Source organism: Candidatus Pelagibacter sp. HIMB123 (assembly GCF_052048195.1).
GTDB lineage: Bacteria > Pseudomonadota > Alphaproteobacteria > Pelagibacterales > Pelagibacteraceae > Pelagibacter.
In genome coordinates, this window is the sequence record NZ_JBNAIL010000005.1 from 1 (window position 1) to 40,635 (window position 40,635).

Genomic DNA, 40,635 nt, shown 5'->3' on the forward strand with positions numbered 1-40,635 from the left:
TTTTTAAAACTTTTATTTCTTCATCAGCCAATAGATCAAATTTGATTTTGTATTTATCTCTGAATTTGTCATGACTTTTTAAACTATCTTTAGAAATTCCTAAAATTTCACAATTCAACTTTTTAAATTTCGGAAGCAGCTTATTAAAATCATTGGTTTCAATTGTACACCCTGGAGTGTCATCTTTAGGATAAAAATAAATAATTACATAATTTCCTATTGAATCTTTTAGAGAGAATTCTTTTTTATTTGTAGATGGTAATTTAAAAATTGGTGCTTTTGTATTTTCTTTAATCATGTATTTCGTTCTCCTCCCAAAGTTTTTTGTAATCAATTAATGGTGACAAGCCGTAACTTGAATTAATATTTGTTAGATGTAGTGATAAACTTTTTAAGGGAGAAATACAAATTTCTTTTGAATATATTTCATTTAAATATTTTTCAAATGGATCGTGTCTATCTAAACAATTCTTATAAAAGTTATCCCAATATTTATTTAATAAGTTTTTAGTTGTCAGGAAGGTGCATAGAGTTTTATCTACAGTTCTCCAATGACGTTTATTTCCAATCAAAACATTTGTTTTTTCATTATTCATGTAAAGATAAGGATAATCAGATGGACACATAAAAATATCCTTATTTATTTGTGATGCAATTCTTTCATAAGAAGCCACCATTTCCTCCAACATTGGTTCAAAATGTAAATAATCATCCTCAATAAAGTAAATTAAATCTTCACCAGTATCTTTTCCAATCTCAAAACTTTGAAGTAAACTTGCAAGGTTTGCAAAAGTTTCTTTGTTTTTTTGCTCTGATATTTCCTTTTTATATTTTGAGTAATCTAAATTAATTATCTCTATATTATTTCCATCAATTATTTTTTTTATTATATTTAGGTTTTCAGTACTTGAATTATCATCAACAATTATTGTTTTAACATTAATGGTGGGGTGTTTATTTTTTAAAAAATTAATTGATCTAATAAGTGAATTTAATGATCTTTTAGTATATTCAATTTTTGGATACTCAAATAACCTTCTTCTATTTTGATCCCAAATCTCAATATCTGTATTCATCCTTAGAACAATCAGTATTGAATTTACTTTTTTTGTAATTTTGACTTCACCCAAAGGTAAAACTATAGATTTTTCATTTAAAATCGATAGTTCTTCATTTAATTCCTTTCCTAATGTTGGGGACGAAAAATTATTTTGATCTAAAATTTCGTATCCTAAAAATTTACAGATTTTGATAAAAAATTTTTTCATAATGTGTTATAGGTTTTATAATATTATGGTCATTAAATCATTACAAACTCTAGTTGGTGAAACTTTAAAAGAGATTAAAACAATTAATGCAGATGAAGCTTATCAAATGGTCCAAGATAAAAATTGTAATCTAATCGATATAAGAGAAAGTAATGAGCTAGAAAACACAGGTAGTGTTGAAGGTGCAAGTCATATTCCAAGAGGAATGCTTGAAGTATATTTAGATCCTAATAGCCCTGTATTCCAAAATGGACAATTAGACCAAAATAAAGAATTTGTTTTATTTTGCGCAGGAGGAGTAAGATCGGCTTTAGCTGTAAAATCTTTAAAAGATATGGGATATCAAAAAGTATCACACATTGATGGTGGGTTTGGTTCTATAGCTAGTAGCAAATTTAAAATAATTTAATTAGCACTAAATTCTTCTAAAGCATATTCAAGTCTATCTTGTCCCCAAAAAATTTTATTATTTACTATAAAGGTAGGAGTTCCAAAAACTTCTTTTTCAAAAGCATCTGTAGTTAATTTAATTAATTTATCTTTAACTGATTGTTCTTTTATAGATTGAAAAAATTTTTCACTATCAATATTTAAATCTCTTATTAATTTAGACATATTCTCAACATTTGATAAGTCATAATTATCTTTCCAGTAAGCATCAAAAAAACAATTCAAGTAATCGTTTTGCTTATCCTTACTAACACTAATATATCCCCTCATTATATTTAAAGAATTTATTGGAAAATTAGAATTCCATTTGAATTCAATGTTATTTTTTTCAGATACCAAATTGCAATCGTTAATATTATTTCTTAATTTATATTTATTAAATGCAGGAGAATCAATTCCAGCTAATTTATGAATACCTCCTAAATAAATTGGTTTGTAATTAAATATGATATTTTTATGCTTAAGAATTTTTTTGTGTGCGATATATGCATAGGGGCTAATTATATCGAAATAAAAATCTATATGATTACTCATATAAACTAATTCTTTTTGCGTAAAAGATTCTAATTATCCAATATAAAAATAAACCTATAGGTCCAATTAAATAAGTTATAATTAATGGCACAGCCATCAAAACTTTATTTATAGAAAACTTTTGAGAATCTTTAACAATCCAGCCACCAATAAATAGGTTTATTGCTATGAAATGAGTCCAAAATATCATTATGTATAAATGGTCTTCAAACAATCTAGATAATTCACTAAGACCAAGATAAAGAGAGAAATTTCCATAAAAATCATAACCAATTAAATAAGATTTATATAAAATGAAGATATACACACCACTTAATATGAAAAATGGAAAAATTGATGTTACAAAAATTCTACTTAAATGTGATTGAGGAAACACTATTAAGATAAACCAAAAAGGTAGAACTCCAAGGTTGATCCACATATAAAGGGTCTCAATTGTGAAATAAGTATAAATTTGTTCAATCATTTAGATATATTATATTAAATCTAACAATGATTCCTATAAGAAATAGAAAAAAAACACTTCAAGTAACTGTCGATGAGATGCGTAATTTCGCCTTTGCTTATGTTGAAAAGTACGCCCCTTCAAAACAACAACTTAAAACTTATTTATTAAAAAAATACATGAAACTATCAGCGTCTGATGTAAGAAAAAAAGATGTAAATAAACTGATTGATATTGTTTTGTCCGATCTAGAAAAAAACAAATTTATAAATGATCAATTTTATTCTGAAAGTAAAGCCAAAAGTATGATCCAAAGAGGAAACTCAATTAATAAGATTAGAAATTATTTAATTGGAAAAGGAATTAACGAAATATTTATTAAGGATACAGTTGAAAAAATAAAGGAAGATAATTCTGATCAAGATTTTTTTTCAGCAATAAAATTATGTAAAAAGAAAAGAATTGGCCCAGCTAGAGCAGAGGATAATAGAACTTTATTTTATAAAAAAGATATATCTCTACTTGCAAGAAATGGTTTTGATTTTGAAACATCAAAAAAAGTAATGGATATAGAAAAAGATGAATATTTAAAAATAATAAATCTACTTTAACTTTTTATCTTTTTCTTCTTTTACAAGTTCATTTATTTTATTTCTTATATAATTTTTTACGAAAACAAACACTAACAATCCAAAAATTGAAACAGATACAATAATTATTAATATTATTCTTAATTGTTCATCCATTATAAAATATTTTTATTTTTCAAAATTATACTTGGATTTTTTAAATCTTTTTTACCGTACAAAATTTCATTTCCCTCAAAATCAGTTACAGTTCCACCTGAATGTTCTAAAATTGCATGACCAGCTGCTATATCCCACTCATATGCTCTGGGTTCAGCAACATAACCATCGTATTCACCAGCAGCAACGACACAAAATTTTAAGGAACTTTTCATTCTTACATTTTCTTTTACTCTCAAATCATCATAAATTTTTTGAATTTCAGGTTTTATTTTAGTTGAGTATGAAATAAATTTTAAATTTTCTGATTTCTTAGCAGGTATATTGCTTAAGTTTATTTTTTTACCATTGCTTTGCTCAAAAGCACTACCTTTTTCATATGAATAAAACATTCTTTTTTTTGCAGGAGCATTAATTAATCCTGCAACAGGTCTATTATTAATTATCAAACCAGCATTAATAGTAAATTCTTCTAAATTATTAATATAATCATAAGTTCCATCAATTGGATCAACAAGCCAGAAATCTTTTAAATTTAGGTTATCTTTATTTTCAGAGGTTTCCTCTGAGATGATAGGTAAATTAGGAGTAACCTCAGAAATTTTGTTTGATATAAATTTATTTACTTCCAAATCACCATTACTTACTGGCGTATTGTCTGATTTTATTTTTTTTATCAAACCCTTTTCTCTTAATTGAATTGCCAAATTTCCAGCCTCTAAAAAATTATCAATTAAATTTTCAACAACTTCTTTTAAGTTCACCTTTATTTTCCTAGTTTTATTAGTTCAACGTTTTTTGCGTTAATTACTTTTTTTCCAGCATTTTCAAAATTAACTGTCACTTTATCATTGATTATAGATTGCACTTGCCCAATTCCCCATTCTTTTTTTTGAGGATTTGTGACTTTGTCACCTGGTTCATAATCTAAAATCATTTAATTTAATTTATATTGTAAATAAGTATAAATACCACCTTATGAATAAAGATTTAAATTCTATCGGTTTAGACAAAAAACCTTCAGATACTACTGTAGTTGTTGCTATGTCGGGTGGAGTAGATTCTTCCACTGTAGCAGGCATCATGAAAAAGGAAGGTTATAATGTAATTGGTATAACTCTAAAACTTTATGATGATGGTAAAGAAGTTGCTGCGTCTAAACAATGTTGTTCAGGTCAAGATATTATGGACGCTAAACGTGTTGCACATAAGTTAGGTATAGAACATAAAATTTTATATTATCAAGATAAGTTTAAACAAGGAGTTATAGATAATTTTGTTGAGAGTTATTTAAAAGGTGAAACTCCAATTCCATGTGTTCAGTGTAATCAGACTGTAAAATTTAAAGATTTATTTGAAGTTTCAAAAGAGCTCAAAGCGGATGCGTTAGTTACGGGTCACTATGTAAAAAGTATTACAGAAAATAAAACTACTAATATGTATAGAGCTATAGATGAAAATAGGGACCAAAGTTATTTTTTATTCAACACAACTAGAGAACAATTAGATTATTTAAGATTTCCCTTAGGTGGAATGTTAAAAGACAAAACTAGAGAAATTGCAAAAAATTTAGATTTAAACGTTGCTGATAAACCCGATAGTCAAGACATCTGTTTTGTTCCAAATGGTGATTATGCTTCAGTAATACAAAAGTTCAGACCAGACTCTTTTCAGAAAGGAAATATAAAAAATTTAGACGGTGATGTAATTGGTGTTCATGATGGAATTATAAATTTTACAATTGGACAAAGAAAAGGAATTAAAGTTTCAGATAAAGAGGCCCTTTATGTGTTAAAGATAAATTCGGATAAAAATGAAATAATCGTTGGACCTAAAGAAAAACTTGGAAAAAAAACGATTTCTTTAAAGAAATTAAATCTACTAACAAATAAAGAAGATTTAGATCAAAATTTATTTGTTAAAGTTAGATCTACTGGAAGTCTTTTAGAGGCAAAAGTTGATCTCATAGATAACAACAATGCTAAAGTTAATTTAGTAGTTCCAGAAGATGGTATTTCACCTGGTCAGGCATGTGTTTTTTATCGTAAAGACCAGTTTGGCCATAAAGTTCTTGGCGGTGGTTGGATTAAAGAATAATAGAAAAATTATTTTTTCTTGTTTTTTCTTTTAGCTCTTCTCTTTTTAGACCCTTGTTTTCTTCGGCCTCTATGTTTTTTCGGGTAACTCATTTAGTCCTATTTTAATTTTATTGACGTTTTTCTTGGGATATAGCATTGTCTACATAACATATCAATTTTTTTATGGGAAATTCTTTCAAAACATTTCTTAAACATACAGCTAAAGATTTTCATAATCAGTCAGTAAACCCTCCAGTAGTTAGAGCTTCTACAATTATCTTTAAGTCAATGAAAGATATTAGAAAAACTCAAGCAAAAGCAATAAAGAATCCAACAGGCGGACATTATGATTATGGTAGGCAAGGAACATCGACTACTTATATATTGCAAAAAATTTTAACAAAGCTTGAGGAAAGTTATCATGTTTTTACTACACCAACAGGTTTTGGTGCAGTTTTTTTAGCTATATTCAGTGTAACCAGACCTGGAGACGAAATCATTGCTGCAGACCCTGTTTATAGTCCAACAAGATTATTAACTGAAAATTTTTTAAAAGAATTTAATATTAAAACGTCTTTTTATAATCCACATGATTTAAAAACATTAGAAAAAAGTATTACCAAAAAAACAAAGTTAATATTTGTTGAGAATCCAGGTAGCAACTCTTTTGATTTTCAAGATATTGGAAAAATTCTTTCTATTGCAAAAAAACATAAGGTTTTAACAGCGATAGATAACACTTGGGGAACTCCTTATTTCTTAAAACCTATCAAATTAGGTTTTGATATGTCTATTGTATCTGCAACAAAATATTACTCAGGTCACTCAGATGTAATGGGTGGTTCATTAGCTGTTAATAAAAAAGTATTTCCAAAAGTTAAAGCTGCTGAGAGGATTACAGGTTTAAGATTAGGACCTGATGATGCTTATTTAATTACAAGAGGTTTAAGGACTTTAGATGTTCGATTAGATAGACACAGAGAAAATGCAAAAAAAGTTGCAGAGTTTTTATCTAAATTTAAAAATATAAAATTACTCTATCCATATAAAAAAGACTCTTACAATTTTAGAATGTGGAAAAAATATTATTCAGGAGCATCTGGGTTAATGGGTTTAAAGATAAAATGCAAAAATATTAATTCTGTAAGAAAATTTGTTAATTCATTAAAATTATTTGGGTACGGTTACAGTTGGGGAGGTTTTGAAAGTTTAGCTTTACATCAAGAATATAGAGAGACAGGTAATAGAAAATTTTTAAAATTAGCAAAAGATGAGCATCTTGTGAGATTACATATTGGCTTAGAAGATCCTAAAGACCTAATAGCTGATTTAAAAAAGGCTCTAAAGTTTATCAAATGAGTTCTGAAAAATTTTTTACAAGCAAAAAAGCACTGATAACTTTAATTGCAGCTTCTTTAGTTGTGATTATTTCTTTAGGTATAAGACAAACATTTGGCTTATTTTATTTTGATTTCAATACAGATTTAGATATTTCAATTTCACACTTTGGATTTGTAATGGGATTACAGTTATTATTGTGGGGAGTATTTAGTCCTATTTTTGGATATATCACTGATAAATATGGTGGAGCAATTGCAATTATAATTGGTTTTTTATTTTATCTTGCTGGAGTATTACTTTTTAACTCTGGTTTTAATTCTAACGCATACTTTACATTAACAATTGGAGTATTAATTGGAATTGGATTAGGATCTACTGCAATTGGAATACCAGTATCAGTGGTTGCAAAACATTTTCCTGCCTCTAATAGAACTATAGCAACAGGAATAGTTACTTGTGCAGGCTCGTTCGGTTATTTTGTTTCACCATTACTTGTAAGATACTCTTTAATTGAAACAGGTTGGGAAAACACTCTATTTTATTTTTGTCTGTTGTTAGGGTTGGGTTTAATAGTTGCTCTATTTGTAAGTACACCAAAAATTCCTCAAGGAGTTAATCAAGATAACAATCAAACAGCAAAAGAGGCTCTAATGGAAGCATTTTCAAATAAAAGTTATATTTATCTTACCTTGGGCTTTTTTGTTTGCGGTTGGCATATTGCTTTAGTTGCAACACATATTCCTACTTATATGGCTGACAAGGGTTTGCCTGATTGGACTCCTGCAATGGTATTAGCTTTAATTGGCGCTTTTAATATGGTGGGCACTATAACAAGCGGGTACCTAGCAACACGATATAGTAAGAAAATTATCTTAAGTGCAATTTATCTTTTAAGAGGAGCTTCAATTATTTATTTTATTTTCTTACCACCAAGTGTTTTTAATTCAGTAGTTTTTGGGGTTACGTTTGGTTTCTTATGGTTATCAACGGTTCCACCAACCAATGGAATTGTCGCGCATATATTTGGAACCAAATACGTAGCACTTTTATATGGAATAGTATTTGTGAGTCATCAAATAGGATCTTTCTTGGGAGCGTATCTTGGTGGTGTATTTTATGAATTAACTGGAAATTTTGATTATGCATGGTACGGATCTATCGCATTATCAATTTTTGCAGGTTTGATACATTTACCTATAGTAGAGAAAGCAATTGAAAGAACTCAACCAGCATAAGTTTAAATTTAACCCTTATTTAGAAGATCTGTATCAATCAGATAAACCTTTAATTATTTATAAAGTAGATGATGGCTATAATATTTACACAGATTTTTCAAAAAAGATTATTTTAACAAAAAAAAATATACATAAATTCCTTAATTCGTTAGAGAAAAAAAAATATAAAAAAGAAACAGATTTATATCTTGGATTTTTTGGTTATGAAATTTTATGTAATTTGATTGGTATTAATTTAAAAAATAAAAAAAGAATAAATTTTTATAAAGGAATTTTTTATAAACCTGAGACTATAATTAAAATAAGGAAAGATATTAAAGTTATATCTAATATTAAAAAACATAAATTCAATTATCAATTTAACAAAACTCAAATACTAAGTCCTTTTAAGATAAATATTACTTATGCAAAATATAAAAAAATATTTGAATTATTTTCAAAAAAAATAAGACAAGGCGAGACCTATCAAATTAAAATTTGCACAAAATATAAGAATAAATCATTAATTAATCCTGTTAATTTTTTTTGGAAATTAATGCGTGTTAATGCATCTCCCGAGTCATTTATGATAAAAGATAAGGATTACTCTATAGTAAGTTGCTCTCCTGAAACATTAATTGATAAGAAAAAAAATAAAATAATTACCAAACCAATAGCCGGCACTTTTAAAAAAAAATTATTATCTAATAAAAATATAGCTCTTAAATATTTTAAAAATAACGAGAAAGAAACCAAAGAACACAACATGATAGTTGATATGGAAAGAAGTGATTTATCCAAAATTTGTAAACCAGGAAGTGTTAAAATACTCAAAAAAAAATATGTTGAGGAATATAAACATCTTTTTCATTACGTTACTTCAATTGGCGGAATATTAAATAAAAATATAAAATTGATTGATATCATTAAAGCAATGATGCCGGGAGGATCTGTAATTGGCTGTCCTAAGATAAGAACATTAGAACTTTTAAATAATCAAGAAAAAGAAAGTAGAAATATTTTTACAGGAAGTTTTGGACTTATTAAATTTAATCAAGATATGAAGTTTAATATTATAATTAGATCTATATTAAATTATAAAAATCAATCAGAGATCTCTGCTGCGTCTGGAGTAGTATTAGATAGTTCCCCTAAGAAAGAATTTAATGAAAATTATATTAAAGCAAAATCTTTATTGGAGTTATTTAAATGATTTATATTATAGATCATCAAGATTCGTTTACTTGGAATGTTGTTCATCAATTTGCAAAATTTGATAAAGTTTTTTGCTCAAATTATTACGAAGTAAATAATAAATTACTTGATAAAAGTGATGTGATCGTTTTATCACCAGGACCTGGATCACCAAAGAATTATCCTACTACTTCAAAAATTTATAAAAAATACAAAGGAAGAAAAAAAATTATTGGTATTTGTCTTGGTTATCAAATGATTTTGCATAATGAAGGAGGCAAAATAATACAACAAAAAAAAATTTATCATGGCTTTCAATCTAAAATAAAAACAAATAATCAAAGTAAAATCTTTAAAAACAATCAACAGTTTAAAGTTGGAAGATACCATTCATTAAAATTAATGGAGCCATTTAAATCGAATTCAATTAAAATAACTATGAGATGTAGTAAAACAAAAATACCAATGGGACTTGAGGATAATCAAAATAAAATATATGGATTTCAATTTCATCCAGAATCTTTTTTAACAGAAAATGGCAACACTCTTATTAAAAAAATCTTATCAGCTTAGTAATCTTAAAGAAGTTAATTTCAATGATCTTTGGGGGTCTAGAGGTGTATTCACCACAATGCGAATGGTTGGAAAACCTCCTAAGTTAATACTTTTAAAACCACATTTAGAGAACTTAATAAAATCTACAAAAAAATATGGAATAAGAAAAAACAATTTAAAAAGCATTATTAAAGATTTAATTAACAAAAATACTTTATACAAAGGTTCTGACAATTTATTTCGTATAGCTTTAAATAAAAAACTGATATCAGTCTCAATTAGAAAAAGACCAAAACCAAAAAGTAATTTTAATCTTTTATTGTTTAAATATAAACGAGTAGAACCAAATTACAAAAATCTCTATTATAAAAAAATATTGGCAAAATTAAGCAAGGTTGACTCAACTAAATTTGATATTGCTTTAGTAGCAAATGATAAAATTTTAGAAACTGGTACTTCAAATTTAGTTTTTGTGAAAAATGGAAAGATTTTTTCACCTAAAAAAAATTGTTATTTTGGAAATACACTTAAATTTATAAGCAAGAAAATTAAAATTAATTTTAAAGATATTTCTATTAAATCAATTTATGATTATGATGAAATAATTCTTATTGGATCTGGTAAAGGAGTAACATCAGTTTCAAAAATAAATGAACTTAAATGGAAGAGAAGAAAGAGTAATTGCTACACTAGGTTAAATAAAATATACAATTCTCTTGTTTAAATATGAAAGATCCAAACAACCCTTGTATATTTTGTAAAATCAGAAAAGAAGAGCTCCAGTTTGAAAACCAATTAGCTTATTCATCTACAGATAGCTATCCTGTCTCAGAACTTCATAGTCTTATAGTTCCTAAAAGACATGTAGAAACATATTTTGACCTTACTAAAGAGGAAATTCAGGCATGCAATGAGTTGATTTTAAAAACTAAAGAAAGAATTTTAAAACAAGATTCTAGTGTTGAAGGTTTTAATATAGGCACGAATGCAGGAAAATCTGCAGGCCAATCAATTATGCATTGTCATATTCATCTAATTCCCAGAAGAGAAGGGGATGTGGAGAATCCTCAGGGTGGAGTTAGATCAGTGATTCCTAACAAACAACACTACAAACGTAAACTCTGAGTTGTTATTAAAGACAAATTGACCAATACTTTTGGTTGAACTCTATAAATATCTAGAATAGAAAACCTTAAATTAATTTAATTTTATTTTACAAGAGTATTAAAAATGTTTGTAACAAATCCTTTTTCAATTTTAGCTGAAACAGTTCCATCTATAGTCATGCAAGGTTTTGTGGTGTTAATGGTTTTATTAATTGTTGCAGGCACTCTTTTAGACATAATTCATAAAAAGAATGTGAAATACTTTTTTGAAAACGCCAAGAAAGCAAAAAAAAATGCGACCAAAGAACTAACGACTGGTGAAAGAATTGCAGTTGTTTCAAAAACAATTGCATACGACATCGGGACTACATCAGAACTAGGGGCGGGTAAAAGAAGAATAGCACACGTTCTTGGTATGTATGGAACTATTTTGTTTTGGATTGGCTCTGTTGTGATGATATTTTGTTATTCAGCAGCAAATGCGGAAACTCCAACTATTTGGCCAATGATCTGGCATGTAGGTGCTTTGATGACTATCTTGGGTGGATCGTGGTTTTGGTTTTTCTTAAGAGTTGATGTTTATTCTGAAGCGCAACCTTGGTACAGAATTATTAAAGCTGACTTATTTGTATTAGCTCTGATTGCAACTTCTTTAACTGGATTTATTTGGTCATATCTTCAAAGTTTAAATTTAGAAGGAAGATGGGATGCAAATTTATTTTTAGTATTATTTGTAGTTTCAAATCTAGTTTTATTTGGAGGAGTTTATTGGTCTAAGTTTGCACATATGTTTTATAAACCCGGTGCAGCAATACAAAAGAATTTAGCTGAAGCAGATGGATCTAGAGATAATTTACCACCACCTGCAGATGCGCCTGAACAATTTGGTTTGGGTATTAAAAGAGAACAACCTAAACATTATTAATTATGATAAAATTAAAAAAGGAGAGAGAATAATATGTCAACATTTGTTTACATGACAAGGTGTGATGGCTGCGGTCATTGCGTAGATATTTGCCCATCAGATATAATGCATATCGATGAAAACATTAGACGTGCAAAAAATATAGAACCTAACTTTTGTTGGGAATGTTATTCTTGTGTCAAAGCTTGTCCTAACCACGCTATTGATGTCAGAGGATATGCAGACTTTGCTCCAATGGGACATAGCGTAAGAGTAAGAAGAGAAGAAGAAAAAGGAACGATTTCTTGGAAAATTAAATTCAGAAATGGTACCGAAAAAAACTTTGTATCGCCAATTACAACTAAGCCTTGGGGAAAATTTATCCCAAAATTAGCTGAAGGAGATAAACCCAATCAAGGTGAAATAAACTCACAAAGATTATATACTGAACCAGAAGGATTAAATATAGATGGAGAGCTTCCATCTGTGCCTAAAGAGTCGTTCAAAAAGGGAGTTTACTATTAATGGCTAGTCATAAAACTCATTACGAAGATTGCGATATATTAGTTGTTGGTGGAGGTATGGCCGGTACTGGTGCTACCTTTGAAGCAAGACACTGGGGTAGAGACATGAAAATTGTTTGTGTTGAAAAAGCTAACATTGATAGAAGTGGAGCTGTTGCTCAAGGACTTTATGCGATTAACTGCTATATGGGAATGCAGTGGGGTGAAAACCAACCAGAAGATCACGTAAGATATGCAAGAAATGATTTAATGGGAATGGTAAGAGAAGATTTAGGTTACGACATGGCTCGTCACGTAGACTCTACAGTACATATGTTTGATGAATGGGGTCTACCTATGATGAAGAATGAAGAAACTGGAAGATACTTAAGAGAAGGTAAATGGCAGATTATGATCCATGGTGAAAGTTATAAACCTATTGTTGCTGAGGCAGCAAAAAAATCTGCAGATAAAATTTATAACAGAATAATGATTACTCATCTTTTAATGGACGAGTCTCAAGATAACAGAATTGGCGGAGCAGTTGGCTTTAATATGAGAACTGGTGATTTCCATGTATTTAGAGCAAAAGCGGTAATCGTTGCTGCTGGTGGAGCTTCGCACATCTTTAAACCAAGAGCGGTTGGAGAAGGAATGGGCAGAACTTGGTATGCGCCATGGAGTAATGGATCTGCATATGCATTACCCATTGCAGCAGGTGCAAAGATGACTCAAATGGAAAACAGAATTGTATTATGTAGATTTAAAGATGGTTATGGTCCAGTTGGAGCATATTTCCTTCATTTAAAAACCTATACTCAAAATGCTAATGGCGAAAATTATGAGAAAAAATGGTATGACCAAACTAAAGAGTTAGTTGGAGAATACATTGATCATCATCCAACACCAACTTGTTTGAGAAATCATGCGTTTATTCAAGAAGTAGCCGCAGGCGGTGGACCAATTCACATGGTAACTACTGAGGCCTTCCAAGACCCACATTTAGAAACAGTAGGTTGGGAAAATTTCTTGGGAATGACTGTTGGTCAAGCTGTTGTTTGGGCATCTCAAAACATTGATCCAAAATATACAAATCCAGAGTTAACTACATCTGAACCGTATGTAATGGGTTCACATGCTACTTGTTCTGGTGCATGGGTTAGCGGCCCTGAGGATTTGTCGCCACCAGAATATTTCTGGGGTTACAATAGAATGCTAACTATTGATGGTTTATTTGGTGCTGGAGATACAGTTGGTGGAAGTGCCCACAAGTTTTCATCTGGATCTTTTACAGAAGGTAGATTAGCTGCAAAAGCTGCTGTTAAATATATTGAAGACAAAAAAGCAGAAGGCGTTAAAGTTTCAGATAAACAATGTGAGGATTTCAAAACTGCAGTTTATAAACCACTAGAAAACTACACAGTTGCTAGAAATGAGATTACTGGTGGAACAGTTTCTCCAAGCTATATATCTCCAATTCAAGGTCTACAAAGATTGCAGAAAATAATGGATGAATATGTTGGTGGAATTACCTCAAATTACATGACTAATGGTAATATGCTGAAAAGAGGGCTTGAGTTGCTAGATTGGCTACAAGAAGACCTGGAACATGTTGGCGCTGAAGATTATCACCAGCTTATGAGAGCTTGGGAGTTAAAACACAGAGCTTTGACTTCTCAGTGTGTAACGGAACATACTTTATTTAGAGAAGAAACTAGATGGCCAGGCTACTATTACAGAGGTGACCATATGAAACTTGATGATGAAAATTGGCATTGTTTAACAGTTTCTAGAAGAGATCCTAAGACTGGTAAATTTAGTATGGAGAAAGTTCCTGTCTACCATATAGTGGATGAGAACGAGAAGAAAAAAGCTTCTTAGTAGATAATTTAATTAAATTACATGGATATTTTATCTAAATCAGATGATGAAATATATGAATTAGCTAAGCCTATTTGGGATAATTTGGTTAAATCATCTAATCTTAAAGATTATGGTGGCTTTACTAGAGATTTCTCTACTCAAATGCTTTTTGGCGCTAACGAAGTAGAGCTTGGAAAACAGTGGGCTAATAATAAGTTAATTACTAATCTTAAGGAGACTTTTGAACCTTTTGGTTGCCTTAGAAGAGGAGATCACATAACCGTTCTGATTAAACAAACAAATAAAGAGATCCCAGGAGAATTTCTTGGGAGGCTGGTCTTGGGTGTCGAGGACGATACGGTTAAGGTTTTTGGGGCTACCATCTATTAGACAAAAAAAATTGCTTAGCTTTAAATAATTGTTTGACAAATTTCGTTGTGGGTGTAATGACGGATTTAATGTTACTTTCTAACGTAAAAATTATTAACAAACTCTCAAATTTTAAAACCATATTTATTAAAGCAGGAATTATAGCGAGCTTAACAGCTTATTGGGGAGTGATTTTAGTTGGAACTTTTATCACTTTTAACTAAGTTGTTTTTTAACAACTTTTAAATTTTTTATGGAAGTATTTTTACCCATAGCTCAAGTTTTTATTAACCCTATCGAGATACTTTTATTAAGTGCAATTGTTGGAGTGCTTTCAGGTTTGTTTGGTGTTGGTGGTGGGTTTTTAATGACACCTTTTCTAATTTTTTTAGGAATACCACCTGCATACGCAGTTGCTAATGAAGCTAATAATATTTTAGCTACTTCAGTTTCTGGATCTACCACGCATTATTTAAAAAATACTTTAGATTATAAAATGGGTTCAATGATTGTGATTGGGGGTGTAATTGGAACTTCATTAGGAATTTACACATTTACTTATTTTAAAGGTATTGGAAAAATTGATACGGTCATCTCTCTGGCATATATGTATATATTAGCAATAATCGGAACTTTGATGCTTGTTGAAAGTTTAGGTGAAATAGATAAAGCAAAAAGAAACGTTGTTGTAAAAAAAAAATTACATGTTCACTATTGGATTCATGGTCTTCCATTAAGAATGAGATTTCCAAAGTCTAAATTATATGAGAGTATTTTTACACCAATTATAATTGGTCTATTAGTTGGTTTTATCGCAGCTATTATGGGAATAGGAGGTGCGTTTATTTTAGTTCCAGCAATGATTTATATAATTAAAATGCCTACTAAATTAGTTCCTGGTACATCTTTATTTGTAACAATTTTTGTAAGTGTGGTTGTTACTTTTCTTCATTCATTTAATTATGGATCTATAGATTTATTTCTAGTTCTTATGCTGGTTGTAGGATCTATAATAGGAGTTCAGGTTGGTCAAAAATTAGGAGAAAGAATTAATAGTTCTGGTTTAAGAGCTTTGTTAGCAATTTTGTTACTCATAGTGGGTATAGCGATAGCATACGATACATTTTTTGCAGAAAAAATTATAAGTGGAGCTGCAAAAGCCACTAGTTCAGATTTAAACTTCTTTTCTGAATTTATAATTGATTTTTCTAGAGAGATGCCTTTCTTTTATGGACTATTTACAATTATGTTTGCAATTATTTTAGGTGTAGGAGCTGCTTTTATAAGACGATTTATTTCAAATTTTAGAAAAAAATTATTAGTTAAATCTTAATTAAAATAATTTAGATATAATTCGATAGTTGTAATACAAACTAATCCAACAGTTGCCATACTTATAAAACCAACAACAAATGGTTTGTAACCCATATTTTTAATTTCTTTTAAGTTAGTGGAAAGACCTATTGCTGCCATCGCCATTGTTAAAAATATTTTTGAGGACAATTGAATACTCTCAATTATAACCAACCATTTGTAATTATTTGAGTACATTAGATCACCTAAATTTCTAATTATTATCATTGCTACAAAACCTAATACAAAGTAAGGAAAAATATCTATTATTGAGTACTTCTTTTCTGTAGTTTTTCCTCTATTATAAAGAAATGCAAATAAAGGGATCATTATAATCAAAAAGGTATTTCTTATTAATTTTGTGACTGTTGCGACATTTAAAGTTTCAGGACTATTAAACTGCTGGTCATAAATCAGTCCTGCAGCTGCAACTTGAGAGGTTTCATGGATAGAGGTTCCCAAAAATAATCCAATTAATAAAGGCTCGCTTTCGAAATAAAAGTTGGCAAAATACGGATAAATAAGCATCGAAAGAATTCCAAACAATGTAATATTAGCAATTGCATACGATACCTCATTTTTTTTTGCACCAATTACAGGAGCAGTAGCCATTATTGCAGTAGTACCACAGACAGTGCTACCTATTGATATTAAGTAAGCCATTCTTGTTGGTATTTTTAATTTTTTAATAAGAAGTTTAATTACTATTAGCACACTAATTATACAGATTATAATTAATGGAATTGCTATTGCTCCAAATTCTAAAAATTCAAACGGTTTCAATTGAATACCTAAGCAAATAATCCCTAGTTTAAGAATATATTTTTGTGTAAAATCTAATCCTCTTAAAAAACTTTCCCTAATTTGAAAAACATTTCCGAAAAACATCCCCAATAAAATAGCGATCATCGCAGTAGATATTGGGCTTTTTTCATAGCCTAATAACTCAATACCAATAATATTATTGAAACCTTGAGATAAAGTATAAAGAACGAATGCCAATATAATACCTGGCAATACAACCAGGTATTTTTTAAATTCCATGAAAGACTAAAGTTAATTAAGCACTTCTGTAAAGTTTAGTCATAACAAATTCTTTATGACCTAAAGCTTCAGCACAAGTTAATCTACCGTTTGCTACTCTTAGTGTAGTTTTAATTAATTCATCACCTGCTTCAGATAAATTCATTTCTCTTGAAAGAATTTTCGAAACATCACAATCGATATGTTCTCCCATACCTTTTACGGTTAATGGATTGGCTGTTAATTTAACAACAGGTTCAATTGGATTTCCAACGATATTACCTTGTCCAGTTGGAAATAAATGAATATTAAAACCAGCAGCAGCTTGAAGTGTCACACATTCTGCAGCAGCAGATGATGTATCCATAAAATATAAACCTTTTCCTTTAGTTGGTTCTTCAGCTGGTTCAAGAACATCAATAAATTTGCAATTTCCAATTTTTTGAAAATTACCAAAAGCTTTTTCTTCAATTGTAGTAAGTCCTCCAGCTATATTTCCAGCTGTTGGTTGACTTTCAGAAAGATCATCTGTCGCTTCTTTTAAAATAAAATCATTATAAGAGCTCCAGGTTTTCATAAATTTATCAGATGCTTCTTTTGTAGCTCCTCTAGTTGCACATACTTGTTCTGCACCAGTTAATTCAGATGTTTCACCAAAACACAAGTGAACACCTAATGGCTCAAGTTTGTCCATTAAATTTCCAACAGTTGGGTTTGCAGCAAGTCCTGAAGTAGTATCAGACTCTCCACACTTAACTGAAATCCATAAATCACTTAAAGGGCATTCTTCTCTTTGTTTTTCTGAAGCCCACATCACAAATTCTTGTGCTTTTTTTGATGCTTTCATTGTCGTACCAATATCTCCTGTACGCTCAATATGAAATCCTTCAACTGGTTTTCCAGTTTTAGCAATTCCATCTACAATTTTTTTTGTCCATTTCGGTTCAATACCAATGACAATTACTGCTGCAACGTTCGGATTACATCCAGTTCCTATCATTGTTCTAAAATGGAGCTCTAAATCTGCACCAAACTGAAGTCTTCCGTAAGAATGAGGAAGAGCGATTGTGCCTTTAATATTATTAGCAACTGCTTCTGCACATGCGTTTGAAATGTCATCAACTGGCAAAATAATCACATGATTTCTTGTTCCGGCTCTGCCGTTTTCTCTTTTATAACCTAAAAAGCTCTTTGGGATTTCCATACTATTACCACTTCTTTGTTTTTACATTGTGAACATGGACATGTTCACCTTTTTTGATTGATTTAACAACTTTACCAATATCGTGACCATACTTTAAAATAGTATCGCCCTCTTTAAGGTCAACCATTGCAATTTTATGACCTAAAGGTATTTCATCTACGGATTGAATATTTGTTGAACTGTCGTCTTCCATTATCCAGCAAGCACAGTCTTGTTTAGGAGTGATTTTTTCAATAACAACTACTCCCACGTTGTCTTTTTTATCATGTATGATTATATCTGTTGCCATATCGTGTCGATTTGTTTGTTTGAAATTCGTAAAAACTTATATATTAATCGCACAAATTAACAAACGAATTTTATAAATAGTATAATTACACTTTAGAGAGGTTCTAGTTTTATGACAAAAATGACAACAGAAGAAGCTTTTGTAAAAGTTTTACAAATGCACGGTATTGAACATGCATTCGGAATTATTGGTTCAGCCTTTATGCCAATTTCAGATATTTTTCCAGATGCAGGTATAACTTTCTGGGATGTTGCTCATGAAACAAACGGTGGTTTGATTGCTGATGGTTACACACGAGCTACTGGTAAAATGTCAATGGTTATTGCTCAGAACGGACCTGGAATTACTGGATTAGTTACACCAATTAAAACAGCTTATTGGAATCATACTCCTCTTTTATTAGTTACACCGCAAGCAGCGAACAAAACAATGGGGCAAGGTGGATTTCAAGAAGTAGAGCAAATGAATTTATTCAAAGACATGGTTTGTTATCAAGAAGAAGTAAGAGATCCATCAAGAATGGCAGAAGTACTCAATAGAGTAATAGAAAAAGCTATAAGAGGATCAGCACCAGCACAAATTAATGTTCCAAGAGATTATTGGTGCCAAGTAATTGATATCGATCTTCCTCCGATTGTAAGACTCGAAAGACAAGGGGGAGGAAATGATGCTGTAGCTAAAGCAGCTGACTTGTTATCTAAAGCAAAGTTTCCAGTAATATTATCTGGAGCAGGTGTTGTTATTGGAGGAGCTATAGAAGCTACAAAAAAACTTGCAGAAAAATTAGATTCACCTGTTTGCTCAGGTTACCAACATAATGACAGCTTTCCAGGAAGCCATCCTTTGGCTGTTGGTCCTCTTGGATACAATGGATCAAAAGCTGCAATGGAATTAATTTCAAAAGCCGACGTAGTATTAGCTTTGGGAACTAGATTAAATCCATTTTCCACTTTACCTGGTTATGGAATTGATTATTGGCCAAAGAAAGCAAATATTATTCAAGTTGATATTAATCCTGACAGAATAGGTTTAACTAAAAAAGTTACTGTAGGAATAAGTGGTGATGCAAAATTAGTTGCTGAACAAATTTTAGAAAAATTATCCTCTAACGCTGGTGATACTGATAGACAAGCTAGAAAAGATTTAATTCATCAAACTAAATCAGCTTGGCTACAAAAACTTTCAAGTTTAGATCATGAAGATGATGATGAAGGAACAGTTTGGAATAAAGAAGCTAGAGAAAGAGATGCGGATAGAATGTCACCAAGACAAGCTTGGAGAGCAATTCAAGCAGGAATGCCCGATGATGTAATTATATCTAGTGATATTGGCAACAACTGTGCGATAGGTAATGCTTACCCTACATTCGAAAAGCCTAGAAAATATTTAGCACCTGGTTTATTTGGTCCATGTGGTTACGGTTTCCCATCAATATTAGGAGCAAAAATTGGTTGTCCGGATACTCCTGTTATTGGATTTGCTGGTGATGGTGCTTTTGGAATAAGTATGAATGAAATGAGTTCATGTGCAAGAGAAGAGTGGCCCGCAATAACAATGGTTATTTTTAGAAATTATCAATGGGGTGCAGAAAAAAGAAATACAACACTTTGGTTTGACAACAACTTTGTTGGTACAGAATTAGACCCAGAATTAAGTTACGCTAAAGTTGCTGATGCATGTGGCTTAAAAGGTGTTACTGTAAGAACTATGGAAGAAACAACAACAGCAATTAAGCAATCTTGTGAAGATCAAAAGAAGGGTATTACAACATTTATCGAAGTTATCTTAAACCAAGAGCTTGGTGAGCCATTTAGAAGAGATGCAATGAAAAAACCTGTTAGAGTTGCAGGTATTGATAAAAAAGACATGAAACCTCAAAAATCTTTAAATGGATGATATTAAAATAAGTTCTAATCGAAGTTTTGGAATTGTTTTTTTTATAGTTTTTTTGCTTATAGCCTTATACCCCTTAATCTATAGCGGAGAAATAAGAGTCTGGTCAGCAATAATTTCTTTAATTTTCTTAATCTTAGGTTTATTAAATTCTAAAATTTTAACTCCTTTAAACAAGCTTTGGTTTAAGTTTGGGATATTTCTAAGTAAAATAATTTCACCATTCATAATGGGCATAATTTTTTTTTTAGTTGTTACTCCAATAGGTTTAATAATGAAATTCATGAGAAAAGACTTGTTAAATTTGAAATATAATAAGGAAAAAACTTATTGGATTGAAAAAAAAGGCCCAAAAAGTAAAATGAAAAATCAATTTTAATATGAGTTTTATAAAAGAATTTTGGGAGTTTCTAAAAGTTAGGAAAAAATATTGGCTTTTACCTATAATAATTGTTCTAGCTTTGTTTGGTGGGTTAATAGTTTTAACCCAAGGTTCGGCAGTAGCTCCTTTTATTTATACAATTTTTTAAAGTGAGTTCTATTTTAGGAATTTCAGCATTTTATCATGATAGTGCAGCATGTATTCTAAAAAATGGAAAAATAATTGCAGCAGCACAAGAAGAAAGATTTACCAGAAAAAAACATGACTCCAGTTATCCTCATAATGCAATTGAGTTTGTTTTAGATTATGCAAATCTTAAATTAAGTGAAGTAGACCAAATAGTTTTTTTTGAAAAACCTTTTTTAAAATTTGAAAGATTATTAGAAACTTATGTTGCTTTTGCGCCCAAAGGTTTCATCTCTTTCACAAAGGCTATGCCATTATGGATTAAAGAAAAACTGTTTCAAAAAAATCTTTTATTCAACAAACTTAAAAAACATGATCAAAATTTTATATCTGATGAAAATATTTTTTTTTCAGATCATCATTTAAGTCATGCTGCAAGTGCATTTTATCCATCGCCTTTCGATGAAGCAATTGTTTTAACTGCAGATGGTGTAGGTGAGTGGGCAACAACTACAGTTGCAGTTGGAAAAAATCAAAACTTAGAAATCAAAAAAGAAATTCATTTTCCACATTCCCTAGGATTACTTTATTCAGCATTTACATATTACACAGGGTTCAAGGTGAATAGTGGAGAATATAAACTTATGGGTCTAGCCCCTTATGGAAATCCAATTTTTGAGGATAAAATAAAAAAAATAATTGATATTAAAGAAGACGGAACATTTAGACTTGATCAAAAATATTTTAATTATGCAACAGGACTTACTATGACCAATGAAAAATTTAATAATTTATTTGGCCAAAAACCTCGTAATCCACAGACTGAAAAAATAACTCAATTTCAAATGGATATAGCTGCATCAATACAAAAAGTTACTGAAGAAATTATGATTAAATTAGCAAAATCTATACGAGAAGAATATGGAATTAAAAATTTATGTTTAGCCGGTGGAGTTGCTTTAAATTGTGTTGCAAATGGAAAAATACTTAAAGAGAAAATTTTTGATAATATTTGGATACAACCTGCTGCTGGTGATGCGGGTGGATCCTTAGGAGCAGCTTTAGCACTTTGGCATATAGAAAATGGAAATGAGAGAATTGTAAATTCAAGCGATGATATGAAAGGCTCATATTTGGGTAATGAATTTACTCAGAATGAAATTGAAAAAGAATTGAAAACTGTTGGTGCTAAGTTTGAAACTTTAAATTATGAAGATTTGATTGATAAAACTGCAGAATTTTTATCTAACGAAAAAGCTATTGGATGGTTTCAAGGAAGAATGGAATTCGGTCCTAGAGCTTTAGGAGCTCGATCTATTTTAGGAGATCCTAGATCCGATAGAATGCAAAAAAATTTAAATCTTAAAGTGAAATATAGAGAAAGCTTTAGACCTTTTGCACCCTCAATTCTGAGAGAAAATTTATCAGAATGGTTCGACACGAATGTTGATAGCCCCTATATGTTGCTTGTAACAAATATTAATTCAAAAAAAAAAATTGAAATGACTAATGAGCAAAAAAAACTTTTTGGTATAGATAAATTAAATATAAAAAGATCAGATATTCCAGCTGTAACTCATGTTGATTATTCAGCTAGGGTTCAAACTGTTACAAAAAACACTAATAATAGATATTATGATTTAATTTCAAAGTTTAAAGAAAAAACAGGTTGTCCTGTGATTGTAAACACTTCTTTCAATGTGAGGGGTGAGCCAATTGTTAATACACCCACAGATGCATTTAATTGTTTTATGGGAACAGAACTTGATTATTTAATTATTGGAAACTGTATTTTAGACAAAAAACATCAAAATAAAAATCTTAAAAAAGATTATTCAAAAGAGTTTGATCTTGATTAATTTAAAAAAAACAATTTACTATTTTTTTATAATTCTAATTTATTATTTGCTATTAACTACAATAGTTTTTGCATTTAGCTACATATCTTTAATTAATGGAAAAACTTACGATTTATTTTGGATAAAAAGTATTCAAAAAAAAATTTATTTTAGAGGCTATAGAGACATTCTCCACTATAATCAGAATTGTATAAAGTTTGATAAAAAATTATTATACAAGCCTAAAACTGGAGTTTGTAATTTTAAAAACGCAGAATTTGATACTAATTTAACTTTTAACGAATTCTTAAGAATTCACGAAGATAATAATACTAAAAAAATAAAAAAAACTGATTTAGTTGTGTTGGGAGACTCTATAGCTATGGGTTGGGGTGTAAATGATAATGAGACTTTTTCATATTATCTACAAAAATTATTAAACCAGAGAGTTTATAATATGGGAGTGTCAAGCTATGGAACTGTAAGAGAAATTAAAAGATTAAAACAAAGTCCATATTATAAAGATATTGAAACAATAATAATTCAATATCATCGTAATGATATGTTTGAAAATATCAAATTAAAAATAAATAAAGATTATGATTTAGCTGAATATAATAAAAATTTTAATTACGAAAAAATTAAAAACTCAAATTTAGGTTTTATCTTAAGAAATTTAAAAAGTGCTATTCGATTATTTTTTTCAGATATAATTGATTTTTTATTCAAAGAACAAAATTTAGAATTAATGAATTTTGCTTGGGATAAAGAACATTTAGATCCTGTAATAAAAAAAAATATTGATTTAAGAGATAAAAGAGTAATTGTTGTAGTACCGATACCTCCTTGGCAAAAATTATTTAATTTCCCAAAAGTAAATGAAGAAATTGAATATTTATTAATCAAACTAAATAAGGAACATTTTTTTATTATCGATGATCACCCAAATGAGTTGGGCCACAAAGAAATTGCTGAAAAAATATATGATTATCTTAATGTAAATTAGATTTATTATAGAAAATAGTTCTATATGAAAAAAAACTTAATTTTGTTGGCTTCTTCAATTTTAATAATTATTTTTTTGTTAGAATTTTATCTTAAATTTTTTGGTAAATATCAAAATCTTACAAAACACAATTTAAGCCCATCTGAAGCTATATATGAAAGATCTCATTCATCCAATCATAATTATAAGCATCCTGATATAAATTATATAATTCAAAATTATTATGATGTAGATGGAGTAAAGAATTTTGAAAAAACACCTACCTCTAGCAAAAAAAAAATAGTTGGAATGTTTGGAGATAGTTTTACAGAGAATATTGGTGTAGATAAAGAATTTGAATACTCAAATATTTTAAATCAAAATATAGAAAATTATAATATAGTTAATTATGGTGTAGGTGGTTATTCTGCAGATCAAGTTTTTATAAGATATTTAAAATATAAACATCACGATATTAAATATTTATTTTATCTTTTAATGCCTGGAGATGATGGTTTTTCAACTAAATCAAAATTTTATTCTGACGGAAAATATATTATAGATCAGCCAAAATTGAGTTTATTTTTTCAAGCTATAGGTAAATTAAATATTACATATTTTCTAGTCGATAGTTATTATTTTTTAAAAAGTATTTTAAGTGATAATTATTCTTCCACTGAGACTGGAAATTATAACTCAATATTATCAAATAAAATTTATGAACAATTTTATCACCAAGATTTAAAAAAATGTAAGCATTTACAAAAAAAAATAGAATATAAAGATTTCGTAGATTGTAAATTAGGACTATTTAATTTATTAAAAATTTTCCAATCTGAAACCGAAAATAATAATATTGAATTTTATGTACTAGTCTATCCAGACCCAAATTTTGTTAATTTTTTTGAGGAAGTTTTAAAACTAGAAAAAAATAATATTTCATATTTTGTTTTGGATTCTGAGTTGGTGAATAATAAAAAATTTATATTTAAGAATCCATTTGACAAACATTGGAATGAGTATGGAAATATTGTTTATGCTAAAAATTTACAAAATATTTTCTCAAAGTTAGGTTTAGATAGCAAAAAAATAGATATAAATAAATTTTTTAAAAAAGTTGATACCTTTTATGCTAACCAAAATTAGTTTTTATAGTTATGATTATTGAAAATGATAAAAATTGTAGTTGGATTAATGATCTAACTCCAAGAACGAATATTAAATCAATAGAGTCAAATGAAGATTGTGAGTATCTGGTTATAGGTGCAGGATATACAGGACTTTCTGCAGCTAAGAAATTAAGAGAACTTCACACAAATCAAAAAATAATAATAGTAGATGCTCATTTTGCAGGTGAAGGTGCAAGTTCCAGAAATTCAGGTTATCTTGTTGATACTACACTTAATGATGGGTTTACCTCCAACAAAGAATTAGATAATTATAAAAAAAAAGCAGACATTTATAAATTAGGAATTGAAACCGTTAAAAAATTTATTAAAGAATATCAGGTTGATTGTGATTGGAACGAATGTGGAAAATATTTTGCTTCATCAAAGGTAGAAGATAAAAAAACATTAGAAAATTTCTCAGTTACTTTATCTAAATTAGGTTTTGAGCATAATTTATTATCAAATAAAGAACTTAAAGAAAGATTGGGCACCAATTTTTACAATATAGCTCTTCACACAAAGGGAGGTATTTTGCTACATCCAGGTAAATTGGTTAGAGCTATGATTGATACATTGCCAGAAAATATTAATCTTTATGAAAATTCTCCATTACTAAATTGGGAAAAGAACAAGGATACAGTCATTTGTAAATTTAAAAATGCTTCAATTAAAACTAAAAAGATTATTTTTGCTACAAACGGATTTTTGAAGTCTTTAGGAATAAAATCAAATTATAATTTTCCTATTACTTTAACAGCTAGTATGACTAGATCTTTATCAGATGAGGAGTTTAAATTACTTGGTGAGCCTAAAGAGTGGGGGGTTTTACCTGTAAGACCAATGGGGGCCACTATAAGAATGACTAAAGATAGAAGAATCTTAATTAGAAATACTGCAGAAGTTCATAATCCTTATCAAATGTCTAAATCTGAATTAACCAAAAGATCATTAAAACAAAAGATTGGAATTAAAAAAAGATTTCCAGAATTACCTGATGATATTATTCAATCTTCTTGGTCAGGCATTGTTTCAAGAACAAGAAATAGTTCTCAAATTTTTGAAAAAATTGATGATAATATATTTGTTGCAGGTTGTTATAATGGTTCTGGTATTGGAGTTGGTACTTTATTTGGAGAGCAAATAGCAATTAAAGCAAGTAATGAAAATACAAAAGAGATAGAAACTATTGAAGCAAGAGATAAACCTACATGGTTACCTCCTGATCCAATTTTGAGTCTAGGAGTTAGAGCTAGATTGATTTATGAACGTTTCAGAGCAAAATCTGAGATTTAGTTTAAAACAGACATTGGATCTAATCGTGTTTGAAACCAATTTATTCTAAAATCTAGGTGAGGTCCTGTTGATCTGCCGGTTGATCCAACTGTTCCAATAACATCCCCTTGATTAATTTTATCACCAACTGAGACTAATACATTTTCTAAATGGGAATATATCGTTGATATTCCATGACCATGATCCATTATTACTGTTCCACCAGTATAATATAAATCATCTTCAGCCATAGTAACTACACCTGAGCCTGATGATTTAATCATTGTTCCTTTTTTAGCTGCAATATCTATTCCATAGTGAGGCCATCTTGGTTTACCATTTAAAATTCTTTGGCTACCATAAACACCACTGATTATACCTTCAACTGGCATGATAAATTTTTCTTTAAAAAATTGTAGATCTGAATTAATTGCTCTTGCTTCTCCAATTGCATTATTTTCTTTTTTAATTCTTTTATAAACAGATTCAGGTGGAGTGACCTTACTTTCTGCCAAACCGTCTATTCTTTGTATATTGTATTTACGCTTTAAAACTTTTTTTGTAGTTATTGATTTTTTTCCATTAATAATTTTCGTAAATGTTAAGTCGTATTTTTGATCTCGATCTATACCAAAAACAAAAAAGCCATCTTTTGATACTTTAACCTCTTTTTTTCCAATCAAAATTTTAGCATTAGGGTCAGTTTTACCTAATATAAAATGACCTTGTAGAAATTTACCTTGGAATTCAATAGCTTTTACTGGAGATATAAAAATTAAAAAAACAAAAAAAAGTCTATAAATTATTGAGCTGTCCATCCACCATCTATAATTATTGATGTTCCGGTTATCATTGAGGAAGCTGATGATGCCAAAAAACATACTGTTGTCGCAACATCACTTTCAGTAGCCGCTTTTCCCATTGGGATATTTCCAAGGGCTAATTTTTTAAATTTTTTGTTTTTAAAAAATTTTTTAACCATAGGTGTTTCAACAAAAGTAGGTGCTACCGTATTAACTCTGATATTTTTTTTAGCTAATTCAACACCCATTCCTTTTGTTAATCCTTCAATTCCAAATTTAGTCATATTATATACGTTTCTTCCACCCATACCCACATGACCGAGCTGTGATGACATATTTATAATTGAACCAGATCTTTTTTTATTTTTAAGCATCTTTTTTACTACAAGTTGAGCTACGTTAAATGCTGCTTTAAGATTTAAATCTACAAGGTAATTCATACTTTGTTGTTTTATTTTTTCAAATGGTTCTGGAATGTTAGTTCCAGCATTATTTACCAATACATCAATAATTTTAATTTTATCTAATTTTTGTTTTAAATCTTCATAGTTCATTACATCACACGAAACTTTAATAATTTTCCCCTTAACTTTTTTAATATCCTTTTCTAATTTATTTAAATCTGAAGGAGTTCTACTTAAAGCTATAACCGTTGCACCTGCCTCAGCTAACGCAATAGAACAAGCTCTTCCCAATCCTTTACCTGCACCAGTAACTAAAGCGTATTTGTTTTTTAGATTTATTTTTTGAAGATACATTAAAAGAATATTATTTTAATATCTGTGTAAATCAACTCTACAGCTACTATTAATATTGCTAACAATCCAACCCAAGCAATCCATTTATATTTTTTAATCCATCCAGATATTAATGTTGCTGCAGTTGCCATTAAAATGATTGATAACACTAATCCAAATACCAGTAGTCCATAATGATCGCCTGCTGCACCAGCAACACCTAAAACATTATCTAAACTCATTGTAAAATCTGCAAGTAGAACTGTCCAAATAGCCTTTAAAAAACTGGAATTGTCTACTTTAACATTCTCCTCTGTTTCTGAACCTTTGATTACATCTACGTAAAGTTTGTAAACAATATAAAGTAATAACAACCCCCCAATTAATCTTAAACCAGTTATTTGTAGCAGATAAGCTGTAAGCAAAGTTAGTATTATTCTTAAAATTACAGCACCACCAATTCCCCAGAATATAATTTTTTTTCTTTGTTCTACTGGAAATTTAGATGCAACCATCCCAATTATAATGGCATTATCTCCCGCTAAAACTAGATCAATAAAAATGATTTGAGTTAATATAGCTATTTGTTCAGGTGTAAAAAATTCTGCAAACATTATTGTTGTAGTATCATGTCAGCACCTTTTTCTGCAATCATTATTGTTGGTGCATTTGTATTTCCTGACGTGATGTTTGGCATTATTGATGCATCTATAACTCTCAAATTATTAACACCTCTAACTTTAAGTTTTTCGTCAACTACAGACATTTCATCTTGTCCCATCTTACAAGTTCCAACGGGATGAAAAATAGTTTGAGCATAATTAGAGGCTTCTTTAACTAATTCCTCATCATCATTTAAATGAATACCAGGTCTGTATTCCTCTGGGTTATATTTTTTAAAAGTTTCCGACTCCATTATAATTTTTCTAGTTAATTTAAGTCCTTTAGCTGCTATCATTCTATCGTGATCAGTTGATAGATAGTTTTGTTTTATTTTTGCATAAGTTCTCGAGTCTTTATCAACAATACTAACATGTCCTCTACTTGTCGGTCTGATATTTGAAACAGTAGGCGTGAATGCATGAAAATCATGATTTTTTGTTGCTCCCAAAGTATCCATACTCATGGGCTGAACATGCCATTGTAAATCTGGTAGCTCTAAAGATGGATCGCTTTTAGCAAACATGCAAAGTTGACTAGCACCCATAGTCATTGGGCCACTTCTTTTAAAAATATATTCTAAGCCAATCATTAAATTTCCAAATAAACTATTGATTTTTTTATTTAGGGATTTTAAACCATTAATTTTATAGATTGGTCTAAGCATTAAATGATCGTGTAAATTTTCTCCAACACCATTTAAATTTTGCACCATATCAATTCCAAGATTTTTAAGTTTTTCAGGATTTCCTATACCAGAAACTTGTAAGATTTGAGGAGATCCAATAGCTCCCGATGAAATAATAATTTCTTTATTTGCTTGAACTTTTTTTAATCCATTTCCTTCCCAATACTCAACTTCTTTGGCAGTTTTATTTTCAAAATTTATTTTTTTGACATGTGAATGAGTTAAAATTTTTAAATTTTGCCTGCTCTTGATTGGGTTTAAATACCCAACAGCTGTACTACATCTAAAGCCATCTTTTTCTGTTACTTGAAAATAACCACAGCCATGATTATCACCAGTATTAAAATCTTTTGTTTTTGGAATACCGAACTCTTCAGCAGCATTTTGAAATTCATCTAAAAGAGGCAGATGTATTCTTTGATCTGAAACAGACAAAGGACCACCAACACCATGGAATTCACTTTTTCCTCTTTCTTGATTTTCTGCTTTGATAAAATAAGGCAAAACATCATCCCACCCCCAACCTGTGTTACCTAGTTGTCGCCAAATATCATAATCTCTGTGTTGACCTCTTATGTAAAGCAGACCATTGATAGAAGAACTACCTCCTAAAGTTTTTCCTCTAGGATACCTAATAGAAATATTATTCATGCTCTCGTCAGGTTCTGTTTTGTAGCACCAATCAGTCTTTGGGTTATGCATTGTTTTGAAATAACCAACAGGAATATGTATCCAAGGATAATTATCCTTGCCTCCAGCCTCAATTAAAAGTACTTTATTTGAAGGATTTTCAGATAACCTGTTAGCAAGTACGCATCCTGCTGATCCAGCACCTAAAATTATAAAATCAAAATTTTCCATTACTTAGAACTCTTATAAATTAAAAAATAAATTTTTCTAATAATACTGTAAAAAAAATTAGAATTATTCAATATTAACACTTGTTTTAGTTTTCATTCTTTGACAAGGTTTCATTTTTAAAAATAAAGAGAGGGAAACAAATGAAAAAAATCATTTCAATGTTATTTGCGGTTGCGATGGTATTTGGATTTATTTCAAATGCTAATGCTGCAAAAACACTAAAATGTCAGACAGTTCTTAACACTAAGGCTGATGAAGTTAAAATGTTAAAAGACTTTACTGACACTGTTACAACTTTGACAGGTGGATCTCTTAAGTTTGAAATTATGCCTGCAGGAGCAGTTGTTGGTGTAAAAGAAACTTTAGATGCTGTTGATAAAGGACTTATCGACTGTGGATTTGCTTGGACACACTATTGGTCAGGTGATCACCCTGCCGCTATGTTATTTGGTTCGCCAGTAGCAGGTGGTGGTGTTGGTATTGACAACATCGCATTCTTATCATGGTTTCAGTATGGTGGAGGAAAAGAGCTATACGACAGACTATGGAAAGAAATGGGAAGAGATATTAAAGGATTTATGATTCAACCAGTTGGTCCTGAAGCTTTAGGTTGGTTTCCAAAACCAATTAAAGATATGGCTGATTTTAGAAAATATAAATTCAGAACTCCTCCAGGAATTCCAGGACAAACTTATAAAGACATCGGTATAGCATCTGTTGCTATGGGTGGTGGAGATATTCTACCAGCTTTAGAAGCAGGAACTATTGATGCTGCTGAATGGTGTTGTCCAAAACCAGACTTAACGTTTGGTTTCCAAAAAGTATTAAAGCACTACTACCTACAAGGTTTACACCAAGTAGTCGTAAATGCTGACTTTTATATTACCGGAAAAACATATGAAGCTATGAGTGCTCATGAGAAGAAGTCTCTAGAAGTTGCAGCAAATGCATCTCTAGCGAAATCTCTAAGTTACAGAATCTATGAAAACGGAAAAGCTTTAAAAGAGCTTACTGAAGTTCATGGTGTAAAATTAGAGGATACTCCTTCTGATTACTTCACAGAATACATGGCAGCTGCTAAGAAAAGTTTAGAAACAAACGCAGCTAAAAATGCATTCTTTGCTGAAGTTTGGGACTCTATGAAAGAATTTGCTGATATAGCAGTTCCTTTCTGGAGTGGTGCTCAAATGTCTAATGCGAAGCTAGGAATGGCTCACGCAGCAACATTAAAGTAATCATTAAATAATCTTTATATTAGAGCGGACTTAATAGTCCGCTCTAATTTTTTATATAAAATTTTATGGCAGACGAACCAGGTAAACTAGATATATCAGATGAAATGATTGCCGAAAGGCGAGGTGGTTCAGGAAAAATGCCAAGCGATATGCCGTCATGGATGGCAAGCTCAATTGTAAATATTGATAAATTTAGCAAATGGGTTGGTAACGTTGTTTGTTGGATATTAATGCCGTTAATTCTTGCAATGACTTATGAAGTTCTTGCTAGAAAATTATTTCATGCCCCAACAATATGGGCCTATGACATCAGTCGATTTTTATATGGTGCACTTTTTATGTTGGGTGCTGGTTATGCACTATCTAAAGGTGTTCATATTAGAGCTGATTTTTTATACAGAAATTTTAAAACCAAGAATCAAGGCACAATTGATTTTTGGTTGTATATTTTATTTTATTTTCCAGGCTTACTTGTGTTCCTTTATATGACTATTGGATATGTAGGAGAGTCTATCCAAAGAGGTGAGAGAGGAATGGATACTACTTGGATGCCATATATGTGGCCAATAAAAACTTGTCTACTAATTGGAATAATATTTTTAATAATCCAAGGTATTTCAGAATTATTAAAAAGTTATTGGGCTGCTACAAGAGGGAAGTGGCCAGGAGAAGATGAATGATAGCTGAATTTATAGATCCAGCATACTTAGGTTTTATTTTAGTTGGAGTAATGTTGTTCGCCATCTTTGTTGGATTTCCTATTTCATTCACATTAATTTTCTTAGGTTTTGTATTTGGTTATTTAGGATTTGGAAAATTAGTATTTTATTTAATGACCCTCCAATTCTCGATGGTCATGACCGAACAAACACTCGCCGCCGTTCCGCTCTTTGTCTTTATGGGCATTATGATGGAGCAGGCAGGACTGATGGAAAGATTATTTTCGTCATTTCAAATGATGCTGGCTAGAGTAAGAGGTGCATTATATTATGCTGTTTTGTTTGTTTCAGTTATCTTTGCAGCTGCAACAGGAATTGTTGGTGCCTCAGTAACTATTCTTGGAATAATGGCCGCAAAATCAATGAATAGATCTGGTTATGACGTAAGACTTGCAGCTGGAACAATTACTGCTGGCGGAACCTTAGGAATTTTAATTCCACCAAGTATTATGCTTGTTGTAATGGGCCCAATTATGGAAATACCCGTTATTGATCTATTTGCTGCAGCTATAGTTCCTGGAATTCTTCTTGCAAGTTTATATGCTGGCTACACAACAATAAGATGCATGATAAATCCTAAACTAGGTCCTGTAATTCCAGAAGAAATGAGAGCAGCGAGCATGAAAGAAGTTTGGATTGAATTCTTCTTAGGTTTGGTTCCTCCTGCAGCTCTAGTTTTTGCTGCGTTAGGAAGTATTTTATTTGGTTTTGCAACTCCAACAGAGGCTGCTGGTTGTGGTGCAATGGGAGCATTGTTGCTTTCATTAGCATATAAAAAATTAACTCTATCTAAACTACAAGAAGCACTAGTTAAAACTTTAGAGATTACTGCTTTAATAATGGTTTTAGTTGCTGCATCAAACTTTTTTGGTGCTGTATTCGCAAGACTGGGTACCCCAACATTGTTAACTGAATTTTTGTTAGGTTTAGAGATGAACAAATATTTTATTTTAGCAATTGTAATGGTTGCTATATTTTTATTAGGTTGGCCATTGGAATGGGTTCCAATTGTGATGATTATTGTACCAATTATTTTNACCATTAATTGAAGCTTTGGGCTTTAATTTAACTTGGTTTGCAATATTAGTTGCTGTCAATCTCCAGACCGCCTGGCTGTCTCCACCTGTAGCTTTGTCTGCATATTTCTTAAAAGGTGTAGTTCCTGAATGGGATTTAAAAGATATTTATTATGGAATGATGCAGTTTATGGTTCTACAAATTATAGGCTTAGTTTTAATTATCATATTTCCTAAGATTGCCTTATGGTTACCAACTCTCTTATATGGACAGTAAAATTTATTAGTTTAAAATAAATTTCGTGAATCAACCTAAAGTAAAATACTCTCTTTCTAATTGGGACTTAGTCACAGTTAATCCAAATTATAAAACTTGGAATTGGAAAGATCTATTTTGTTTTTGGGGAGCAAATGTACAGAGTGTAATTGGTTTTTCATTAATATCCTCTTTATACTTAATGTATAGTTTAAATATTTTTGTAGTTTTTTTTGGAATTATATTAGGATCTTTTTTCGTTTATTTATTTTCAAATATTATTGGAAAACCTTCTCAAAAATTTGGTTTACCATTTGCAGTATTGCTTAGATCCTCACTTGGATTTAATGGTGCTAAATTTTTTGGGTTAATCAGAAGTTTAGTTGGAATATTTTTATTTGGAATTCAAACTTATTTTTTGTCTAAAATCTTAGTTTACTTAATTAGAATAGTAATTTTTTCTATAGACAATTCTTTATTGCAGCAGGAAATATTTATTTTTTATTATTTTGGCATGAACATTATTGATTGGTCTGCAATAATAATTACAATAATATTACAAACTTTATTTTTTACTGTTGGGATGCAGTATAATAAAAAAATAATTAATTTTTCAGCGATAACAGTTTATGTTGGATTGCTAATTTTTTTCTTTGTTGTTTTATTAAGTGATGTAAAAATAACTACTGAAGCTTTTTCAAATATTTTTAATTTAAATAATTTTTTAGATGTTAATAATTTAGCACCTTTATTGACTGTTGCTGGAACAATATTTGCTTATTTTTCAATTTTAATAATTAGTTTTGGTGATTTTTCTAGGTATGTAAAAAATGAACAAGAATTAAAAAAAGGAAACTTAAGTTTAATTTTGAATTTAATTATTTTTTCTTTTTTATCTGTTTTTATTGTTACAGGTTCTGATGTTTTTCTTAATCAAAAATTTTCAGATATAGATAGAATTTTTACTAATCCTACAGATATAATCGGGAAGTTTGATAATATACAAATAACAACAGTCGTTCTATTTTTTATTATAATAGCTTCAGCTTCTACAAATTTAGTTGCCAATTTCATCCCATCTCAATACTCTCTAATAAATTTTGCTCCTTCAATATTAAGTTTAAAAAGCGCTAGTTATTTAATTGCTTTTTTTGGTTTGTTGATCGCAATCTTCTGGCTGACTATATTGAGCCAAATAGGAATTTTATCATTTGTTGATACTTTTGGTGCTTTCTTTGGTCCTTTATTTGGAGTGATGGCAGCTGATTATTATCTAATTAAAAATCAAGAATTAAGCAATAAAGACCTATATTCTATAGACAAAGAGAGTGCTTATTATTATTCAGGTGGTTGGCATATAAAAGGTGTTTATTCTTTAATTGTTGGATTTATATTTTCAGCGTCTACAATTTGGAACACTAATTTAATGTTTTTACAGTCCTACGCTTGGATAATAGGTGCATTTGTTGCTTGGATAACATATTACTTATTAGCAAAAAAGTAATATGAAAGCTCTAGTATATACAGGTACTCAGGAATTAGTTTATAGAGACGAACCAAACCCAATTGAAGTTTCAGGAGAAAGTATTTTAAAAATACATGCTTCAGGCATATGTGGTTCGGATATGCACGCTTATCATGGACATGATGAAAGAAGAGTGCCCCCATTAATATTGGGACATGAAGTAAGTGGAGAAGTTCAGAATGGAAAATTCAAAGGAAAAGATGTTGTTTTAAATCCTCTAATTACTTGTGGTAAATGTGAATATTGTACAAGTGGAAGAGAACATCTTTGTCCAAAAAGAATTATTTTGGGCATGAATAAACCAATTGAAAGACAAGGTGTTTTTGCAGAATTTGTATCAACTCCTGATCAAAATATTTATGAAATTCCAGAAGGTTTAGATAAAAATGAGGCTCCTGTAGCAGAGCCGACTGCTGTTTCTTTACATGCAGTATTAATGGGCGAGCAAACATTGAGTAAACCTTTATCTGAATGCAAAATCTTAATTCAAGGTGGTGGTGCGATTGGCTTGTTGTGTGGTCTAATATTATCAAAAATTAAAGGTAACAAAGACATAATTCTTTCTGACCCAAATAAATTAAGACTTAAAGAATGCTCCAAATATTTGGAAGCTAAATATGTAGCTCCAAATGATAAGGAAATAGCTAGTAATAACTTTGATATAGTTTTTGATACGGTTGGACTAGAAATCTCAAGACAACAAGCAATCGAGGTAGTCAAACCAGGTGGAACTATCATTCACATAGGTTTAACCCAGCCTGCTGGAACCTTTAATTTTAGAAAAATGACCTTACAAGAAGTGACGGTAATAGGCACTTACTGCTATACAAATAAAGATTTTGAACAAACTTTAAAGATTTTAGCAAACAAAGATATTGGATCACTAGATTGGATTGAGTTTAGGGAATTAAAAAGTGGCGGAGATGCCTTTAAGCAAATACATGATGGAACGTGTGTTGCCCCAAAAATTATCCTTTTACCTTAGAAATTAAGTCTATTTTTGAGTTAATAACTCTTGATCCACCTGTTTTAAGCTCTTTAGATACAACCGGGGCTGATATCATAAACGACCAGTAAACTAAAAGTATAAATACAGATATAATTTTCACAGTATTCATTTAATAATCAATTTTGAATTTAGAATGTTGAAATTGTGACTGAATATTGAATTTATAATTAATCTAGCTATAAGAAGAACATGTTAAAAATTTTTTATATTTTTATTACATCATTAATCTTTCTTGGCTCAGCATATTCAGAAACTGTGAAAGTTTTTGAATTTACTGAAAAAGAATTGTCAGCACTTGAGATACGTAAAGTAAGAGGAGCAGATAACAATACTTCTTATACTGTTGGATCAAATGAAAACGGCAATTTTTTAAAAGCAGTAGCAGACAATGCTGCTTCGGGCCTTGGAAAAGAGATCAAAATTGATCTAAATAAAACACCTTTTATCAATATTACATGGAAAATAGAGAAGGATCTTCGAGGAATTAAAGAGAATACAAAAAAAGGACATGATTATGCCGCCCGTGTTTTTGCGATTAAAAAAACTGGAGCCACACCTTTATCAAATAGAGCAATTAATTATGTTTTTTCAAGTAATAGTGATGTTGGTGAAAATAGACCAAGTCCTTACACAAAAAAATCTATAGACAATGTATTAGCAACCACCAAAGACAACTTAAATGAATGGGTGACAGTAAAAGCCAATGTGAAAGAAGATTTTAAAAAATTTCATGATTTAGATGTAAATGAATTAGACGGCCTAGCTATAATGGCAGATACTGATAATTCTAAAATGAAATCAATTTCTTATTTTCAGAATATTTATTTTTCAGCAGATTAATTACCATTTTAAATACTTTTTTAATCCAATACTTAAAAACGATAATAAAATCGCTGCGATAACATCAGCGATTGGAATTGCATTTGGAAATCCAAAGTTCCATAAAACTACTCCGATTAACCAAATTATATAAATTTTCATCTAAGATATTATATCTTAGTTTCTATTAAATTTTTATTTATTTGATATTATTAATTTATGCATAAAAACTTTAGTCATAATGTTAAAGTGTATTATGAAGATACAGACGCTGGTGGAGTCGTGTATTATGCAAATTATTTAAAATATTTAGAAAGAGCTAGAACTGAAGCGTTATCAACTATTGGATTAAGCAATACAAAAATAAAAAATGATTTTGGTGCTCTTATAATTGTTAAATCGTGCAATATTGAATATAAAAAATCTGCATATTTAGAAGATGATTTACAAATTAAATCATTTGTAGACTCTACTTCAAAAACTTCTTTTTTAATGAATCAATCAATATTTAAAGATGAGGAATTGATCGTAGAGGCTAAAATTCATCTAGTATTTATAAATGAAAAATTCAAGCCAGTAAAAATTCCAGAAAAAATCTTATTAGACTTTAAACCCTATACTTCTAGTCAATAGATATTTTCCTAGCTTTTTTAAATAAATCTACAATCATTCTTTCAGATACAAGCTTAGTGTTTACATTTCTAGGGCTAGGGTGATAACAGGCAATTAGTTTAATATTTCCTGGTAGTAAATAGGATTTTCCATGAATAAATTTTATCTTTTCATTAAAAGTATATTTTTTTTTATAAAATTTAACACAATTATCAAATGCCACCTTTCCTAATGCAATAATAGTTTTTAATTTTTTTAAATTATAAATCTCACTATCAAAATATTTTGAACAATTATTTAGTTCTTCTATTTTAGGTTTGTCTCCTGGAGGAACACATTTTAAAATATTAGTAATATATGTTGATTTTAATTTAAGACCATCATTTAGGTTTTCTGAATTTGGTTGGTTTGATATTTTAGCCTTAAATAAACATTTAAATAAAAAATCTCCAGATTTATCACCTGTAAAAGCTCTTCCAGTTCTTGTTCCCCCATGTGCTGCGGGGGCTAATCCAATTATTAAAATTTTTGCATCAATAGCACCAAATCCTGTAACTGGTTTTCCCCAGTAAGTTTCATTTATATTCTGCTTTCTTTTTTCTGTTGAAATTTTTTTTATAAAATTAACAAGTCTTGGGCATTTTTTACATTTAAGAATTGTTTTATTTAAATTATCTATTTTAATGTTCATAAATGAAAATTTTTAATTATTTAATTATAATATTTATATGCATTAATCCCTCAGTTAAAGCAGATTCAAAACAAACTTTAATTAATGAATTACAAAAGGGTGGAAAATTAATTTTCATAAGACATGCTTATGCTCCTGGTGGCGGTGATCCAGATAATTTTGATATTAATGATTGTACCACTCAAAGAAATTTAAGTCATAGTGGTAGAGTACAATCAAAAAAAATTGGTAATTTTTTTGAAGAAAATAAAATTCCAATAGGAGAAGTCTATTCTAGTGAATGGTGTAGATGCAAAGAAACTGCATCTATTGCTTTTAAAAAATATGAAACTAAAAATTTTCTAAACTCATTTTTTAGTGCAAAATTTGCCAGCAATAGAAAAAAGCAAGTTATTGATTTTGATAAATTTATTAGCACTTGGGATAAAGATCAAAATTTAGTTTTTGTCACACATTATGTGGTGATTTCTGAAATTTTAAATTATGCACCATCATCTGGAGAGATTGTTATTTCGGATAAAAGTTTAAAAGTTATTGATACTTTAGAAATTGAATATTAAAGTAAATTATCATGTCATCTAAAAGAGCAATGAGACAAGCGCAAAAACAAGCATACGCGAAGCATCGTTCAAATATTACAAATAGTAGATTTGAACTTAAGAAAAAATTTATTACTAAAAACAAAGAAGAAAAAAAAAATAAAAATTAACTTTCTTGATCAAATTTCTCTATTTTTTCACAACTAGAGATTTTAGATAAACTTTCAACATCATTCAAAACAGCTTTAACAAATATTTCTGGTTTATTTTTTTCAAATAAAATTTGAGTATAAAACTGAGGATAACCATGTTTTAATGTAAGTATTTTTCCATCTTCTTCATAAATATTTCTCACATAGGAGTTTTTCTTTTTAACGCTTAAATCGGTAATTTTATATTTTTGATAAGTTTTTTCATTATAAACGTAATTACGTGTCATAATTAGTTCATTAAGATTTAAAATATATTCATTTTTTAAAAAACCGTCCTCTTTATGATCACATTTACTCAACACAATTATTTCTGAGTGAGAATTAAAGGATATAAAAAAAAATGATAAAAAAAATATTAAAAACTTATTTTCTCTCATTTTTATCAACAAAAAATAAAGCTATAATAAATATTACAGTCCAAGCAAATACAGACAATGTTTTTAAAGGGGTGGTATCTGCTCCCCAAACATCAAAGAATAAAGCGCCAATAATTATCCCTATAACATAGAGAATACTTACAATTTTAACTTTACTCATATTTTATCAATCTTTGATTAAGTTTTTCTTAAAAAGAGACATACCATTCTTGATTTTATAAGAATAAGATTCTTTAAAACTCTCAAGTTGCCAACCAGTAAGTCTTTTTTCAATTTGAATTATATTTTCTTTTTTCCAATCATCAGTTGTTTCTTTAAGCTTCCAAAGTCGTTTTTCCTCATTGCTTCTTCCACAACCATAGCAAAAACCTGTTGATGGGTCAGTTTTACATATACTTATACAGGGAGAAATAATCATTTATGGTTCTGATTATATAACTTGTTGTATCCATTGCAATATTTCGAAAAACGAATTCTTTGAAAAGGAAAGTCATTTATTAAATCATCTCTATTTTTATTAAAGTTTGTTTTGATTTCAACTATTGTACTATAATCTTTTTCAATTTTATCTTTCATAAAATGTTTATATTTTATGTTTTGATCTATAACAATTCTAACATCATCTAGTTGAAAATATTCTCTTTGATAATTCACATAAACTATGGGTTTACAAACTCCATATTGTTTATCAAATATGCCTTTTTTTTTAATCTCATCAAATTCACTAAAATTAATTTGATTACTTTTTTTATATCTACCTTCAATACTTGAAATTTTAGTCTCCAGATAAAGACCTTTATTTTCATTATTAGGATATTGTCTAATTCTTATTTTTTTTCTTGGCATTGTTCCTTCTACAGAGTCTTTATACATTTCACTTTTAAAGTTATCAAAATACAAACTATCAATGTTTCTTTCTGGAAATAAAATTTTTGCGTTATTTTTAAATAAATAATCTTTAAATTCAAAAATTTGATTATTATTAATTAACAATTTTTCTTCTACTCTAAAGCTCATTGTTTAAATAAATTAATGATTGTTTATCTACTTCTAATTTTTTAATAAAGTTAACACATCTAAGGTTTTTAACCTCTATGATGCCTCCTAAAAATTCTTGTTTTTTGTTATATGCAGATAAACAAGTGTTTAAATTATTAAAATTTAAATTATTTGCGAAAGTCTTTGAGCTATCTTTTGATGCTATCCCAATATTAGAATCTTTTGAGTAAAGCTCATTTAAATACACAGTAGAATTTTCTCCAACTGATAAAGATTTATCTCCGCAATTATTTAGATCTAGTTTATTTAAGTTATATTGCCCATACGAAACATCTACACAGTCATTTTTTGATGTTTTAACATTAAGGTTTTCAATCTGAACATTAGAAAAATCCATATCTAGTCCATCGCTTCGAGAATTTTCTATGTTAATTTCACTTAATTTACCCTTAATATTTATAAAGTTTACCGCGTCTTCACATGAAGAATTAAGTGAATTAATTTTTGAATTTTCAATTGTTAGATCAATAAATGACAAACATCCAGTTAGTCCCCTAATATCAAATGGATAATCTTGAATTTTTCCAAAAATTTCATCATCGTATCCATAAAAGTTAATATCCAAATTTTTAACTGTGCCATTTAAAAAAAAAGCCTTAGCACCTGGTTTTTTTTGATAAATTTCAAGTTTACTTTGATCATCATTAAGATTGAATTCGATACCATTTTCATAAAAGAAAGTTGATTCATTAATTTCTAATTTTTCGTATTTA

General features: G+C 29.5%; 51 protein-coding genes and 1 pseudogene. 30 read left to right on the top strand and 22 right to left on the bottom strand.

Annotated features, from left to right (window positions below):
- Window positions 1-298: peroxiredoxin (locus ACTTBL_RS01120; protein WP_440643241.1), on the bottom strand; the 298-nt coding region annotated here is incomplete at its 3' end.
- Entirely contained in the window at window positions 291-1,268 is a 978-nt protein-coding gene (locus tag ACTTBL_RS01125) for a glycosyltransferase family 2 protein (RefSeq protein WP_440643242.1), read from the bottom strand. The genes ACTTBL_RS01125 and ACTTBL_RS01120, both read right to left, overlap by 8 nt.
- 25 nt (window positions 1,269-1,293) lie before the next feature.
- Here ACTTBL_RS01125 and ACTTBL_RS01130 point away from each other — a divergent pair, with 25 nt between their 5' ends.
- The gene (locus ACTTBL_RS01130; protein WP_440643243.1) at window positions 1,294-1,677 is read left to right on the top strand and encodes a rhodanese-like domain-containing protein; all 384 of its coding nucleotides are present in this window, start codon (window positions 1,294-1,296) and stop codon (window positions 1,675-1,677) included.
- Here the strand turns inward: ACTTBL_RS01130 and ACTTBL_RS01135 are convergent.
- Together ACTTBL_RS01135 and ACTTBL_RS01140 are read right to left on the bottom strand one after the other, a co-directional pair.
- Window positions 1,674-2,252: a 2-hydroxychromene-2-carboxylate isomerase gene (locus tag ACTTBL_RS01135; RefSeq protein ID WP_440643244.1), complete on the bottom strand. Its 579-nt coding sequence runs from the start codon at window positions 2,250-2,252 to the stop codon at window positions 1,674-1,676. The two genes, ACTTBL_RS01130 and ACTTBL_RS01135, sit on opposite strands and share 4 nt — an antisense overlap.
- The gene (locus ACTTBL_RS01140) at window positions 2,245-2,718 is read right to left on the bottom strand and encodes an ABA4-like family protein (protein ID WP_440643245.1); all 474 of its coding nucleotides are present in this window, start codon (window positions 2,716-2,718) and stop codon (window positions 2,245-2,247) included. The genes ACTTBL_RS01135 and ACTTBL_RS01140 overlap by 8 nt, the downstream gene beginning before the upstream one ends.
- A gap of 26 nt (window positions 2,719-2,744) precedes the next feature.
- Here ACTTBL_RS01140 and ACTTBL_RS01145 point away from each other — a divergent pair, with 26 nt between their 5' ends.
- Window positions 2,745-3,308: a regulatory protein RecX gene (locus ACTTBL_RS01145; RefSeq protein WP_440643246.1), complete on the top strand. Its 564-nt coding sequence runs from the start codon at window positions 2,745-2,747 to the stop codon at window positions 3,306-3,308.
- Here ACTTBL_RS01145 and ACTTBL_RS01150 read toward each other — a convergent pair.
- The 3 genes from ACTTBL_RS01150 to ACTTBL_RS01160 are packed head-to-tail and all read right to left on the bottom strand — an operon-like array spanning window position 3,300 to window position 4,380.
- The gene (locus tag ACTTBL_RS01150) at window positions 3,300-3,443 is read right to left on the bottom strand and encodes a hypothetical protein (protein WP_179850091.1); all 144 of its coding nucleotides are present in this window, start codon (window positions 3,441-3,443) and stop codon (window positions 3,300-3,302) included. The two genes, ACTTBL_RS01145 and ACTTBL_RS01150, sit on opposite strands and share 9 nt — an antisense overlap.
- On the bottom strand, window positions 3,443-4,207 hold the full coding sequence (locus ACTTBL_RS01155) for a 3'(2'),5'-bisphosphate nucleotidase CysQ family protein (protein ID WP_440643247.1): 765 nt from the start codon (window positions 4,205-4,207) through the stop codon (window positions 3,443-3,445). The genes ACTTBL_RS01150 and ACTTBL_RS01155 overlap by 1 nt, the downstream gene beginning before the upstream one ends.
- A 2-nt stretch (window positions 4,208-4,209) precedes the next feature.
- Entirely contained in the window at window positions 4,210-4,380 is a 171-nt protein-coding gene (locus ACTTBL_RS01160) for a DUF3553 domain-containing protein (RefSeq protein ID WP_440643248.1), read from the bottom strand.
- 41 nt (window positions 4,381-4,421) lie between these two features.
- On the opposite strand from ACTTBL_RS01160, the gene mnmA reads away from it, so the two are divergent.
- The 12 genes from mnmA to ACTTBL_RS01220 all read left to right on the top strand — a co-directional run bounded on the left by mnmA (window position 4,422) and on the right by ACTTBL_RS01220 (window position 15,903).
- On the top strand, window positions 4,422-5,540 hold the full coding sequence (mnmA, locus tag ACTTBL_RS01165; protein ID WP_440643249.1) for a tRNA 2-thiouridine(34) synthase MnmA: 1,119 nt from the start codon (window positions 4,422-4,424) through the stop codon (window positions 5,538-5,540).
- 164 nt (window positions 5,541-5,704) lie between these two features.
- Window positions 5,705-6,880 (top strand): trans-sulfuration enzyme family protein, encoded by a 1,176-nt coding sequence (locus ACTTBL_RS01170; protein ID WP_440643250.1) that lies wholly within the window; start codon window positions 5,705-5,707, stop codon window positions 6,878-6,880.
- Window positions 6,877-8,097 carry an MFS transporter gene (locus ACTTBL_RS01175; protein ID WP_440643251.1) on the top strand — a complete coding sequence of 407 codons (1,221 nt, stop codon included), beginning with the start codon at window positions 6,877-6,879 and terminating at the stop codon, window positions 8,095-8,097. Before ACTTBL_RS01170 ends, ACTTBL_RS01175 begins: the two co-directional genes overlap by 4 nt.
- Complete coding sequence (locus ACTTBL_RS01180; protein ID WP_440643252.1) at window positions 8,075-9,289, top strand: chorismate-binding protein; 1,215 nt, start codon at window positions 8,075-8,077, stop codon at window positions 9,287-9,289. Before ACTTBL_RS01175 ends, ACTTBL_RS01180 begins: the two co-directional genes overlap by 23 nt.
- A complete protein-coding gene (locus ACTTBL_RS01185) occupies window positions 9,286-9,843 on the top strand; it encodes an aminodeoxychorismate/anthranilate synthase component II (RefSeq protein ID WP_440643253.1) in 558 nt (185 codons plus the stop codon). Before ACTTBL_RS01180 ends, ACTTBL_RS01185 begins: the two co-directional genes overlap by 4 nt.
- A complete protein-coding gene (locus ACTTBL_RS01190) occupies window positions 9,806-10,549 on the top strand; it encodes an aminotransferase class IV (RefSeq protein WP_440643254.1) in 744 nt (247 codons plus the stop codon). The genes ACTTBL_RS01185 and ACTTBL_RS01190 overlap by 38 nt, the downstream gene beginning before the upstream one ends.
- Before the next feature lie 2 nt (window positions 10,550-10,551).
- Entirely contained in the window at window positions 10,552-10,950 is a 399-nt protein-coding gene (locus ACTTBL_RS01195) for an HIT family protein (protein ID WP_440643255.1), read from the top strand.
- 105 nt (window positions 10,951-11,055) lie between these two features.
- Window positions 11,056-11,856, top strand: a complete 801-nt coding sequence (locus ACTTBL_RS01200) for an adenylyl-sulfate reductase (protein ID WP_440643256.1) — start codon at window positions 11,056-11,058, stop codon at window positions 11,854-11,856.
- Between the two features lie 33 nt (window positions 11,857-11,889).
- Window positions 11,890-12,360: an adenylyl-sulfate reductase subunit beta gene (aprB, locus tag ACTTBL_RS01205; protein WP_075506608.1), complete on the top strand. Its 471-nt coding sequence runs from the start codon at window positions 11,890-11,892 to the stop codon at window positions 12,358-12,360.
- Window positions 12,360-14,219, top strand: a complete 1,860-nt coding sequence (gene aprA, locus ACTTBL_RS01210) for an adenylyl-sulfate reductase subunit alpha (RefSeq protein ID WP_075504797.1) — start codon at window positions 12,360-12,362, stop codon at window positions 14,217-14,219. Before aprB ends, aprA begins: the two co-directional genes overlap by 1 nt.
- 21 nt (window positions 14,220-14,240) lie before the next feature.
- Window positions 14,241-14,591: a hypothetical protein gene (locus tag ACTTBL_RS01215; RefSeq protein WP_145597456.1), complete on the top strand. Its 351-nt coding sequence runs from the start codon at window positions 14,241-14,243 to the stop codon at window positions 14,589-14,591.
- Window positions 14,592-14,823: 232 nt separating this feature from the next.
- Window positions 14,824-15,903, top strand: a complete 1,080-nt coding sequence (locus ACTTBL_RS01220) for a TSUP family transporter (RefSeq protein WP_440643257.1) — start codon at window positions 14,824-14,826, stop codon at window positions 15,901-15,903.
- On the opposite strand, the gene ACTTBL_RS01225 is transcribed toward ACTTBL_RS01220, so the two are convergent.
- The 3 genes from ACTTBL_RS01225 to ACTTBL_RS01235 are packed head-to-tail and all read right to left on the bottom strand — an operon-like array spanning window position 15,900 to window position 18,439.
- On the bottom strand, window positions 15,900-16,967 hold the full coding sequence (locus ACTTBL_RS01225; protein ID WP_440643258.1) for a YeiH family protein: 1,068 nt from the start codon (window positions 16,965-16,967) through the stop codon (window positions 15,900-15,902). The two genes, ACTTBL_RS01220 and ACTTBL_RS01225, sit on opposite strands and share 4 nt — an antisense overlap.
- 16 nt (window positions 16,968-16,983) lie before the next feature.
- Window positions 16,984-18,150 (bottom strand): UxaA family hydrolase, encoded by a 1,167-nt coding sequence (locus ACTTBL_RS01230; protein ID WP_440643259.1) that lies wholly within the window; start codon window positions 18,148-18,150, stop codon window positions 16,984-16,986.
- A 4-nt stretch (window positions 18,151-18,154) separates the two neighbouring features.
- Window positions 18,155-18,439, bottom strand: coding sequence for a UxaA family hydrolase (locus ACTTBL_RS01235; RefSeq protein WP_075504801.1), 285 nt, complete (start codon window positions 18,437-18,439; stop codon window positions 18,155-18,157).
- A 111-nt stretch (window positions 18,440-18,550) separates the two neighbouring features.
- Between ACTTBL_RS01235 and xsc the strand changes: the two genes are divergently transcribed.
- Genes xsc through ACTTBL_RS01270 form a run of 7 tightly spaced genes read left to right on the top strand, consistent with a single transcriptional unit; the run spans window position 18,551 to window position 26,125 of the window.
- Complete coding sequence (gene xsc / locus ACTTBL_RS01240) at window positions 18,551-20,335, top strand: sulfoacetaldehyde acetyltransferase (protein ID WP_440643260.1); 1,785 nt, start codon at window positions 18,551-18,553, stop codon at window positions 20,333-20,335.
- Window positions 20,328-20,711, top strand: a complete 384-nt coding sequence (locus tag ACTTBL_RS01245) for an SxtJ family membrane protein (RefSeq protein WP_440643261.1) — start codon at window positions 20,328-20,330, stop codon at window positions 20,709-20,711. Before xsc ends, ACTTBL_RS01245 begins: the two co-directional genes overlap by 8 nt.
- Window position 20,712: 1 nt before the next feature.
- Complete coding sequence (locus ACTTBL_RS01250; protein ID WP_440643262.1) at window positions 20,713-20,862, top strand: DUF5989 family protein; 150 nt, start codon at window positions 20,713-20,715, stop codon at window positions 20,860-20,862.
- Between the two features lies 1 nt (window position 20,863).
- Window positions 20,864-22,699: a carbamoyltransferase family protein gene (locus ACTTBL_RS01255; protein WP_440643263.1), complete on the top strand. Its 1,836-nt coding sequence runs from the start codon at window positions 20,864-20,866 to the stop codon at window positions 22,697-22,699.
- 46 nt (window positions 22,700-22,745) lie between these two features.
- Window positions 22,746-23,684 carry an SGNH/GDSL hydrolase family protein gene (locus ACTTBL_RS01260; protein WP_440643264.1) on the top strand — a complete coding sequence of 313 codons (939 nt, stop codon included), beginning with the start codon at window positions 22,746-22,748 and terminating at the stop codon, window positions 23,682-23,684.
- Between the two features lie 24 nt (window positions 23,685-23,708).
- Window positions 23,709-24,809: a hypothetical protein gene (locus tag ACTTBL_RS01265; protein WP_440643265.1), complete on the top strand. Its 1,101-nt coding sequence runs from the start codon at window positions 23,709-23,711 to the stop codon at window positions 24,807-24,809.
- Between the two features lie 11 nt (window positions 24,810-24,820).
- A complete protein-coding gene (locus ACTTBL_RS01270; RefSeq protein WP_440643266.1) occupies window positions 24,821-26,125 on the top strand; it encodes an NAD(P)/FAD-dependent oxidoreductase in 1,305 nt (434 codons plus the stop codon).
- Here the strand turns inward: ACTTBL_RS01270 and ACTTBL_RS01275 are convergent.
- Genes ACTTBL_RS01275 through ACTTBL_RS01290 form a run of 4 tightly spaced genes read right to left on the bottom strand, consistent with a single transcriptional unit; the run spans window position 26,122 to window position 29,853 of the window.
- Window positions 26,122-26,922: a M23 family metallopeptidase gene (locus tag ACTTBL_RS01275; RefSeq protein WP_440643267.1), complete on the bottom strand. Its 801-nt coding sequence runs from the start codon at window positions 26,920-26,922 to the stop codon at window positions 26,122-26,124. The genes ACTTBL_RS01270 and ACTTBL_RS01275 overlap by 4 nt on opposite strands.
- A complete protein-coding gene (locus ACTTBL_RS01280; RefSeq protein ID WP_440643268.1) occupies window positions 26,907-27,665 on the bottom strand; it encodes an SDR family NAD(P)-dependent oxidoreductase in 759 nt (252 codons plus the stop codon). The genes ACTTBL_RS01275 and ACTTBL_RS01280 overlap by 16 nt, the downstream gene beginning before the upstream one ends.
- Complete coding sequence (locus ACTTBL_RS01285; protein WP_440643269.1) at window positions 27,665-28,258, bottom strand: TerC family protein; 594 nt, start codon at window positions 28,256-28,258, stop codon at window positions 27,665-27,667. Before ACTTBL_RS01285 ends, ACTTBL_RS01280 begins: the two co-directional genes overlap by 1 nt.
- Window positions 28,258-29,853, bottom strand: coding sequence for a GMC family oxidoreductase (locus tag ACTTBL_RS01290; RefSeq protein WP_440643270.1), 1,596 nt, complete (start codon window positions 29,851-29,853; stop codon window positions 28,258-28,260). Before ACTTBL_RS01290 ends, ACTTBL_RS01285 begins: the two co-directional genes overlap by 1 nt.
- A 140-nt stretch (window positions 29,854-29,993) precedes the next feature.
- Here ACTTBL_RS01290 and ACTTBL_RS01295 point away from each other — a divergent pair, with 140 nt between their 5' ends.
- From ACTTBL_RS01295 to ACTTBL_RS01315, 5 genes and pseudogenes are all read left to right on the top strand, one after another.
- A complete protein-coding gene (locus tag ACTTBL_RS01295; RefSeq protein WP_075536171.1) occupies window positions 29,994-31,088 on the top strand; it encodes a TRAP transporter substrate-binding protein in 1,095 nt (364 codons plus the stop codon).
- A 65-nt stretch (window positions 31,089-31,153) separates the two neighbouring features.
- On the top strand, window positions 31,154-31,768 hold the full coding sequence (locus tag ACTTBL_RS01300; RefSeq protein WP_440643271.1) for a TRAP transporter small permease subunit: 615 nt from the start codon (window positions 31,154-31,156) through the stop codon (window positions 31,766-31,768).
- Window positions 31,765-33,100: pseudogene (locus tag ACTTBL_RS01305) on the top strand (TRAP transporter large permease). Before ACTTBL_RS01300 ends, ACTTBL_RS01305 begins: the two are co-directional and overlap by 4 nt.
- 25 nt (window positions 33,101-33,125) lie before the next feature.
- Window positions 33,126-34,583 (top strand): cytosine permease, encoded by a 1,458-nt coding sequence (locus ACTTBL_RS01310; protein ID WP_440643272.1) that lies wholly within the window; start codon window positions 33,126-33,128, stop codon window positions 34,581-34,583.
- A gap of 1 nt (window position 34,584) precedes the next feature.
- Window positions 34,585-35,589 (top strand): alcohol dehydrogenase catalytic domain-containing protein, encoded by a 1,005-nt coding sequence (locus ACTTBL_RS01315; protein WP_440643273.1) that lies wholly within the window; start codon window positions 34,585-34,587, stop codon window positions 35,587-35,589.
- Here ACTTBL_RS01315 and ACTTBL_RS01320 read toward each other — a convergent pair.
- Window positions 35,573-35,722 (bottom strand): hypothetical protein, encoded by a 150-nt coding sequence (locus ACTTBL_RS01320; RefSeq protein ID WP_440643274.1) that lies wholly within the window; start codon window positions 35,720-35,722, stop codon window positions 35,573-35,575. The genes ACTTBL_RS01315 and ACTTBL_RS01320 overlap by 17 nt on opposite strands.
- Window positions 35,723-35,802: 80 nt before the next feature.
- On the opposite strand from ACTTBL_RS01320, the gene ACTTBL_RS01325 reads away from it, so the two are divergent.
- Complete coding sequence (locus ACTTBL_RS01325) at window positions 35,803-36,453, top strand: DUF3047 domain-containing protein (RefSeq protein WP_075504817.1); 651 nt, start codon at window positions 35,803-35,805, stop codon at window positions 36,451-36,453.
- On the opposite strand, the gene ACTTBL_RS01330 is transcribed toward ACTTBL_RS01325, so the two are convergent.
- On the bottom strand, window positions 36,454-36,594 hold the full coding sequence (locus ACTTBL_RS01330) for a hypothetical protein (protein ID WP_179850747.1): 141 nt from the start codon (window positions 36,592-36,594) through the stop codon (window positions 36,454-36,456).
- A gap of 57 nt (window positions 36,595-36,651) precedes the next feature.
- On the opposite strand from ACTTBL_RS01330, the gene ACTTBL_RS01335 reads away from it, so the two are divergent.
- Window positions 36,652-37,065 (top strand): YbgC/FadM family acyl-CoA thioesterase, encoded by a 414-nt coding sequence (locus tag ACTTBL_RS01335; protein WP_440643275.1) that lies wholly within the window; start codon window positions 36,652-36,654, stop codon window positions 37,063-37,065.
- Here the strand turns inward: ACTTBL_RS01335 and ACTTBL_RS01340 are convergent.
- Window positions 37,055-37,735, bottom strand: a complete 681-nt coding sequence (locus tag ACTTBL_RS01340) for a uracil-DNA glycosylase (RefSeq protein ID WP_440643276.1) — start codon at window positions 37,733-37,735, stop codon at window positions 37,055-37,057. The genes ACTTBL_RS01335 and ACTTBL_RS01340 overlap by 11 nt on opposite strands.
- Window positions 37,736-37,737: 2 nt before the next feature.
- Here ACTTBL_RS01340 and ACTTBL_RS01345 point away from each other — a divergent pair, with 2 nt between their 5' ends.
- Complete coding sequence (locus ACTTBL_RS01345) at window positions 37,738-38,295, top strand: histidine phosphatase family protein (protein WP_440643277.1); 558 nt, start codon at window positions 37,738-37,740, stop codon at window positions 38,293-38,295.
- A gap of 11 nt (window positions 38,296-38,306) precedes the next feature.
- Window positions 38,307-38,444, top strand: a complete 138-nt coding sequence (locus ACTTBL_RS01350) for a hypothetical protein (RefSeq protein WP_440643278.1) — start codon at window positions 38,307-38,309, stop codon at window positions 38,442-38,444.
- Here the strand turns inward: ACTTBL_RS01350 and ACTTBL_RS01355 are convergent.
- The 5 genes from ACTTBL_RS01355 to ACTTBL_RS01375 all read right to left on the bottom strand — a co-directional run.
- A complete protein-coding gene (locus ACTTBL_RS01355; RefSeq protein WP_440643279.1) occupies window positions 38,441-38,788 on the bottom strand; it encodes a hypothetical protein in 348 nt (115 codons plus the stop codon). The genes ACTTBL_RS01350 and ACTTBL_RS01355 overlap by 4 nt on opposite strands.
- A 61-nt stretch (window positions 38,789-38,849) precedes the next feature.
- On the bottom strand, window positions 38,850-39,023 hold the full coding sequence (locus ACTTBL_RS01360) for a hypothetical protein (RefSeq protein ID WP_440643280.1): 174 nt from the start codon (window positions 39,021-39,023) through the stop codon (window positions 38,850-38,852).
- Between the two features lie 6 nt (window positions 39,024-39,029).
- Window positions 39,030-39,281, bottom strand: a complete 252-nt coding sequence (locus ACTTBL_RS01365) for a DUF1289 domain-containing protein (RefSeq protein WP_440643281.1) — start codon at window positions 39,279-39,281, stop codon at window positions 39,030-39,032.
- A complete protein-coding gene (locus tag ACTTBL_RS01370) occupies window positions 39,278-39,880 on the bottom strand; it encodes a VTC domain-containing protein (protein ID WP_440643282.1) in 603 nt (200 codons plus the stop codon). The genes ACTTBL_RS01365 and ACTTBL_RS01370 overlap by 4 nt, the downstream gene beginning before the upstream one ends.
- A partial coding sequence (locus ACTTBL_RS01375; RefSeq protein ID WP_440643283.1) for a hypothetical protein occupies window positions 39,870-40,635 on the bottom strand: 766 nt, incomplete at its 5' end. The genes ACTTBL_RS01370 and ACTTBL_RS01375, both read right to left, overlap by 11 nt.

Bases quoted from the DNA above. Each gene is read 5' to 3' on its own strand.
- ACTTBL_RS01125 (WP_440643242.1), bottom strand. From the start codon at position 1,268: ATGAAAAAATTTTTTATCAAAATCTGTAAATTTTTAGGATACGAAATT.
- ACTTBL_RS01130 (WP_440643243.1), top strand. From the start codon at position 1,294: ATGGTCATTAAATCATTACAAACTCTAGTTGGTGAAACTTTAAAAGAG.
- ACTTBL_RS01135 (WP_440643244.1), bottom strand. From the start codon at position 2,252: ATGAGTAATCATATAGATTTTTATTTCGATATAATTAGCCCCTATGCA.
- ACTTBL_RS01140 (WP_440643245.1), bottom strand. From the start codon at position 2,718: ATGATTGAACAAATTTATACTTATTTCACAATTGAGACCCTTTATATG.
- ACTTBL_RS01145 (WP_440643246.1), top strand. From the start codon at position 2,745: ATGATTCCTATAAGAAATAGAAAAAAAACACTTCAAGTAACTGTCGAT.
- ACTTBL_RS01150 (WP_179850091.1), bottom strand. From the start codon at position 3,443: ATGGATGAACAATTAAGAATAATATTAATAATTATTGTATCTGTTTCA.
- ACTTBL_RS01160 (WP_440643248.1), bottom strand. From the start codon at position 4,380: ATGATTTTAGATTATGAACCAGGTGACAAAGTCACAAATCCTCAAAAA.
- mnmA (WP_440643249.1), top strand. From the start codon at position 4,422: ATGAATAAAGATTTAAATTCTATCGGTTTAGACAAAAAACCTTCAGAT.
- ACTTBL_RS01170 (WP_440643250.1), top strand. From the start codon at position 5,705: ATGGGAAATTCTTTCAAAACATTTCTTAAACATACAGCTAAAGATTTT.
- ACTTBL_RS01175 (WP_440643251.1), top strand. From the start codon at position 6,877: ATGAGTTCTGAAAAATTTTTTACAAGCAAAAAAGCACTGATAACTTTA.
- ACTTBL_RS01185 (WP_440643253.1), top strand. From the start codon at position 9,286: ATGATTTATATTATAGATCATCAAGATTCGTTTACTTGGAATGTTGTT.
- ACTTBL_RS01190 (WP_440643254.1), top strand. From the start codon at position 9,806: ATGGCAACACTCTTATTAAAAAAATCTTATCAGCTTAGTAATCTTAAA.
- ACTTBL_RS01195 (WP_440643255.1), top strand. From the start codon at position 10,552: ATGAAAGATCCAAACAACCCTTGTATATTTTGTAAAATCAGAAAAGAA.
- ACTTBL_RS01200 (WP_440643256.1), top strand. From the start codon at position 11,056: ATGTTTGTAACAAATCCTTTTTCAATTTTAGCTGAAACAGTTCCATCT.
- aprB (WP_075506608.1), top strand. From the start codon at position 11,890: ATGTCAACATTTGTTTACATGACAAGGTGTGATGGCTGCGGTCATTGC.
- aprA (WP_075504797.1), top strand. From the start codon at position 12,360: ATGGCTAGTCATAAAACTCATTACGAAGATTGCGATATATTAGTTGTT.
- ACTTBL_RS01215 (WP_145597456.1), top strand. From the start codon at position 14,241: ATGGATATTTTATCTAAATCAGATGATGAAATATATGAATTAGCTAAG.
- ACTTBL_RS01220 (WP_440643257.1), top strand. From the start codon at position 14,824: ATGGAAGTATTTTTACCCATAGCTCAAGTTTTTATTAACCCTATCGAG.
- ACTTBL_RS01225 (WP_440643258.1), bottom strand. From the start codon at position 16,967: ATGGAATTTAAAAAATACCTGGTTGTATTGCCAGGTATTATATTGGCA.
- ACTTBL_RS01230 (WP_440643259.1), bottom strand. From the start codon at position 18,150: ATGGAAATCCCAAAGAGCTTTTTAGGTTATAAAAGAGAAAACGGCAGA.
- ACTTBL_RS01235 (WP_075504801.1), bottom strand. From the start codon at position 18,439: ATGGCAACAGATATAATCATACATGATAAAAAAGACAACGTGGGAGTA.
- xsc (WP_440643260.1), top strand. From the start codon at position 18,551: ATGACAAAAATGACAACAGAAGAAGCTTTTGTAAAAGTTTTACAAATG.
- ACTTBL_RS01245 (WP_440643261.1), top strand. From the start codon at position 20,328: ATGGATGATATTAAAATAAGTTCTAATCGAAGTTTTGGAATTGTTTTT.
- ACTTBL_RS01250 (WP_440643262.1), top strand. From the start codon at position 20,713: ATGAGTTTTATAAAAGAATTTTGGGAGTTTCTAAAAGTTAGGAAAAAA.
- ACTTBL_RS01265 (WP_440643265.1), top strand. From the start codon at position 23,709: ATGAAAAAAAACTTAATTTTGTTGGCTTCTTCAATTTTAATAATTATT.
- ACTTBL_RS01270 (WP_440643266.1), top strand. From the start codon at position 24,821: ATGATTATTGAAAATGATAAAAATTGTAGTTGGATTAATGATCTAACT.
- ACTTBL_RS01275 (WP_440643267.1), bottom strand. From the start codon at position 26,922: ATGGACAGCTCAATAATTTATAGACTTTTTTTTGTTTTTTTAATTTTT.
- ACTTBL_RS01280 (WP_440643268.1), bottom strand. From the start codon at position 27,665: ATGTATCTTCAAAAAATAAATCTAAAAAACAAATACGCTTTAGTTACT.
- ACTTBL_RS01285 (WP_440643269.1), bottom strand. From the start codon at position 28,258: ATGTTTGCAGAATTTTTTACACCTGAACAAATAGCTATATTAACTCAA.
- ACTTBL_RS01290 (WP_440643270.1), bottom strand. From the start codon at position 29,853: ATGGAAAATTTTGATTTTATAATTTTAGGTGCTGGATCAGCAGGATGC.
- ACTTBL_RS01295 (WP_075536171.1), top strand. From the start codon at position 29,994: ATGAAAAAAATCATTTCAATGTTATTTGCGGTTGCGATGGTATTTGGA.
- ACTTBL_RS01300 (WP_440643271.1), top strand. From the start codon at position 31,154: ATGGCAGACGAACCAGGTAAACTAGATATATCAGATGAAATGATTGCC.
- ACTTBL_RS01315 (WP_440643273.1), top strand. From the start codon at position 34,585: ATGAAAGCTCTAGTATATACAGGTACTCAGGAATTAGTTTATAGAGAC.
- ACTTBL_RS01320 (WP_440643274.1), bottom strand. From the start codon at position 35,722: ATGAATACTGTGAAAATTATATCTGTATTTATACTTTTAGTTTACTGG.
- ACTTBL_RS01325 (WP_075504817.1), top strand. From the start codon at position 35,803: ATGTTAAAAATTTTTTATATTTTTATTACATCATTAATCTTTCTTGGC.
- ACTTBL_RS01330 (WP_179850747.1), bottom strand. From the start codon at position 36,594: ATGAAAATTTATATAATTTGGTTAATCGGAGTAGTTTTATGGAACTTT.
- ACTTBL_RS01335 (WP_440643275.1), top strand. From the start codon at position 36,652: ATGCATAAAAACTTTAGTCATAATGTTAAAGTGTATTATGAAGATACA.
- ACTTBL_RS01340 (WP_440643276.1), bottom strand. From the start codon at position 37,735: ATGAACATTAAAATAGATAATTTAAATAAAACAATTCTTAAATGTAAA.
- ACTTBL_RS01345 (WP_440643277.1), top strand. From the start codon at position 37,738: ATGAAAATTTTTAATTATTTAATTATAATATTTATATGCATTAATCCC.
- ACTTBL_RS01350 (WP_440643278.1), top strand. From the start codon at position 38,307: ATGTCATCTAAAAGAGCAATGAGACAAGCGCAAAAACAAGCATACGCG.
- ACTTBL_RS01360 (WP_440643280.1), bottom strand. From the start codon at position 39,023: ATGAGTAAAGTTAAAATTGTAAGTATTCTCTATGTTATAGGGATAATT.
- ACTTBL_RS01365 (WP_440643281.1), bottom strand. From the start codon at position 39,281: ATGATTATTTCTCCCTGTATAAGTATATGTAAAACTGACCCATCAACA.
- ACTTBL_RS01370 (WP_440643282.1), bottom strand. From the start codon at position 39,880: ATGAGCTTTAGAGTAGAAGAAAAATTGTTAATTAATAATAATCAAATT.